Annotated in this window: 61 protein-coding genes (2 of these 61 cut by a window edge); 35 read left to right on the plus strand and 26 right to left on the minus strand. The window is 39.5% G+C overall.

All coding sequences use genetic code 11. The features are described from left to right. The 4 genes from C8P64_RS09235 to C8P64_RS09250 all read right to left on the minus strand — a co-directional run. Nucleotides 1-1,238: the 5' portion of a RagB/SusD family nutrient uptake outer membrane protein gene (locus tag C8P64_RS09235; RefSeq protein WP_108171782.1), read on the minus strand. It extends 295 nt beyond the left edge of the window; 1,238 of the gene's 1,533 nt are visible here — the first part of the coding sequence; its start codon is at nt 1,236-1,238; the stop codon falls past the left edge of the window. Between the two features lie 12 nt (nt 1,239-1,250). Further along, nucleotides 1,251-4,262 carry a SusC/RagA family TonB-linked outer membrane protein gene (locus C8P64_RS09240; protein WP_108171783.1) on the minus strand — a complete coding sequence of 1,004 codons (3,012 nt, stop codon included), beginning with the start codon at nt 4,260-4,262 and terminating at the stop codon, nt 1,251-1,253. A gap of 304 nt (nt 4,263-4,566) precedes the next feature. Next, complete coding sequence (locus tag C8P64_RS09245; protein ID WP_108171784.1) at nt 4,567-5,208, minus strand: gluconate 2-dehydrogenase subunit 3 family protein; 642 nt, start codon at nt 5,206-5,208, stop codon at nt 4,567-4,569. 12 nt (nt 5,209-5,220) lie between these two features. Next, on the minus strand, nt 5,221-6,924 hold the full coding sequence (locus tag C8P64_RS09250) for a GMC oxidoreductase (RefSeq protein WP_108171785.1): 1,704 nt from the start codon (nt 6,922-6,924) through the stop codon (nt 5,221-5,223). Nucleotides 6,925-7,071: 147 nt separating this feature from the next. Here C8P64_RS09250 and C8P64_RS09255 point away from each other — a divergent pair, with 147 nt between their 5' ends. The 9 genes from C8P64_RS09255 (at nt 7,072) to C8P64_RS09295 (ending at nt 15,750) form a co-directional block, all read left to right on the plus strand. After that, nucleotides 7,072-8,070: a sugar phosphate isomerase/epimerase family protein gene (locus C8P64_RS09255; RefSeq protein WP_108171786.1), complete on the plus strand. Its 999-nt coding sequence runs from the start codon at nt 7,072-7,074 to the stop codon at nt 8,068-8,070. Nucleotides 8,071-8,087: 17 nt separating this feature from the next. Next, on the plus strand, nt 8,088-9,326 hold the full coding sequence (locus C8P64_RS09260) for a nucleoside permease (protein ID WP_108171787.1): 1,239 nt from the start codon (nt 8,088-8,090) through the stop codon (nt 9,324-9,326). A gap of 9 nt (nt 9,327-9,335) precedes the next feature. Further along, a complete protein-coding gene (locus C8P64_RS09265; protein WP_170106656.1) occupies nt 9,336-10,475 on the plus strand; it encodes a Gfo/Idh/MocA family protein in 1,140 nt (379 codons plus the stop codon). Nucleotides 10,476-10,491: 16 nt separating this feature from the next. Continuing rightward, a complete protein-coding gene (locus tag C8P64_RS09270; RefSeq protein ID WP_108171789.1) occupies nt 10,492-11,553 on the plus strand; it encodes a sugar phosphate isomerase/epimerase family protein in 1,062 nt (353 codons plus the stop codon). A gap of 2 nt (nt 11,554-11,555) precedes the next feature. Next, nucleotides 11,556-12,311: a 3-keto-disaccharide hydrolase gene (locus C8P64_RS09275; protein ID WP_108171790.1), complete on the plus strand. Its 756-nt coding sequence runs from the start codon at nt 11,556-11,558 to the stop codon at nt 12,309-12,311. A 90-nt stretch (nt 12,312-12,401) separates the two neighbouring features. Further along, a complete protein-coding gene (locus tag C8P64_RS09280; protein WP_108171791.1) occupies nt 12,402-13,616 on the plus strand; it encodes a bifunctional alpha/beta hydrolase/OsmC family protein in 1,215 nt (404 codons plus the stop codon). A gap of 110 nt (nt 13,617-13,726) precedes the next feature. Next, complete coding sequence (locus tag C8P64_RS09285; protein WP_108171792.1) at nt 13,727-14,317, plus strand: superoxide dismutase family protein; 591 nt, start codon at nt 13,727-13,729, stop codon at nt 14,315-14,317. Between the two features lie 92 nt (nt 14,318-14,409). Continuing rightward, nucleotides 14,410-14,940, plus strand: coding sequence for an RNA polymerase sigma factor (locus C8P64_RS09290; RefSeq protein ID WP_108171793.1), 531 nt, complete (start codon nt 14,410-14,412; stop codon nt 14,938-14,940). 3 nt (nt 14,941-14,943) lie between these two features. Then, nucleotides 14,944-15,750, plus strand: coding sequence for an anti-sigma factor (locus C8P64_RS09295; RefSeq protein WP_108171794.1), 807 nt, complete (start codon nt 14,944-14,946; stop codon nt 15,748-15,750). A gap of 248 nt (nt 15,751-15,998) precedes the next feature. On the opposite strand, the gene C8P64_RS09300 is transcribed toward C8P64_RS09295, so the two are convergent. The 6 genes from C8P64_RS09300 to C8P64_RS09325 all read right to left on the minus strand — a co-directional run bounded on the left by C8P64_RS09300 (nt 15,999) and on the right by C8P64_RS09325 (nt 21,803). Further along, nucleotides 15,999-16,754: a LytR/AlgR family response regulator transcription factor gene (locus C8P64_RS09300; RefSeq protein WP_108172222.1), complete on the minus strand. Its 756-nt coding sequence runs from the start codon at nt 16,752-16,754 to the stop codon at nt 15,999-16,001. A 25-nt stretch (nt 16,755-16,779) separates the two neighbouring features. After that, nucleotides 16,780-17,103: a 2TM domain-containing protein gene (locus tag C8P64_RS09305; RefSeq protein ID WP_245889688.1), complete on the minus strand. Its 324-nt coding sequence runs from the start codon at nt 17,101-17,103 to the stop codon at nt 16,780-16,782. Continuing rightward, nucleotides 17,094-18,440, minus strand: a complete 1,347-nt coding sequence (locus tag C8P64_RS09310) for a 2TM domain-containing protein (RefSeq protein WP_108171795.1) — start codon at nt 18,438-18,440, stop codon at nt 17,094-17,096. The genes C8P64_RS09305 and C8P64_RS09310 overlap by 10 nt, the downstream gene beginning before the upstream one ends. Then, a complete protein-coding gene (locus C8P64_RS09315; RefSeq protein WP_108171796.1) occupies nt 18,440-19,069 on the minus strand; it encodes a tetratricopeptide repeat protein in 630 nt (209 codons plus the stop codon). Before C8P64_RS09315 ends, C8P64_RS09310 begins: the two co-directional genes overlap by 1 nt. A gap of 11 nt (nt 19,070-19,080) precedes the next feature. Then, nucleotides 19,081-19,497, minus strand: a complete 417-nt coding sequence (locus tag C8P64_RS09320) for a DUF2141 domain-containing protein (RefSeq protein WP_108171797.1) — start codon at nt 19,495-19,497, stop codon at nt 19,081-19,083. Nucleotides 19,498-19,646: 149 nt separating this feature from the next. Continuing rightward, nucleotides 19,647-21,803, minus strand: coding sequence for a TonB-dependent receptor (locus tag C8P64_RS09325; RefSeq protein WP_108171798.1), 2,157 nt, complete (start codon nt 21,801-21,803; stop codon nt 19,647-19,649). A 186-nt stretch (nt 21,804-21,989) separates the two neighbouring features. Between C8P64_RS09325 and C8P64_RS09330 the strand changes: the two genes are divergently transcribed. Continuing rightward, a complete protein-coding gene (locus C8P64_RS09330) occupies nt 21,990-22,424 on the plus strand; it encodes a hemerythrin domain-containing protein (protein WP_108171799.1) in 435 nt (144 codons plus the stop codon). A 34-nt stretch (nt 22,425-22,458) separates the two neighbouring features. On the opposite strand, the gene C8P64_RS09335 is transcribed toward C8P64_RS09330, so the two are convergent. Continuing rightward, nucleotides 22,459-23,766 (minus strand): NAD(P)/FAD-dependent oxidoreductase, encoded by a 1,308-nt coding sequence (locus C8P64_RS09335; RefSeq protein ID WP_108171800.1) that lies wholly within the window; start codon nt 23,764-23,766, stop codon nt 22,459-22,461. A gap of 126 nt (nt 23,767-23,892) precedes the next feature. Here C8P64_RS09335 and C8P64_RS09340 point away from each other — a divergent pair, with 126 nt between their 5' ends. Together C8P64_RS09340 and C8P64_RS09345 are read left to right on the plus strand one after the other, a co-directional pair. Beyond that, the gene (locus tag C8P64_RS09340) at nt 23,893-24,387 is read left to right on the plus strand and encodes an RNA polymerase sigma factor (RefSeq protein ID WP_108171801.1); all 495 of its coding nucleotides are present in this window, start codon (nt 23,893-23,895) and stop codon (nt 24,385-24,387) included. Nucleotides 24,388-24,393: 6 nt separating this feature from the next. Continuing rightward, complete coding sequence (locus C8P64_RS09345; RefSeq protein ID WP_108171802.1) at nt 24,394-25,029, plus strand: hypothetical protein; 636 nt, start codon at nt 24,394-24,396, stop codon at nt 25,027-25,029. Nucleotides 25,030-25,406: 377 nt separating this feature from the next. On the opposite strand, the gene C8P64_RS09350 is transcribed toward C8P64_RS09345, so the two are convergent. Both C8P64_RS09350 and C8P64_RS09355 read right to left on the minus strand, forming a co-directional pair. Continuing rightward, nucleotides 25,407-26,210: a lysophospholipid acyltransferase family protein gene (locus tag C8P64_RS09350; protein ID WP_108171803.1), complete on the minus strand. Its 804-nt coding sequence runs from the start codon at nt 26,208-26,210 to the stop codon at nt 25,407-25,409. 141 nt (nt 26,211-26,351) lie between these two features. Continuing rightward, nucleotides 26,352-26,990, minus strand: a complete 639-nt coding sequence (locus tag C8P64_RS09355; protein WP_108171804.1) for an NUDIX hydrolase — start codon at nt 26,988-26,990, stop codon at nt 26,352-26,354. Here C8P64_RS09355 and C8P64_RS09360 point away from each other — a divergent pair. Then, entirely contained in the window at nt 26,989-27,762 is a 774-nt protein-coding gene (locus C8P64_RS09360) for a peptidylprolyl isomerase (protein WP_108171805.1), read from the plus strand. The genes C8P64_RS09355 and C8P64_RS09360 overlap by 2 nt on opposite strands. Here the strand turns inward: C8P64_RS09360 and C8P64_RS09365 are convergent, their stop codons facing one another. Further along, a complete protein-coding gene (locus C8P64_RS09365; protein WP_108171806.1) occupies nt 27,763-28,476 on the minus strand; it encodes an RDD family protein in 714 nt (237 codons plus the stop codon). A 35-nt stretch (nt 28,477-28,511) separates the two neighbouring features. Here C8P64_RS09365 and C8P64_RS09370 point away from each other — a divergent pair, with 35 nt between their 5' ends. From C8P64_RS09370 to C8P64_RS09405, 8 genes are all read left to right on the plus strand, one after another. Then, nucleotides 28,512-29,492, plus strand: coding sequence for a stage II sporulation protein M (locus C8P64_RS09370; protein WP_108172224.1), 981 nt, complete (start codon nt 28,512-28,514; stop codon nt 29,490-29,492). Continuing rightward, a complete protein-coding gene (locus C8P64_RS09375; RefSeq protein WP_108171807.1) occupies nt 29,467-30,324 on the plus strand; it encodes a YciC family protein in 858 nt (285 codons plus the stop codon). The genes C8P64_RS09370 and C8P64_RS09375 overlap by 26 nt, the downstream gene beginning before the upstream one ends. A gap of 2 nt (nt 30,325-30,326) precedes the next feature. Continuing rightward, nucleotides 30,327-31,088 carry a DUF4129 domain-containing protein gene (locus C8P64_RS09380; RefSeq protein WP_108171808.1) on the plus strand — a complete coding sequence of 254 codons (762 nt, stop codon included), beginning with the start codon at nt 30,327-30,329 and terminating at the stop codon, nt 31,086-31,088. Then, entirely contained in the window at nt 31,081-32,277 is a 1,197-nt protein-coding gene (locus C8P64_RS09385; RefSeq protein WP_108171809.1) for a DUF4350 domain-containing protein, read from the plus strand. The genes C8P64_RS09380 and C8P64_RS09385 overlap by 8 nt, the downstream gene beginning before the upstream one ends. Then, nucleotides 32,270-33,274, plus strand: a complete 1,005-nt coding sequence (locus C8P64_RS09390; RefSeq protein WP_108171810.1) for an AAA family ATPase — start codon at nt 32,270-32,272, stop codon at nt 33,272-33,274. Before C8P64_RS09385 ends, C8P64_RS09390 begins: the two co-directional genes overlap by 8 nt. Beyond that, complete coding sequence (locus tag C8P64_RS09395) at nt 33,274-34,605, plus strand: DUF58 domain-containing protein (protein ID WP_108171811.1); 1,332 nt, start codon at nt 33,274-33,276, stop codon at nt 34,603-34,605. The genes C8P64_RS09390 and C8P64_RS09395 overlap by 1 nt, the downstream gene beginning before the upstream one ends. Nucleotides 34,606-34,708: 103 nt before the next feature. Next, nucleotides 34,709-35,125: a DUF2141 domain-containing protein gene (locus C8P64_RS09400; RefSeq protein WP_108171812.1), complete on the plus strand. Its 417-nt coding sequence runs from the start codon at nt 34,709-34,711 to the stop codon at nt 35,123-35,125. 149 nt (nt 35,126-35,274) lie between these two features. After that, nucleotides 35,275-36,234, plus strand: coding sequence for a LysR substrate-binding domain-containing protein (locus C8P64_RS09405; RefSeq protein ID WP_108171813.1), 960 nt, complete (start codon nt 35,275-35,277; stop codon nt 36,232-36,234). Nucleotides 36,235-36,263: 29 nt separating this feature from the next. On the opposite strand, the gene C8P64_RS09410 is transcribed toward C8P64_RS09405, so the two are convergent. The 3 genes from C8P64_RS09410 to C8P64_RS09420 form a co-directional block, all read right to left on the minus strand. Next, nucleotides 36,264-36,461, minus strand: a complete 198-nt coding sequence (locus C8P64_RS09410; RefSeq protein WP_108171814.1) for a hypothetical protein — start codon at nt 36,459-36,461, stop codon at nt 36,264-36,266. A gap of 133 nt (nt 36,462-36,594) precedes the next feature. Then, nucleotides 36,595-37,395: a TIGR00266 family protein gene (locus C8P64_RS09415; protein WP_108171815.1), complete on the minus strand. Its 801-nt coding sequence runs from the start codon at nt 37,393-37,395 to the stop codon at nt 36,595-36,597. A gap of 72 nt (nt 37,396-37,467) precedes the next feature. Continuing rightward, a complete protein-coding gene (locus C8P64_RS09420; RefSeq protein WP_108171816.1) occupies nt 37,468-37,932 on the minus strand; it encodes a DUF4442 domain-containing protein in 465 nt (154 codons plus the stop codon). A gap of 321 nt (nt 37,933-38,253) precedes the next feature. On the opposite strand from C8P64_RS09420, the gene C8P64_RS09425 reads away from it, so the two are divergent. The 6 genes from C8P64_RS09425 to C8P64_RS09445 all read left to right on the plus strand — a co-directional run bounded on the left by C8P64_RS09425 (nt 38,254) and on the right by C8P64_RS09445 (nt 42,342). Continuing rightward, nucleotides 38,254-38,793, plus strand: coding sequence for a DUF4870 domain-containing protein (locus C8P64_RS09425; RefSeq protein WP_108171817.1), 540 nt, complete (start codon nt 38,254-38,256; stop codon nt 38,791-38,793). Beyond that, complete coding sequence (locus C8P64_RS09430; RefSeq protein WP_089664992.1) at nt 38,790-39,134, plus strand: PadR family transcriptional regulator; 345 nt, start codon at nt 38,790-38,792, stop codon at nt 39,132-39,134. The genes C8P64_RS09425 and C8P64_RS09430 overlap by 4 nt, the downstream gene beginning before the upstream one ends. Continuing rightward, a complete protein-coding gene (locus tag C8P64_RS09435) occupies nt 39,127-40,890 on the plus strand; it encodes a PspC domain-containing protein (RefSeq protein WP_108171818.1) in 1,764 nt (587 codons plus the stop codon). Before C8P64_RS09430 ends, C8P64_RS09435 begins: the two co-directional genes overlap by 8 nt. After that, nucleotides 40,887-41,042, plus strand: coding sequence for a hypothetical protein (locus C8P64_RS16475; RefSeq protein WP_156067616.1), 156 nt, complete (start codon nt 40,887-40,889; stop codon nt 41,040-41,042). Before C8P64_RS09435 ends, C8P64_RS16475 begins: the two co-directional genes overlap by 4 nt. 67 nt (nt 41,043-41,109) lie before the next feature. Further along, the gene (locus tag C8P64_RS09440; protein ID WP_108171819.1) at nt 41,110-41,952 is read left to right on the plus strand and encodes a GIN domain-containing protein; all 843 of its coding nucleotides are present in this window, start codon (nt 41,110-41,112) and stop codon (nt 41,950-41,952) included. A gap of 87 nt (nt 41,953-42,039) precedes the next feature. Beyond that, nucleotides 42,040-42,342, plus strand: coding sequence for a hypothetical protein (locus C8P64_RS09445; RefSeq protein ID WP_108171820.1), 303 nt, complete (start codon nt 42,040-42,042; stop codon nt 42,340-42,342). Between the two features lie 82 nt (nt 42,343-42,424). On the opposite strand, the gene trxB is transcribed toward C8P64_RS09445, so the two are convergent. Continuing rightward, on the minus strand, nt 42,425-43,417 hold the full coding sequence (gene trxB / locus C8P64_RS09450) for a thioredoxin-disulfide reductase (protein WP_108171821.1): 993 nt from the start codon (nt 43,415-43,417) through the stop codon (nt 42,425-42,427). A gap of 156 nt (nt 43,418-43,573) precedes the next feature. Between trxB and C8P64_RS09455 the strand changes: the two genes are divergently transcribed. From C8P64_RS09455 to C8P64_RS09490, 8 genes are all read left to right on the plus strand, one after another. Further along, the gene (locus tag C8P64_RS09455; RefSeq protein WP_108171822.1) at nt 43,574-44,215 is read left to right on the plus strand and encodes a trimeric intracellular cation channel family protein; all 642 of its coding nucleotides are present in this window, start codon (nt 43,574-43,576) and stop codon (nt 44,213-44,215) included. Nucleotides 44,216-44,268: 53 nt separating this feature from the next. Beyond that, the gene (locus C8P64_RS09460; RefSeq protein WP_108171823.1) at nt 44,269-44,967 is read left to right on the plus strand and encodes a LytR/AlgR family response regulator transcription factor; all 699 of its coding nucleotides are present in this window, start codon (nt 44,269-44,271) and stop codon (nt 44,965-44,967) included. A gap of 166 nt (nt 44,968-45,133) precedes the next feature. Then, nucleotides 45,134-45,898 carry a hypothetical protein gene (locus C8P64_RS09465; protein ID WP_146167202.1) on the plus strand — a complete coding sequence of 255 codons (765 nt, stop codon included), beginning with the start codon at nt 45,134-45,136 and terminating at the stop codon, nt 45,896-45,898. Between the two features lie 10 nt (nt 45,899-45,908). After that, a complete protein-coding gene (locus tag C8P64_RS09470; protein WP_108171825.1) occupies nt 45,909-46,340 on the plus strand; it encodes a YybH family protein in 432 nt (143 codons plus the stop codon). 82 nt (nt 46,341-46,422) lie between these two features. Then, entirely contained in the window at nt 46,423-47,211 is a 789-nt protein-coding gene (locus C8P64_RS09475; protein ID WP_245889689.1) for a hypothetical protein, read from the plus strand. A gap of 5 nt (nt 47,212-47,216) precedes the next feature. Next, nucleotides 47,217-47,738, plus strand: a complete 522-nt coding sequence (locus tag C8P64_RS09480) for a nuclear transport factor 2 family protein (protein ID WP_108171827.1) — start codon at nt 47,217-47,219, stop codon at nt 47,736-47,738. Between the two features lie 13 nt (nt 47,739-47,751). After that, complete coding sequence (locus C8P64_RS09485) at nt 47,752-48,693, plus strand: NAD-dependent epimerase/dehydratase family protein (RefSeq protein ID WP_108171828.1); 942 nt, start codon at nt 47,752-47,754, stop codon at nt 48,691-48,693. A gap of 61 nt (nt 48,694-48,754) precedes the next feature. After that, nucleotides 48,755-49,444 (plus strand): cupin domain-containing protein, encoded by a 690-nt coding sequence (locus C8P64_RS09490; RefSeq protein ID WP_146167203.1) that lies wholly within the window; start codon nt 48,755-48,757, stop codon nt 49,442-49,444. Nucleotides 49,445-49,504: 60 nt separating this feature from the next. Here C8P64_RS09490 and C8P64_RS09495 read toward each other — a convergent pair whose 3' ends face one another. The 8 genes from C8P64_RS09495 to C8P64_RS09530 form a co-directional block, all read right to left on the minus strand. Continuing rightward, nucleotides 49,505-49,918, minus strand: a complete 414-nt coding sequence (locus tag C8P64_RS09495) for a YeeE/YedE family protein (RefSeq protein ID WP_108171830.1) — start codon at nt 49,916-49,918, stop codon at nt 49,505-49,507. A gap of 3 nt (nt 49,919-49,921) precedes the next feature. Next, on the minus strand, nt 49,922-50,479 hold the full coding sequence (locus C8P64_RS09500; protein WP_108171831.1) for a YeeE/YedE family protein: 558 nt from the start codon (nt 50,477-50,479) through the stop codon (nt 49,922-49,924). A gap of 64 nt (nt 50,480-50,543) precedes the next feature. Next, entirely contained in the window at nt 50,544-51,446 is a 903-nt protein-coding gene (locus C8P64_RS09505) for an NAD(P)-dependent oxidoreductase (protein WP_108171832.1), read from the minus strand. A 540-nt stretch (nt 51,447-51,986) separates the two neighbouring features. Beyond that, nucleotides 51,987-53,528, minus strand: a complete 1,542-nt coding sequence (locus C8P64_RS09510) for an acyl-CoA carboxylase subunit beta (RefSeq protein WP_108171833.1) — start codon at nt 53,526-53,528, stop codon at nt 51,987-51,989. 16 nt (nt 53,529-53,544) lie between these two features. After that, the gene (accC, locus tag C8P64_RS09515) at nt 53,545-54,987 is read right to left on the minus strand and encodes an acetyl-CoA carboxylase biotin carboxylase subunit (RefSeq protein WP_108171834.1); all 1,443 of its coding nucleotides are present in this window, start codon (nt 54,985-54,987) and stop codon (nt 53,545-53,547) included. Nucleotides 54,988-55,067: 80 nt separating this feature from the next. Next, the gene (locus C8P64_RS09520; protein ID WP_108171835.1) at nt 55,068-55,553 is read right to left on the minus strand and encodes an acyl-CoA carboxylase biotin carboxyl carrier protein subunit; all 486 of its coding nucleotides are present in this window, start codon (nt 55,551-55,553) and stop codon (nt 55,068-55,070) included. Nucleotides 55,554-56,243: 690 nt separating this feature from the next. Further along, nucleotides 56,244-57,581: an MBL fold metallo-hydrolase gene (locus tag C8P64_RS09525; RefSeq protein WP_108171836.1), complete on the minus strand. Its 1,338-nt coding sequence runs from the start codon at nt 57,579-57,581 to the stop codon at nt 56,244-56,246. A 12-nt stretch (nt 57,582-57,593) separates the two neighbouring features. Beyond that, nucleotides 57,594-57,671 carry the end of a sterol desaturase family protein gene (locus C8P64_RS09530; protein WP_108171837.1) on the minus strand. Its footprint extends 816 nt past the window's final position, so only the last 78 of its 894 coding nucleotides appear in the window; its start codon lies off the right edge, out of view; it ends in the stop codon at nt 57,594-57,596.

Genomic DNA, 57,671 nt, shown 5'->3' on the forward strand with positions numbered 1-57,671 from the left:
GCTTCAGCCTTCATTAATAAAGCATCAGCTAATCTAAAATGAACATAATCGTTACCTACAGAACCTATGCTAGTAAAGTCAACAGGATATTTAATTACCCTGATCCCTGCAACCTCGCTAGAGGCAGTAAGAGAAAAGTCTTTAGTAAAGGCTAATGGATCACCGTTTCTATCTTCAAGCGGAGTACCGTCTGCAGCATATTGCTGACCTAATAAGAATCCTGCATTCATACCAGTATTTCCTTCGAAATAATCTGGAGTGAATTCTCTTCTCATATCTCCATCTTCATAAAGGTCATATATTTCTGCAAGCGTAACAAAACCATTCCATCCATCAGGCTGGCTATTGTAATGCAGGGTCATATGCCATCTTGAGTGCGTATTGGCAGGGTTATTACCTCTAACATTCTCACTCACGAATATATTTTCAGAACTATCATCTGTATTCGTTGGAGAGAAATTATCAAAATACATGGTTTCCAATTCATAATCTCCAGAGCTAACTATCGCATCAACATGAGAGATAACGGTATTCATGTCTCCAGCGTCAAAACTAAATGGACCTGCTGAGGCAGCATTTGTACTTGGATCTGTTGCCATATATACCGCCTTGTTCAAATAAGCTTTCGCCAGTAAGAAGTGAGCTGCATTTCTATTTGCTACGGTAGCATCTCCAGTATCTGGCAGATCATCAATGATCTCTTCCAGTTCTGCGATCACGAAATTAATACCTTCAGGTCTGTTTAGAGTAATAGATGGAGGTGCCGTAAGGTCTTCTCCAGGCTCTCTACCTAAAACCAATCCAAAGTTATCTACTAAGTGAAAAGCGAAAAATGCTCTTAAAAATCTTGCCTGCGCAGCCTGTGCAGGAGTTGGATCAAATTCCAATACCTGTGTTGAGCGGAATATCCCACTCAATAAACCGGTATAGGCACTATTTATAAAGTTATTAGAACTCGCCCAGTTGTGAGTATGCAGGTTTCTCCATACACCACCATCATCCCAGTCTGGTCCACGTGTTGGTCCAGCCAACTCATCAGACGTATGCTCTTGCAATGCAAATATATTATCCTGAGTATCAAAGATTCTCATTGCCTGGTAGGCCGATATGAGCAGTGACTCTGTATCTGCAGTAGTAGCAGCAACTTCGCTGCCAACTGTATCGTTCAATTCTTCATCCAGGGTAGTACACCCGAATGCAAGAACGCTAACGAATAAAATTAATACTATTTTTTTCATAAGAATATTTTATTAAAAGTTTGCATTTATCCCTACCGTAAAGCTTCTGCTTCTTGGATAGGAAGTATAATCTATACCAAAAGATGGAACCCCGTCAATAGCTTTATTCACATTCACCTCTGGGTCAAATCCATCATAAGGTGTAATTACAAAAAGGTTCTGTCCCGCAACATATATACGTAAAGATTTCATCCATTCCAGAGAAAAGTCTTCCTGCCCCATAAAGGTATAACCAATAGAAGCACTATTAAGTCTCAAGAAGTCCCCGCTTTGTAGATCTTTCGTAGATAGGAATGGTCCTCCATTTGCAGCATCGGCATTCGAATTAACCTCTGCGTAAGTGGCATTATCTCCATTGGCAACTGCTGCTTTATAGAATAATGCTGCATTGGTGTTATCGTATACCTGATGACCATATGCACCGTTTAGATTTGCACTGAAATCGAAATTTCTAAAAGTTGCATTCAAACCAATACCTAAAGTAATATCAGGGTTTGGATCACCTACGAAATCCCTATCTGATGTTCTTCCAGGACCATCAAAGTTAGGATTTACCGTGCCATCACCATTTACATCTACGTAAGTTGGTGCCCCGTTCGCGTCATATCCATTAAATACTGGAAGGTAAAAAGCATATAGAGGTTGGTTGTCATAAAGTAACTGTGATCTTTGTCCAGTTAAACTTCTACCATTAACCTCCCCGGTTGGTATACCAATAGGGAACTGATTACTTACATTACTAATGGTGTTATCAAGAAATGCCATGTTATATGACACATCAAATGTCCAGTCTTCACTTTGAATAACATTAGCATTTAAAGAGATCTCAAAACCTTCGTTCTCAATTTCGATATCATCAAAGTTTGTCCAGTAATTTACGTTTGGAGCCGGCTGAATCGCTGGCAATCTAAATAAAAGATCATTAGTTTTTCTATTGAAGTAATCTAAAGATCCTGTAATTCTATCACTAGCAAATCCAAAATCTATACCTACACCAAATTGCTCGGTAGTTTCCCATTGTAGATCAGGGTTTGCTACGTTAACCTGTTGTACTGCTGAACCATCATCTGTAGGACCAAACTGAGTTTGTGCAGAACCAGCAGGGAATTCCTGGTTACCAGTGATACCCCAGCTACCTCTTAACTTAAGATCTGAAATAGCAACAGGTAAGAATCCTTCTTCAACAATTCTCCAGGCAGCACCTACAGAAGGGAAATAACCATATCTGTTGTTACTACCAAACTTACTGGAACCATCGGCTCTTAAAGTAGCTGTTAATAAATATTTGCTGTTATAATTGAAGTTCGCTCTACCAAAGAAAGACTGTAACTCTGAAGATGGATTATAGTATGCCAGCACATCGGTTGGCTGGATAGTAGCTGCATAACCAATATCCTTAATATACTTATCCTGATCTGCAATACTGAAGTCACGAGCAATTAAACTATTCCCTTTAGCTTCGAAACTCTGATAAGAATAACCAACAACAGCATCCAGTTTTAGGTTTGCTGCGATATCTGAATTGTAGCTTAAGGTATGCTCGAATAATTTATTGAAGTTATAGTTATCCTCGTAAGAAGCTACTCCTCGTCCTAAAATGTTATTAGCATTAAAATCACTAGAAATAGAAGTTCTTCTGGTAGACTCACTTCTGTCTAGACCAATATTGAATTTATAATCCAGTCCTTCCGTAATATTTATTGTAGTAGAAAGGTTTGCAAGAATCCTTGATGTTTCTGTTTTATCTTCAAAATAATCAAGGAAAGCCTGAGGGTTTCTCTGGTTATCACTTGGCTGGTTATAAGTGCCGTCCTCATTAAAGAATGGTCTGGTTGGATTCCATCTTAGAGTTGAAGACATTAAATCCCCCTCTGCAGAAGCATTCTCAAAGATCGCTTCTCCATCATCCTTAATATAGGAATAGATGATATTAGACTTAAAAGTAACCACATCATCAAAAGCACGTTGAGTAATATTGATATTACCAGTATACTTTTCCTGACCTGTACCTTTTACAATACCTTCCTGATCAAGGATACCAAGGGAAATTCTATAATTCCCGGTCTCTCCTCCAGAACCATATGAAAAATCATGTTGTTGAGTAAAGGCAGTTCTTAAAATTGAACCTAATGGATCTAAACGAGCTCCAAGGTCCGGATTCGGGTTACCAACGCTGTTGGCTATCCCTGGATAGTCATCTGCCGAAATCAGATCATATTCATTAGAGATTGTGCTGGACTGGAAAGATGAATTAAAACTCACCTGCGGCTTACCGCTTCTTCCACCACGAGTTGTGATCAAAACAACACCATTAGCACCACGGGAACCATAGATTGCCGTCGCCGATGCATCTTTCAAAATATCGATACTGGCGATATCACTAGAGTTTATAAACGCCAAAGGGTTGGTAGAACCTCTTCTCCCAAGCCCGGTATCACTTCCTGGACTAACATTTCCTCCACTTAAAGGAACACCATCAACAACGATCAAAGGATCGTTTCCGGCCCTTATCGAGGAGGTACCTCTTACTCTAATATTGGCACCAGCTCCAGGTTCACCACTGGCCTGGGTGATCTGAACACCTGCTACCCTACCTTGTAATAACTGGTCTGGGGAAGTGTTTATACCCTTGTTAAATTCTTCAGATTTAACTGACGATACAGCTCCGGTTGCATCCCGCACTGTTGTTTGACCATAACCAATCAATACAACTTCATCAAGTTCAGAAGCATCGGTTGCCAGGTTTACGTCAATTGTAGTTCTGCCTTCAACAGGGACTTCCTGGGTTTCGTAACCTACGAAACTAAATACAAGAGTTCCATCTGCCGGTACATCGTTAAGTGTGTAATTTCCGTCAAAATCTGTTGTAGTTCCTGTCGAGGTTCCTTTAATTGCCACGGTCGCGCCGGGTAGCGGACCAGTCTCATCGGTCACCGTCCCGGTCACCGTCTGCTGTGCATTTACCATCCCATAAAAAAGGAAGACCGAAATAAACAATAGGCCCCTAAAGATAATTTGTTTCATAAAAAATACGTTTTAGTTGGAAAACGCTCAGAAAAATTTCTGAACTGCCCTCAATTTATATAAAAAATTGTTAATAAAGTTATTAAACTACAAAAATTAAAGAATTTTAAAATCTGTTGAATCTTCTGAATCCTTAATTAACCCGACAAAAATTTCAATATTTGATTATTTTCTGGAAAGAATTAAGCTTAGAATATCATATTCCTAATTGAGAATTTTCCACCAATAACTAACCCTTTACTATAAATATTATATATCGAGAATTGCCGATTCTGGCTTATGTCAATAAATATTCTTCCCGTTCCTACAATGACATTGCTTTTCCCTGCCCAAGTTCATCTACAGGCCCACAAGGGATGTACTGCCCGGGAATAGGATCATACCACATCACATTTTCACCAACTTCTTCGCTATTCTTCCACGCCCATATGCCCATATTCCTTACAGTTGTTAGGTAAGCATAAGCTCCTTTATCATTATTCATAACATATTCAGGATCCCTAATAGCATCCTGTGTTTCAGTATTTCTTCGTACGAATTTTTCTCTCTGTGCAGGTGTAGCCTTCAGGTATTTCTTTATAAGATTTTCAAAATCTTCATCCTTTCCTTCCTCTTGCTCTTTATCAAATTCTTCTTTGAAAGCTCTGGCAAAGGCATCTGCAGATTCCTGAAACTTCTCCCTTCGTTCCAAATCCTCGACCTTATCCATATAAGCGTCTATAAATTGTGGAATATTAAGGTCTGATGCTCCAGGGGTATCTGAAGAAGGTAAAATAACATTCAGCACCTTTTTAAGAGCATATCCATGAGAAGCGGTTAGAAAAACCGGTTGCCAGTCATATTCGGGTTCGCTCTTGCAACTTTGCAGTAAACTTAATGTGGATGGACCTATAACGAATAAGCCCGCACCTAATCCTATATTCTTTAATGCTTGTCTCCTTTTCATTATCCTAATTATTTATGCATTAGATTTTTTAAAATTCTTGGAGGCATGATCTGCAGCTCTTGCTGTCATCGCCATATATGTTAGAGATGGGTTCTGGCATCCGGCAGAGGTCATAAAGGCTCCGTCTGTTACATATACATTCGGCACCCCATGAACCTGGTTATTGCCGTTAAGCACAGAAGTTTTTGGATCACGTCCCATTCTGGCCATTCCCATTTCATGGATACCTAGCCCGGGAGCTCCAATATCGTCGTAACCTCTTACATCCTTGAACCCGGCTTTTTCAAGCATCTCTACGGCTTGAGAAACCATATCTTCCCGCATTTTCAATTCGTTTTCCTTGAATTCAGCATCAAAGGTTACCGTAGGCAGTCCCCATTCATCTAGTTTATCATAATCCAGGGTCATTTTATTTTCGTGATAAGGCAGAGTTTCCCCGAAGCCCATAAGTCCCATGTTCCAGCCTCCCGGTTCTGTGATCGCTTTTTTAAGATCTTCACCATAAGCGGCCTCAGCAATACTATCAGACCAATTAGTCCTGCTTGCGCCTCCCTGGTATCCATAACCACGAATAAAGCCCAGGTTCTTATCGTTCCCGTTCAGGTTTCTGAATCTTGGCAGGTAAATACCATTGGGTTTTCTTCCTTTATAATATTTATCCTCAAAACCTTCATAATTTCCTGAAGCACCAGCTTTAAAATGATGGTCCATTACATTATGTCCTAATTCTCCAGAATCATTCCCCATTCCGTTAGGGAAACGATCAGATTTAGATTGCATGAGAATACTCGTAGAAGCTACGGCAGAAGCGCATAAGAAGATCACATTTGCTTTGAACTCCATTACTTCCTTTGTATTGGCATCTATCACTTTTACCCCGGTAGCCTTTTTTGTTTCGGGATCATAAATAACTTCACTCGCAATAGAATGAGGTCTCAAGGTCATATTTCCAGTTCTCTCAGCTGCCGGCAAGGTTGATGAATTACTACTGAAATAGCCTCCATAAGGACAACCTCTAATACAGCGGTTTCTAAACTGACACTTAGACCTGCCTTCAAATTTTTTATCTCCGGTTATATGAGCGACCCTACCTGAGGTCATTACGCGACCATCAAAATTTTTAGCGATACTTTCTCTAAAATAGTCTTCAACACAATTAAGATCCATTGGCGGTAGAAACTCTCCATCGGGTAACTGGCTTAAACCAAGTTTTTCACCACAAACACCTATATAGGATTCTACGTAATCATACCATGGCGCCACATCTTTATATCTAACCGGCCAGTCGACTCCTATTCCATCTTTCTTATTGGCTTCGAAATCCATTTCACTTAGCCTGTAACTATGGCGTCCCCACATAATAGATCTACCACCAACGTGGTAACCACGCATCCAGTCGAATCTTTTCACTTCATTATAGGGGTGTTTTATATCATCTACGAACCAGTGCTTACTAGGTTCAGAAACCGTATATCCAGTCCTGTTCTGCTTAAACTGTCTTTTTACTTCTTCCCTTGGAACATCTCCCTTGAACTTATAATCCCAAGGATCGTCATTCATTGTTGGATAATCCTTTACATGCTCTACCATGCGTCCACGTTCCAAAACCAGGGTCTTGAAACCTTTTTCACACAGTTCTTTGGCTGCCCAACCACCACTAATTCCTGTACCAACAACTATTGCATCATAATTGTCATTTTCGTAATATACACTCACAATCTCCTGTTTTATTGATAAATTTTTATATCGAAGTCTACCAAATATATAAATTTAAGCCCATAATTTTACAGCTTTAAAAAAAAGGTTACATTTATTTTTCATTTTTCATAAAAACCCTAACTCAATCATTATATCCAGATAACAATGAAAATCAACCCGCTTAAAGTATCTCTTCTAATACTGCTATGCCCGCTTTTATTTTTGCATGTTTCCTGCAAACAAAAGTCTGACAACAATGCTGAAACTGTATCTCAGGAAAAAGACACAACTACTTCAAACCCGCTATGGTTCAAACTTTCTCTGGCAGAATGGTCTTTACATAAACCTATTTATGACGGTGAATTAGATCCTATGGATTTTGCTCAAAAAGCAAGCGAAATGGGATTTGAGGGCATTGAATATGTAAGTGGTTTTTATGCTGAAAGGATCAAAAATGCTGAAGATCCTGAAGCTGAAATGCAGATCGTGCTTGATAGTTTAAAAGCAAAAAGTACCGAATACGGTATGAAAAATTTGATCATCATGATAGATGGTGAGGGCGATCTTGCTGCCAATGAGGCTGCAGAGCGAAATAAAGCCGTAGAAAATCACAAAAAATGGGTGGATGCAGCCAGTTTTCTAGGGTGCCACTCCATTCGAGTAAACCTTTTTGGCAGTGAAGTGCCTGAAGAATGGAAAACGAACTCTATTGATGCCCTTTCAAAATTAGCTGAATACGCTAAGTCTAAAAATGTAAATATACTTGTAGAGAACCATGGATACCTGTCATCTAACGCAGATCTGTTAGTAGAAGTGATGCAAGGTGTAAATATGGAAAATTGTGGTACTCTACCCGATTTTGGTAATTTCTGCCTGAAACGTGAAGGTGGCCAGAGATGGGACGCAGATTGTGTTGAAGAATTCCCGAGATATGAAGGTGTTAAGAAAATGATGCCATACGCCAAAGCTGTAAGTGCCAAATCCTATACTTTCGATAAAGACGGTAATGAAGACCTGATCGACTACAAAAAAATGCTGAAGATCATTAAGGATAGTGGTTACGATGGTTTCATTGGAGTTGAATTTGAAGGTGAAGACATTTCAGCCGAAAAAGGAATCATGGCCACAAAAGATCTATTAATCAAAGCCGGTAAGCAACTATAAAAACCAATCTCTAGATCATGAATAAACTTATTCGATTTCAACTTTCCCTGATGATGTTCCTTGAATTCTTCATTTGGGGAGGATGGTTCGTTACTCTCGGAACTTTTCTTGGTTACAATCTTAATGCTTCTGATGTACAGATCTCGACAGCATTTTCTACACAATCCTGGGGCGCCATCATCGCTCCTTTTATTATAGGTCTCATCGCAGACCGGTTCTTTAATGCGGAAAGGATTCTTGGAATTCTGCATATTACAGGTGCAATCTTATTATACATGATGTATATAAGTACAGATTTCGCTGAATTCTATCCCCTGGTCCTTGCCTATATGATCGCATATATGCCTACGCTGGCACTGGTAAATTCTGTAAGTTTCAACCAGATGAAAGATCCAGCCAAGGAATTTTCATTCATCAGGGTATTTGGAACTATAGGATGGATCGTAGCCGGGCTGGTAATAAGTTATTTATTTTACTGGGATGCTCCAGAGGCGAGGCAGGATGGAATGCTTAAGTATACTTTCTTAATGGTTAGTATCGCTTCCGCCTTTCTTGGTCTTTTCAGTTTTACTTTACCAAAAACGCCTCCAACTGCAGACAGGTCCAAAAAAGTAAGCATCGTGGAAACTTTAGGTCTGGACGCCTTGAGTTTGCTTAAAGACAGGAACTTCCTGATGTTCTTCCTGGCTTCAGTACTTATCTGTATCCCGCTGGCGTTCTATTATCAAAACACCAACCCCTTTTTATCCGAAATAGGAGTTGAGAACCCAACGGGGCTTATGACCATTGGTCAGGTTTCAGAAGTGCTGTTTATGCTTCTTCTTCCCTTTTTCTTCAAAAGATTCGGTTTTAAAATGACCATTATAGCCGGGATGCTAGCCTGGACGGTTAGGTATTTTTTATTCGCCTATGGAAATTCTGGCGAACTTATCTTTATGCTGTTAACCGGTATTGCCTTGCACGGGATCTGTTATGACTTCTTCTTTGTATCTGGACAGATCTATACCGATTTTAAAGCAGGTTCAAAATATAAGAGTTCAGCACAGGGATTAATTACCCTGGCTACTTATGGTGTAGGAATGTTAATTGGATTCTATGTTGCCGGTCTTATCACCAACGCTTACCTTACTGGAGATAAAATGCACGATTGGGAAACGATCTGGATCTATCCCGCCGTATTTGCGTTTGGAATAATGCTGCTTTTTGCATTATTTTTTAAGAACGAAAAGATCGACAAAAAGGATATCGAAATATAAAAGATTTAGATTATGGCAAAGATAAAACTGGGTATACTTGGTGGCGGAGAAGACTCTCTTATAGGTATACTTCACAGAGTGGCGGCTAATATGTTCGACCAATTTGAGATCGTAGGCGGAGCCTTCGATGTAAAGCACGAGAAGAGCCTTAAGTTCGGGGAAAAACTTCAGCTAGATAGTTCAAGGGTTTATAAAGACCTTGATGACCTTATTGCAAAGGAAAATTCTTTACCTGAGGATCAGAGAATGCAAGCCGTGTCTGTGCTTACCCCGAATTTCCTGCATTTCCCCATGGCCAAAAAGTTACTGAAAAACGGGTTTAATGTCATCTGTGAAAAACCATTAACAACTACCTACGAGGAGGCTAAAATTCTGAATGAAATTCAGCAGAAAACAAAGGTGATCTTCGCGGTCACCTATACCTATACCGGTTACCCCATGATCAGGCAAATGAAGACCATGATCAAAAACGGGGAGATAGGGAAAATTCAAAAAGTAGATGTGCAATATTACCAGGGATGGATCAATCCTTTGATACACGATAAGGAGAAAAGATCGGCCACCTGGAGACTGGATCCTGAAAAATCTGGGATTAGCTGCTGTATTGGCGATATAGGAACTCATGCCTTTAATATGGCGGAGTATGTAACCGGAATGAAAGTAGAAAATATACTCGCAGACCTCAATTACCTGTACGAAGATAACCCGATGGATATTGACGGAACGGTGCTTATGAGGTTTCCGGGTAAGGCAAAAGGAGTGCTTAGAGCCAGCCAGATCGCAACCGGTGAAGAAAATAATTTCACGGTGCAGGTATATGGCGATAAAGGAGGATTGAAATGGGAACAGGAAAACCCGAATTACCTCTATTTACTGAAAGAAGATAAACCGTTGCAGGTAATAAAACCTGGTCATGGCTTCCTGAGCGAATTTTCCCTGGAAGGAACAAAATTACCACCGGGTCATCCCGAAGGTATTTTCGATTCTATGGGTAACATATACTACGGCGTGGCAATGGCGATAAAAGACAATTCAAAATTTGATGGTGCATATCCAAAATTGAATGATGGTTTACGCGGAATGAACTTTATAGAAAAAACCGTCTCTTCCCACAAAAAAGGGAATGTCTGGATAAAAATGGAAGACTAATACAAAATATTAGAAAATGAAGACTATAAAAGGACCAGCTGTATTTCTGGCTCAGTTCATGGACGACAAGGAACCATTCAATTCTCTGGATGGCTTGTGTAAATGGGCTTCAGAACTTGGTTTTAAAGGAATTCAGATCCCTACCTGGGAAACCAGGTTGATCGATCTTAAAAAAGCTGCGGAAAGTAAAACCTATTGCGACGAACTTAAAGGCAAGGTTGAATCCTATGGTCTGCAGATCACAGAACTCAGCTCACATTTGCAAGGACAATTAGTAGCAGTACATCCTGCTTACGATATCATGTTCGATAATTTCGCTCCAGACGAATACAAGAATAATCCGGAAAAACGAACTAACTGGGCCATAGATCAGTTAAAATATGCTGCCAAAGCAAGCCGTAATCTTGGCCTTGATGTCCACGGAACTTTTAGCGGTTCATTTTTATGGCATACGGCGCACCCATGGCCGCAAAGACCAGATGGTCTTGTAGAATTGGGATTCGCAGAACTAGCCAAACGCTGGCTGCCTATCCTAAACGAATTTGATGAACAGGGAGTAGATGTTTGTTACGAGATACATCCAGGAGAAGATCTGCACGACGGGGTTACCTTTGAAAGGTTTCTTGATGCCACCCATAATCACAAAAGGGTAAACATACTTTATGACCCGAGTCACTTTGTATTGCAGCAACTTGATTATATAGAATATATAGACCATTACCACGATTACATTAAAATGTTTCACGTCAAGGATGCAGAATTTAATCCTACCGGAAAAAAAGGAATGTTTGGCGGATTTGGTGACTGGAAAGACCGTGCCGGCAGATACAGACATCCTGGAGATGGCCAGGTAGATTTTAAAACTATTTTTTCAAAATTAACTGAATATGGTTGCGATGTATGGGCGGTTCTGGAATGGGAATGCTGTATTAAGTCTCCAGATCAGGGTGCAAGAGAAGGCGCTCCTTTTATTCAGTCTCATATTATAGAAGCTACCCAGAAAAGATTTGACGACTTTTCAGGATCTGAAATAGATAAAAATAAACTACAACGAATTTTAGGAATCAAAACAAACTAAGCATGAAAAGAATGATTTTAATTGGCTGTTCTATTGTATTATTTGCGGCCTGCAAGAATGAAAAGAAGGATTCAGAGGAAACCAAACTTACCGAATCTGAAGAAATGCAGCAGACCGAAAATATGCAGGATGATGAATGGCAGGTCCTCTTCAGCGGTAATGATCTTGATTCCTGGCAAACCTATAACCGAGATTCCATTTCGAGCCAGTGGAAAATTGAAGATGGCGTAATTTCCTTTGCACCGGCAGAAGGAGATAAAAGGATCAAGGAATATTTAATGACCAAAGACAAGTATGAAAGCTTTGAACTGCAAATAGAATGGAAGATTTCTGAAGGCGGAAACAGCGGGATCCTATGGGCTGTGCAGGAAATGGATAAATATGATGAGCCCTATTATACTGGCCCGGAGATCCAGATCCTGGATAATCAAAAACATCCTGATGCAAAGAATGGCTTAAACCGTACCGCTGGAGCATTGTATGATATGGTTCCGCCAAGTGAAGATGTAACGAAACCGGCAGGAGAATGGAACAAAGAGGTTATTCATATAGATCATAAGAACAATAAAGGCTGGGTGAAATTAAACGGAGTAAAAGTAACTGAATTTCCTGTGCACGGAGAGGGCTGGGAAAACATGGTCAAGGATTCCAAATTTAGCGATTGGGAAGACTTCGGGACCAACCAGAAAGGATATATCGCTTTGCAGGATCACGATGATAAAGTCTGGTTTAGAAATATCAAGATCAAAGAACTTTAAGAATAGTTTATCAGAATTAAAGCTGCCTTTAAGGCGGCTTTTTTTTATTCTTGAAGATAACCGAAGATGCTTTACCAATAAAACGATATTATGAAAAAGCTTGATGTAAGTTTCAAAAATTCTGATTCGAAAACGCTTCAAGGCGTTCTGGAATTACCAACGAATAAGAAGCCTGAGAATTTTATTCTGTTTGCTCATTGTTTTACCTGCAACAAGAATTTTCATGCTCCCTCTAATATCAGTAAAAGTCTGGCTTCAAAAGGTTATGGAGTTTTAAGATTCGATTTTACGGGTCTCGGAGAAAGCGACGGCAATTTCGAAGACACTAATTTCTCGGGTAATGTAGATGACCTGGTCTCTGCGGCTAGTTTTTTGAAAAAAGAGTACAATGCTCCTGCAATTATCGTTGGGCATTCCTTAGGTGGCGCCGCTGCGCTATTCGCGGCAAAAGAGATAGATTCAGTTAAAGCCATCGTGACTATTAATGCGCCATCAAACCTGGCTCATGTTCAAAAGCATTTTGAATCCAGCCTTAGCGAGATCGAGAATGAAGGTTCAGCGAAAATTAATATAGGTGGAAGAAGTTTCCAGATTAAGAAGCAATTCATTGATGATCTAGAAAATAATAATGAATCTAAAACCCTTGAAGAAATAAGAACTCCGTTGCTAATCATGCATTCACCGCAGGATAAGATCGTATCTATTAAACATGCCGAAGAACTATATAAATCTGCGCGACATCCTAAGAGTTTTATTTCTCTGGAAAAAGCAGATCATATGCTGAGCACCCGGTCTGATTCTGAATACGCCGGAGGCTTAATAGCTGCCTGGGCGAGTAAATATATAGAACAGCCAGAAGTGCCAGAATTAGATACAGACCATGAAGTTATGGCCAATCTGGGGAAACACGGCTATACCACCCAGATCATTGCCGGCAAGCATCATTTTGTCGCAGATGAACCGGAGAAAGCCGGAGGTAGCGACCTGGGACCTAACCCTTATGAACTGGTTTCCAGCGGACTTGCTGCCTGCACCTCCATGACCATACAGATGTATGCCAGAAGAAAAGAATGGAAAGTAGAGAATGTAGAAACTCATGTGAGCTATGCAAAAAAACACGCCGAAGACTGCGAGAATTGCGAAAAAGACCAGGCCAAGATAGATAGTTTTGAAAGAGAGATCTCCATACAGGGAGAGCTAGATGAGAAACAGATAGAGCGCCTTATGCAGATCGCAGATAAATGCCCGGTTCACAAAACGCTTTCTTCAAAAGCACAGATAGAAACCAAACTAAGAAGTTCGTAAGACTTTTAAAGAGCAGCAATCCATTGTTAAGCTATACTTAAATCTTTGGTGATGCCTGCGAATAGGCTTAATTTAGAAATCTTAATTAAAATTTAACCAATCCAAACTCTATGAAACGTATTAGTTTATCACTTATTCTTTGTGCAGGTTTAGTCTTCACAAGTTGTAAGAATGACAAAAAAGAAAAAGAAATGGAAAGCCAGTCAGAAACTGAAATGAGTTCTGATATGGAAAAACAGGAAGAAGAAGTTAAAAAGGTAAAAGTAACTTTAAATTCGGTTAGCGATTCCAACCTTAGTGGTAACGTAGTTTTCACCGAAGAGAACGGTGAAGTTTCCATGACCGCTATTATTTCAGGACTTGCTGAAGGTAAGCATGCCATCCATATTCATGAGAACGGAGATTGTTCAGCTGCCGATGGCTCTTCTGCCGGTGGACACTGGAACCCTACAGATGCCAAGCATGGTAAATGGGGAGATGCAGAGGGTTACCATAAAGGTGACATAGGAAACTTTGAAGTAGACGCTAATGGAAACGGAACTGTAAATTTAACTACAGATGAGTGGTGTATAGGATGTGGCGACTCTAAAAAAGACCTTTTAGGCAAGGCTGTTATCGTGCATGATGGTGTAGACGATTATACTTCTCAGCCTTCTGGTGCTGCAGGAACCCGAGTAGGTTGCGGTGTGATCCAGAAGTAATTCAAACCGAAAATAATCAATTATAAAGCGGCTTTTCAGCCGCTTTTTTTATTTGTCAATTAAGACTATATTTATTTCCTCAAATAAAATTTATGCAGCAGGACGGACTAATCCTCGAATTACAGAACGGTAATCATAAGGCTTTCGAAAGAATTTATCAGCTGTATTCAGAGAGCGTATATGGAATAATTTACAGCATTTTAAAAGATGAAAAGATAGCAGAGGAAATCCTTCAGGATGTATTTATGAAGATCTGGGACAACGCCTCTTCCTATAATTCTGATAAAGGAAGATTTTTCACCTGGATCCTTAATATTGCGAGGAATGCATCTATAGATCATATAAGGTCTAAAAGCCACAAAAACTCTCAGAAAAACCTTACAGCAGATAATTTCGTAAATATTCTGGAGAGCAATTCAAACTTTTCAGCAAAAGCAGATGCGATCGGGATCAAAAAATATATAGATATCCTGAAGCCTGTTTGCAAGAAATTAATAGACCTCCTGTTTTTTAAAGGCTTTACGCAAAAAGATGCAGCTGAAGAGCTTGACATGCCATTAGGCACGGTAAAAACCAGGAACAGAGCTTGTATAAACAAGCTTAGAGAAATGTTAGCAGAATAAGAAATGGATATACAAGAATACATATCATCGGGAATCCTGGAACTTTACGTCTACGGAGCGCTCACAGAAGCTGAGAGTCGCGAAGTGAGCAAAGCCCTGAAGGAGCATCCTGAAATTCGGAAAGAGGTTGAAGAGATCGAGGATGCCCTGCAAAGGTTATCGGCCTCGGCAGCCCCGGCATATAATGCTGAAGCAGTATTGGCCAGCATCAGGCAGAAACTGGAGCAGAAGGAAGAGCCAAAAGTGATCGAGATCGAAAGAGATAAAGAAACAAACTGGGTGTCATATATTGGATGGGCTGCAACCGTCTTACTGCTAGTTGGTCTTTTCTTTGTGTTCGAAGATAAGAATGATCTTAGAGAACAACTTAATGCAGAAAGAGCGAAAACAGCCAGAATGGAACAACAGATCGCAGATGCGAGGGATAATGCCGATAAGGCAGAAGAGTTACTGGCAGTTCTAAGAGATAAGAATGTTTCAAAAGTGCCATTACAGGGTCAGAATGTAGCTCCAGAAGCCTATGCAGCGGTCTACTGGAACAAGGAGGAGAAAAAGGCATATATAGACGCCAAGGAATTACCGGAGCCTCCTAGAGGCAAGGTATACCAGGTATGGTCGCTTAAACTTGAACCTCTCACCCCTACAAGTATAGGTCTGTTGGATGAGTTCTCTTTAGACGATAATAAGATATTCACCCTGGAGAATGCTAACGAGTCGCAGGCATTCGGGATCACGCTTGAACCTGAAGGAGGTAGCGATTCACCAACTATGGATCAGCTATACGTGTTAGGTGCAGTAGCAGCTCCATAAAGCTATAAACCCACATAAATAAGATAAGCCCCACGTGAAAACGTGGGGCTTACTTTTGTAAATACTCGGGGAGAAAAGATCCTATTCGCATCTCATCATCCCCAAGCATCTAACCAACCAAAAAAATCAAAAACTTAGATCGACATCTTGTTTGAAGCAATAATGCCTAACAAACCTAAAGCTTATATGAATATTTACGGAAGGAGATGCAATACGGTTTTATATAATTGAATTTTAACATTTCAGGATCATTGATCCAGCCACGTCTTGAAGTCCTTAACCCTTTCCCTGCTTACGATAAGCTGGAATTCGCTAAAGTTTTCTAATTTTATTTCCAGCCTGGAATTCGTATAAGAAACGATGTCTCGAATCGCATTTATATTAAGGATACACTTTCTATTGATGCGGTAAAATTTTTCCGGATTAAGATCATCTTCCAATTGTTCCAAAGGAATATCTATGGGATAATTCCGGCCCGAGTAGCAATGAATATAGGTAGCCTTATTTTCAGAATAGAAACAGGCTATATCTGAAACTTCTACAAGTTTAAGGTGCTGACCTACCTGGGCGGTGAACCTTGTTTTATAGGCTTTATCGTTAGTACTCTGAGTTAATAAAGACCTTAACTCATTCATATTAATATTGTCTTTTTGCTGCTGAGTATTCCTGAATTTGCTAATAGCAGCCTCAAGTTCCTCCTGATCTATAGGCTTCAATAGGTAATCTATACTATTCAGTTTAAACGCCTTCAGGGCATATTCGTCGTATGCAGTGGTAAAAATGATAGCGCTATTGATCTTTACATGTTCAAAAATTTCAAAAGAAAGACCATCGCTTAACTGTATATCAAGAAAAATAAGGTCTGGGTGCTTGTTGTTATTAAACCAATCGATGGCTTCAGCAACAGAATGCAGCATGATCTGGGTCTCAATATTCATTTTTGTAAGCATGCGCTGTAGTCTTCTTGCCGCAGGCTTTTCGTCTTCAATAATTATAATATCAATCACTCGTAAACGCTATAAATTAATGTTATTTCCAGATCTGTTTCTTATCCTTATCCATGATCTCTTTGATCTTCTTTTCTTCCCATTTTTTTCCGAAGATAAAATTAGGCCCGAAAACACTCGCCCAGTGAGCAAAGAGACCTATTCCCCAGAAAAATAAAGTGGAGTAATTTGAAAGATCGCTAAGACCTTCAAAAAAGCCAGTGTTCTGGGTATTTAAAATTAAAATCGCGGCATTAATAAAAATATAGATGAGCAGGTGTACATAAAATCCCTTAATGTCCTTGATCCTTTTTTGAGCCGTTTTATAGCTCATGCTTTTCTTATAATCTGTTTCCATTATTTCCATGATCTTTTTTGTTGCTGGTCTTTTTCCATCAGTTCCCTGATCTTACGCTCTTCCCACTCACTTCCATAACCGAATACTGAAAATCCATGAATGGTAAGTCCTATACCCCATCCAAATAAAGGAAACCAGAACCATTGAAATTCCCAGTAAGTATAGTAATTAATAAAAATAAGAAAAGGTATTACCACACAGTAGGAAATAAGATTTCCATAAAATTCCTTGATCTCCTTTACTCTTTGTTTTGCCTTGAAATAGGCATTTTCCTGATTGATGTCGTTCGTTTCCATAATTGAAATTTGTTTGGTTAAAACGGGTAATTTTACCCGGAATATATCTTTGGTTTGTTCGATGAGTACCTGTCTTTCAGTCACCTCGTGGTACCTGTTTACTATATTTTGAAGCCCTACTCCTTTTCTTCCGCTTAAAACCTCCTTCTTCTGAAAATTATTTTCAACCACCAAATAGCCATCAGCTTCATAGATCCTTATTTTAAGTGGCTTGGCCTCGCTTACAATATTATGCTTGATGGTATTCTCCAGAAGAAGCTGAAGTGAAAGCGGTACCACCTTGGCTTCCTCATTAGAAAGTTCTTCAGGAATTTCAAAATAAATACTGTTCTCAAAGCGCATTTTCAGCAGCTTCATATAGGTATTGGCAAAGGCGAGTTCTTCTTTTACACTCACCAATACCTTATTTTTTTGCTCCAGAACATACCGGTATATTTTAGATAATGCGGTGGTAAAATTTTGTGCCTGTTCTGGGTTTTCATCAATTAGAGATGCCAGTACATTCAGGCTGTTAAAAAGAAAGTGTGGATCTAACTGATTTTTTAAGGCGTCGAATTTTGCTGAAGCTGCGCCAGCAATGATCTTCTGCTCCTTTACTTTTTTATCCTGCCTGTGCTTGTAAAAATTAAAAATATAGAATATACCCCCGGTCACTAAGGTGATCACCAGAGAGACCCAGTAAAAAGAGATCTTCTCACCCTCAATAAATTGACTTAAGCTCCATCCATTATTTCTGTAAGCCCAGTAATAACGCAGCAGGAAGATGGTAAGTAAACTTAAAAAAACCGAAATTATGATCGTGACGGCGAGGTTCTCTGGTTTAAAAAACTCCTTTTTATATTTCTTTGAGAAATAGATGAACATACAAGCGTTAACCAGGTATATTGAAACACTATACGAAAGGTTTACAACATAATCTTCCCAAAGCTCTTTGTCAAGCCCTATATCATAGCCCTGAAAAATATATATCAGGAGGAACACCGCAAAAATCGAATTTCCAACAATAAATGCTTTGCCAAGCTCCTTTAAAATAACTTTTAATAAGTCCATTATTTTTTACAATTATTTGCCAGGATCATTTTCGCACGTTCCTGACCCCAGTCTGGGAAAAATTCTGCTTCTGGTTTAAAATTAGAGAAAAGTTCCAAACTATGTTCTATTTCTGGACAGTACTTCCCGGGATCCTCTCCAAAGAACCGAGCAGAACCCATATCCCACTCGGCTTTTGAAAATATTACTCGTGGATTTTCCGGAGCCAGTTCTAAGGCTTTTCGGTAAATTTCGTTGATGGTGCCGGAGAGTTTCATTCCGTAGACAGATGGATCCAGAGTGATATAAGAAGTATATAACAAGGCCTGTAATACCATAACTTCTGCATTATCCTTTTCTGAATACTGTTTTGCTTGGTCCAGTATTTCCTGGGCTTTTTCTAATTTTCGCTCCTTTAAAACCGGGTCTGCCATATCAAAACTTCCTATGATCTGAAGCTGAGCAGCATAATAATAAGGTAACCAGTTGTTCTTTTCGGCGCTTCCAATTCTTTCAAAGAGATTAGCGGCTTCGGCAGAATCACCCTTACCCCAAAGCTCGAATGCCTTGTTCATGCCAATTTGATAAGAATTCTGGGCATTTAAACCCATCCCAAGTGTTACTAACAGTAGTGTATAAATTAATTTCATTTCAGGCTGATTTAATAAATTGTGATATTCTGAATTTCCTTCGACTTATTCTTAAGGATGAATTTAGCGTCCTGCCATTTTGGAGGTCCAAATTTTGCCGGAGCGTTATTGGAACTGGCATAATCTTCTGAGGGATAAAACCCTAAGATCATATCGAATTCGCCATCATTATCCTCATCGTGAAATGCTGAAATTGCATATTCCCCGTCTGGAAGGTCTTCAAAAGTAGCCGTAGCCCTGTTATTAATAATTTCAGATTTATGGCCTTTGTAGATTTGTTTCAGCCAGTTGGTTTCTGAATCATAAAGACCAATTAAAGCAGCGCCTTTATTTGAGTTGAAACCCGTGATGGTTACTTCCACCGAATTCTGCGCAATTAGAAACTGCGAAAAAAAGCTGACAAGAAGACTAATTAATATTGTTTTCATAATTCTGGTATTTGTTATTTCAAAAGTGCATCCTTTTATAGCTTTATTAAAAACCTATATACCGAACTGTAATTTTTTATGGATGAATTGAAGTTTTTGCAGATCAGCTCAGAATAGCGAAGCTTTTTAAAGCTTATGAATTTCAGTTTTTAAAGATTATCCAGCTGATTTGTATTCTTGTTGGTACTGATAGTCCAGAAAAAACCAACAAAGAAAAACCTGTCTGCAGCCTGACGAATAGCGCGGGAAGAAAAAGTTCCATCGTTACCAGGGGTATTACTGTACTGGTAGCCAAAAATATTATCTCTTCCCAGAATATTGGAAACAGAGAAATAAAGGATCTTTTGTTGCGATATCAAATAGGCAATATTGAAACTCAAATTATGATAATCGGGAGTTTTTTCATTTAAAAAACCAGTGGTATTAGGATCTTCAAAAGGTCGCCCTGAAGCATAATTATAAGAAAAACCTAGCTGGCTCTTTAGATCTTCGATCCAGTACTTGGTAACCAGACTAGCCGAATGCGTAGCCACAAAATTGGGCGTGGCTTTTTCAGGAAAATCGCGATAATCCCTTTTTGAATCTATATAGCTGTAAGAAAACCAGTATTCCAGATTTTCGATCGATTTATTGTCACGGTAAAAAAGATCGATCCCTTTAGCATAACCCTCGCCGCTATTTGAAAAATCTGAATACACGAAATCTTCGGTATTACTAAATTTGATGAGATCACGATATTCTTTATAATAAACTTCGGTTCTGAAGGTATACCCCGGCCTGGTAAATTGATAGTTCAATAGATAATGGGAAGCTTTTTCAGGTGCTATATCATTCCTGAACTTTAAATATTCAGGCAGGCCGTTTTGATGAAAATCCCCGTAAGCGGCAGAAAATTGGCTATGGTCGGCCACTTTCCATGCCATCGCGAGACGTGGAGATAAAATAAAGGATTCACTTGCCTGCAGATATGAAAATCGCAGTCCTGGTTTCAATGCGAATTTCTTACCGAAATTAATGTCTGATTCCAGGAAACCTGCGGCAATATTATTATTGAACTTACTCTGAATATTAACCATATCTTCAGTATAATCTTCCTTAAAATCTGTCGCCAGGTATTCCAGTCCTGAATAGAACTTCAACCTATTATTATACTTTTTAGATACTTTCAGTTTTAAATGAGCTGCTTTCTCATTATCAACTATGTTAGTTTCATCGATTTCTATATTGTTTTTACTATACGATAAGCTTAACCCAGGCATTATTTGCCAGCCGTTACCAAGATGCCCATGATAGGAAGCATTGGAGTAAAGATTGGTGTTCCCCAAATCCAATAAATTTGTATCCTTCAAATTCTCATCTGGCTGGAATAATTCAAAATTCGTATGTTCAATTGCAGTATAGAATTTAAATAGTCCGTTTTGAAACTGACGGCGATAAACAGTTTCACCGGCAACTGACTCATAGGGTTTCTGAAAGTTATACCCCTCATTATTCGGAATGAGTTCCTGGTATGGTTTGAGATTGATATAAGTAAGGTTTAAAGATACAGAGCTGCTATCCCATTTTTTAGTATGGCCTATACCTCCACCTACGGTCATTATAGAAATATCGGTCTGGTCCTGTACCGGCTCATTAATGGTATTTAAAGTTAATACACTGGAAAGTGCCTGCCCGTATTCTGCAGAATAAGCTCCGGTGGAAAAGGTGATCCCATCGAACAGGAAGGGTGAATATCGCCCACGAGAAGGCAAATTTGCTGCACTGGCCGTATAAGGCTGGAATACCCGCAGACCATCAATAAAGATCTGGGTTTCTTCGGCAGTACCACCTCGCACGAACAATCTACCATCTTCCCCTACCCTTTGCGTTCCTGGTAAGGTTTGTAGAGCTCCGATAAAATCACCGGCTACTCCGGCAGTAGTTACCACATCTAAAGGTTTAAGTACCGATACTCTTGAATTCTCGCCTGCAGAAAAACTTCCTGCAACCAGGCTTACCGCATCCAAAGAATTTACATCTTCAAAAAGCCTTATTTCAAGGTTATTCATTTCTTCTACCTTGCTTTCCAATTTGTAACTTTCATAGGCAATAAAACTCACCATGATAGATTGCAATCCTGTAGATAAAGTGGAAAATTCAAATTTCCCATGTTCATCGGTAGTAGCACCATCATAGGTATTCTCTAAATAAACGTTCGCACCTTGCAGAGGATTACCTTTTCTATCTGTTACCATTCCAGATATTTCAGTTTGAGAAAAGCAGAGAGTTAATTTTAGGAATAGTAGCAGGATAAGAAAAGCTTTCATCTGTTTTAATTTTTAGATGAAGCAAATATGTACCGAATGCAAAATTTTAAAAAAATCAATATTCCGAATTGTCATTTTTCAATTCCGAATTGATTTCTTATCTCAATTTTGGCTTTTGCATTTGAAAATTAAATAATCTTTAACATTATAATGAATAACTTGAAGTCAAATCCAAAAAATTAGATAATGACCATTTTTGAAGCCTTAAGACAGGAACACGAAATCCAGAGAGACCTGATTGACAAGTTGATAAAGACCGAAGGAAAAACTGAAGAAAGAAAGAAGATATTTGAAGATCTTAAACACGAATTAAAGATACACGAGGATGCTGAAGAACGTCATTTTTATGTTCCGTTAATGGAAAAAGACATGACCCAGGAGAAAGCACGTCATAGTGTGGCAGAACATCATGAAATGGATGAACTTGTAGAAAAGCTGGAAGATACAGAGATGGATGCCTCCAACTGGCTGAAGATCGCCAAGGACCTGGAACATCAGTTGATCCACCATCTTGATGAAGAGGAACATGAAGTATTCCAGATGGCTGGAAAAGTTCTTACCGAAAAGCAAAAGACAGACCTTGCTTCAGATTATAATAAAGAGATCAAAAAGAACAGGTAATTAAAAAGCCCCGCTAAGATGCGGGGCTTTTCTTTTATACTTTTTCTTTATCCATGGTCATTTTTTCTTCATGACCCTTGAATGGCCTAATGATAAGCCTTGCAGCTTTATCGTAATTGATATAGTTGTAGATCCAGTTGAAAAAGGTCACGGTCCTGTTTCGGAAACCTACCAGGAACCATAGATGCACGAACATCCATACGAACCACGCGAAGAATCCTGAGAATTTCCATTTATGAAGGTCTACCACGGCCCTGTTTCGTCCAACCGTAGCCATAGTTCCTTTATCGAAATAATCGAAAGGTTCCAGGTTCTCTCCTCTTATTAAATGCTTGATATTCTTTGCCAGGTGCCTACCCTGCTGGATGGCAGGTTGAGCCACCATAGGATGACCTTTTGGGAATTCTTCAGTTTTCATTAGTGCGATATCCCCTATTGCGAATATATTCTCATAACCATTTACCTGGTTAAAGGCATTTACATCATACCTATTAGCTTTTTCAACCATAGCAGATGCGTTAAGCCCTTTTACAGGAGCACCGGTTACCCCGGCAGACCAGATAAAAGTTTCGGTCTTGATGGCGAGATCTGTATTTGTCTCTACCAAATGACCATCATAATTCTTTACCATGGTATTTAAATGGATTTTCACACCTAACTCCTCAAGCATTTTATGCGCTTTTTTGGAAGCATGTTCACTCATGGGAGGCAGAACTCGGTCCAGGCCTTCCAGCAAGTGGATATGCATTTCATTAGGATTAAGATCTGGATAATCTTTAGGTACAATATGATTTCTTAGTTCAGCTATCGCCCCGCTTAATTCCACCCCGGTAGGACCTGCGCCCGCTAGAACGAAATTGAGCAAAGCTTTTCGTTTTTCAGGATCTTCTGTGATCGTTGCCTGTTCCAAATTTTCAAGAATAAGGCTTCTAATATTTAAAGCCTGAGGAACGGTTTTCATCCACATTCCATGTTCCTCGATACTGTCATTTCCGAAGAAATTGGTTTTGGAACCGGTAGCGATGACCAGGTAATCATAAATAATTTCCCCAATATTGGTATGTACCGTATTATTTTCAGGAGAGATCGAAGTAACTTCAGCAAGCCTGAAAAAGCATTTGTCACTGGATCTGGTAATTTTCCGTAAAGGATAAGCTATAGAATCGGGTTCCAGACCTGAAGTAGATACCTGGTATAATAAAGGCTGAAAAGTATGATAGTTATGCCTATCGAGCAGCACCATTTGCATATCCTCTTTCAGGATCTTTCTGGCGAGCGCCATTCCGGCGAAACCACCTCCAATTATTACTACTCTAGGTAAGTCGGTTTTAGGGATGTTCATAGATTCAGCTGGTTTTACCCAAATTTAATATTTATAGAGGGATTGAAGGTTGGATTAACTTTAAATTAAAGTTTTTTGTAACATAGGCATTATTTTCACTACCTATTACTTGCTAACCAAACCATCGTGAACAAAGAATTAGAACATCAGTTTGTAACAAATCTGGAGAAACACCAGAATATTGCCCACAAAATCTGCCGTATCTATACTAATGACCAGGATTCTCATAATGATCTTTTCCAGGAGATCACTATTCAGCTTTGGAAAGCATATCCTAAGTTTCGCGGAGAGTCGAAATTTAGCACCTGGATGTACCGGGTAGCCCTGAACACTGCGATCACATTATACCGGAAGAAAAAAAGAAATATCAAGACGCAGGATTATGACACTGTTCATTTTAAAATAAAGGCAGAGGAATACGATGATGAAGCAGAACGGCATTTAAAGATCATGTATGATGCTATTAAACAGCTTAATGATATAGACAAGGCGCTTGTTTTTCTATACCTGGAAGATAAGAATTACGCCGAGATATCATATACGCTTGGGATCACAGAGGTGAATGCCAGAGTGAAAATGAACAGGGTTAAAACAAAATTAAAGAACATTATAAATCCTTAACTACCTATGGACGATCTGGATCTATTAAAAAAGGATTGGAAAAAGCAGGAAGCAAACCTGCCCCATCTTACGTACGAAGAAATTTATAAAATGATCTGGAAGAAATCTTCCTCGATCGTGAAATGGATATTTCTAATAAGCATCCTGGAATTCTTACTGGGTGCGGTATTGAATATTTTCCTTGCCGATGAAGAATACTGGCAGCAAATGGAACAATATAATCTAACCGAATTTACGGTTCTGGTTTATGTGTTGAGTTACCTCATCACCTTTTATTTCATTTTCAGGTTCTACAAGAACTACCGCAATATCAATGCTACCGATAGTGCCAAGAAGTTGATGAAGAATATCTTAAAGACACGTAAGACGGTAAAGCATTATATCGCTTTTATATTGATCTCTACAGGAGTTGTGTTTTTGATCACTATTTTCCTTATGTTGAGAAACCATGCGGTAACTACTACTTCAACTCAGAATATGGAGTTCGACGCGACGCAATGGCTAATATTCATTGGGGGAACACTCCTGGTCCTAGGAATCCTATTGGGTGTGGTATGGCTTATATACCGCGTGATCTACGGAATCTTACTTAGAAGACTCTACAAGAACTATAAGGAATTGAAAAGGCTGGAAGTGGAGTAGTTAGAAGTTAGAAGTTAGAAGTTAGAAGTTAGAAAAATTGATATTTCCGTTTTAAAAACAACGCTTATAATTCAATTTTCTCAAAGTAGTTTCAGCAATAATTTAAAAATAGTTATTTTAAAAAGAATCTCGTTGCCGGACTGAGCCTTTCGAAGGCCGGTGGAGAGTTGAGTATTGAGAATTGAGTAAACGTAATATTCCTGGTTTAGAAACAATGTTTCCAGATCAACATTTTTTGCAATAAGTTCTGCGATAATCTTTCAAACTAGTTATTCTACTTAGAATTTAGCTGCCGGACTGAGCCTGTCGAAGGCCGGTTGAGAGTTAATAAAAACTTAGAGCTAAGAGCTTAGAGCCTACAGCTTAAACCTATTCCCCTAATACCCCCAGCGGCGTTGCTCATTAAGATCTTCCATAGCCTGGATCTCTTCAGACGGAATTACTTTAAGGAAAGAAGGGTGTTGCTCAATGGCATATTCCAGCTTGCTTACGATCTCTTCAATACTTTCGTTCTCATAATCTATTTCCAGAGGCTCTTTGATCTGAAAAGTTTGCAGTATACCTCGCTTCTTGATTCGAAGTCCTTTTTTATCGAAAGATCTTCTGAAACCATCGATAACGATAGGGATAACAATAGGTTTATGATTTTTGATGATATGCGCAGTACCTTTTCTAATTGGTTTAAAAGGTTTGGTTGTTCCCTGTGGAAAAGTGATCACCCAGCCATCATCAAGGGCTAAACCAATATTTTCAGTATCATTAGGATTCACTTCCCTCTTTACCTCCTGTCCTTTAGCCCTCCAGGTACGTTCTACAGTGATCGCGCCGGCATAAGCCATGATCCTGGCCAGTAATCCTGCCCGCATGGTTTCCTTAGCTGCTACGTAATAGATATTGAGCTTTGGTTGCCAGATATACCCAATATTTTTGATGCTGTCTACCCTGCCACTTAAACTGGCATTGAAAACGTGGAACATGGCAGTAACATCTGCGAAATAGGTTTGATGGTTTGAAACGAAAAGTACATTCGTATCTGGCAGGTTTTTAATGATCTCTGATCCTTCGATCTGAAGTTCATTAAAACCCCTGTATCTTCTATGCGTAAGAACTCCGAAAATGCGGATCAACCACTTCTTCAGAATTAAATAATGCCCGAATGGATTCTTCTTGAATAATCCCATTGCTGATATCTTTTTTACCTGGTCCTTTATTCAGCTTATTTTGAACCGGCGGCAAATATAATAATTAGTTTAACACTTCTATAACATTAAGCCTACTCCAAATTTGAATAATCTATTCTGTATTAAACTTTAATTTAGCATTCAAATCTTTAAAAGCAACTCTCTTATCTCACTCAGCATCATTCCCGTCGCTCCCCAGACCACATGGCCATTAAGGCTGTAAGCGGGCACTTCGATCTCTTTGGCATAAGAGGTACTTAAATTCTCGGTGATTACATTTTCATCGTTCAGAAAATCACTGAGCTTCACTTCCAGGATCTCTTCCACTTCAGATTCCTGAGGGATCATATTCGGAGTCTTTTGCATTAACCCCAAATAAGGCTGCACCCAGAAATTGGAAGGAGGAATATATAATCGGGTCAATTTCCTAACCACTTCAATTTCATTTTGAGGGATACCTACTTCTTCTTCCGTTTCCCTAAGGGCAGTGTCCTCAAGGTTCTTATCAGATTCCTCTACTCTACCTCCAGGAAATCCAACCTGGTTGGAATGAACGCCATTATAGGTCTTTCTAAGTATAAGGACCAGCCTGGTTTCCATGTCCATATCAGGATAAAAAACGGCCATTACCCCGGCCTCCTGAGGATTCCTTTTAGACATATCTATTTCCTCAAGTTCATTTATCCTGATGAGAGGGGCCAGTTTCCTGTGTGCAGATTCTCCCGGAAGCTGCAATTTTTTTAACTTTGAAATCCTGTTTTTAAAAATTTCAAACTCCATGTTCAGACAGCTTTCTTTAGTAGCAATTTTTTTAATTCTTCTTTTCGCAAGTTGTGAAGATAAGGAAACTTCCTCAAAAAACGGTAAAACACTATCTCCTGAAGCTCTAAAAGCTCAGCAAAAAGAGGATTCTATCCAGCGTGCCAGAGACAGTATCTTTGAACTACGAAAGAAGGAACTGGCTGAAGACGATAAAGAAACAAAGATCGAAAAGAATGATATGTTTCCTATCGCTCAGGAGGAACTCATACCTACGCTTACAGAGTATGGAAAGAACAACCCGGAAACCAGGGTTCGTATCAAAACGAAATTCGGAAATATAGATGTGCAACTCTACCGGGACACCCCATTACACAGGGCTAATTTTATTATGCTGGTAAAGAATGACTATTTCAACGATACCTTTTTCCATCGTGTTGCACCAGGTTTTGTTATCCAGGGCGGTAACGCAGATAATCAGATAACCGCCAGCAATCGTGGTGATGTTGGAAATTATCTGATCCCAAGTGAATTCGATGCTGGTCATAAACATACCTATGGAGCATTTTCAGCAGCCAAATATGCCGAGCAAAATGTGAGTAAAGCTTCTTCTCCTTTCGAATTCTTTATTGTAATGGATAAAGGCGGAACTCCACACCTTAATAATGATCATACCGTTTATGGGAGAGTGATAAGCGGCATGGATGTGGCTGAAAAGATCGCGCAGGTAGAAACCGGAAATTCTGAATGGCCTATAGATAACGTTGAAATGGATATCGAGATCCTGGACTAATTATCGCTGGGTGTAATAATTATAATCGTTGATCACCCTTTTAACAAATTCAATGGGAGTCTCCTCGAATTTTACATCCATAAGATCGGCCAGTTTTTCGCTTAGTGAAAGAATAACATGATGTTGAGCTTCCCTCCTCGCCTGATCATATAGATTTTTGACTTTCTGAATATCCATATCGCTTAGCACGGTCACCTGTGGATATTTAGGCTGGTAATTTTCCGGTAGGTCCACGGCCAGGGTATTTTCTATACCGATTTTCCTTTTATCGGAGATCACCGTAGTTCCCGCAGCAATATCACCTAATCTTTGTCCCTTACCGTTAAGAAGAATCGTGACCACGGCACCCCCTCCTGTAGTAAGGCTGATATCGATGATACGCAGTAACCATCTCACCAGGTAATTTGAAAACTGTGGCCGGGTACCATCCATTTTCACCACCCTTATTTGCGCCAGCGCTTTCCCGGGGGTTCTCCCATCCCAGAAGGTTTCCCATAGCAAATAATATAAGAATGAGGGCAGTCCCAGAACAAGGTAATACATCATCAAACTACCGTTATCTTCTTTGATCCCTGCGATGATGAGGGATGCGAAGACTATATAAACAACGATAATAGCCAGGTCTATAATAAAAGCAAGGATACGCTCCCCAATTCCCGCAACATTCTGTTCAATACTAATATTTTGAGCGGTTTCAATTTGAAAGTTATCCATTAAATATGTTACTTTGGGTTTTATTCAATATTACGATGCGCGAGGCTGCTTTTGTCAGGCAAAATAAAGATAAATGGGTTAAGTACGAAAGCCTCCTGCAAAATAATAGAGTCCTTTCGCCAGAGCAGCTTTCAGATATTTATGTTGAACTGAGTGATGATCTTAGTTATTCTAAAACATTCTATCCAAAAAGCAATACCACGAAATATCTTAACGGTCTCGCCTCTACGGCCCACCAAAAGATATATCGATCCAAAAAGGAATCTGGCAACAGGATCATAAGTTTCTTTACGAAAGAATTTCCTTCAGAATTTCATAAACATCAGAAGCAGCTATTACTGAGCTTTCTCATATTTCTTGGATTTACCATCATTGGAGCTTTTAGTGCTGCTTCAGATTCCGCATTTGTAAGATCCATACTTGGCGATGCCTATGTGAACATGACCCTGGAGAATATCGCTAATAATGATCCCATGGCGGTCTATAAAGAAATGACCGAAACAGATATGTTCCTGGGGATCACCATTAATAATATACGGGTTTCGCTCATGGCTTTCTCGCTAGGCGTTCTGGCCGGGATCGGAACTATTTTCATGTTGATGCAGAACGCCATCATGCTGGGTAGTTTTCAATATTTCTTTTATGACAAAGGCATCCTATGGGAATCTGGGAGGACTATATGGATACACGGTACTATCGAAATTTCTGTAATAATTGTTGCAGGTTGCGCAGGCCTGGTGGTTGGAAAAAGCATTCTTTTTCCCGGCACTTACTCCAGGTTAAAATCATTCACCATGGGTATTAAAGACGGATTAAAGATCGTGGTAAGCACCATTCCTTTCTTTATAATCGCCGGTTTCCTGGAAGGTTTTGTGACCAGGTTAACCGGGATGCCAGATTTCGTCGCGATTTTGATCATATTGATCTCCCTGTTAATGATCCTGTTTTATTATGTTTATTATCCTCAATACCTACTAAAAAAATCTAAGAATGAACCCGGAACCAATTCAATTTAAAAAGCAGCGCGAGCTGGGAGAAATATTAAGTGTCACCTTTAAATTCCTGCGACAGAATTTTAAAGAAGCTGGCAAGATCCTAATTAAGATCGTTGGCCCCGTATTTCTATTGCTTATAGCCGCGGTCACATATTATTCGTGGTCTACCCTGGGCACCTCATTTTTTGCGGCAGGTCTTGAAGGCTCAGATTTCATTCTATCTTTCGGTATAATGATGCTGGCCTATTTGCTTTATGTATCAACCATGACCGGGACGGTCTATCACATAATACTTTCCTATATAAATAATCAGGGAACCATAAACTCTTCCGAAGTAAGCAATGGTATGAAAGCAGACTTCGGAAAACTTCTGCTTTTAACCTTTATTTCCTGGATCCTCATCTTTGCAGGAACCATCGCTTTCATCATTCCCGGTATTTATATTGCTATCCCCTTAAGTTTATCTACTGCGATCATGGTTTTTAGAAGAGAAAGCCTGCTTGAAAGTATTTCATCATCTTTCAAGCTGGTAAAAGACAACTGGTGGATGACCTTCGCCACCTTATTATGTATTGGCCTTATCGTTTATCTTATAAGCCTTGTTTTCCAGTTACCAGCGATCTTTTATATGTTCTTCCGTGCGTTTACCGTGGCGAGTGAAGGATCAGCTTCAGATCCATCAGAACTTTTGGGACCGGGATATATTTACATCAATGTTTTTACCTCGACCATTCAGTATATAATTTATACCATTACTCCTATTGGCGTTGCGTTCGTTTATTTTAATCTGAATGAAAAGCAAAACTTTACCGGGACTTACGAAACCATTCAGAACCTGGGTAATAAAAATTAGTCTTGAAAAACCGGATTCTTGTCATACTTCTTTTTCTTTTCTTCGGAAATATCTATCCGCAGCAAAAGGATTCTATTGCCGAAAAAAAAGAGATAAAATATGACAGAACTGAAGGATTGGTTCCTCTTGAATTTGACGAAGACAAAATTTCAGAATTCAAGACACAGGAAGATTTTGATTATATAGACGAAGTTGAAAACGAAAGCTGGTGGTCTCGATTTAAAAAGTGGATCAATGCAAAATATAATCAGTTTATCAGCTGGCTTTTTGGTGATTATGAGCCAAATTCCATACTCGCTTTTTTTATAACCATCCTTCCCTGGTTATTACTGCTCATCCTCCTTGGCCTGGTAATCTGGTTATTCTCAAGGCTGAATCCCGGAGGAAAAATACTTCAGAAACCTAAACAAAGCGAAGTTTTCCTTACTGAAGAGGAAGAACTGGTTAAGAGTCAGGATCTTCCCGCACTTATCACAGAAGCTATAAATAACAAGCAATTCCGGCTGGCCGTGCGTTATTACTATCTGAACGAACTGCGTAAGCTGGATGAGTTGAAACTTATAGATTACGAATATCAGAAGACCAATAAAGATTATTCTGAAGAGATAAAGGATGCTAAAATACGGGATCATTTTTCTGAGATCACCAAGTTGTATGAATTCATCTGGTATGGAAGTTTCCAGGTTTCTGAAACAGATTTCAAACTCGTGGAAAAAGGATTCTCCAGAATGGAACAGGCTCTAAAATCAGTAAGCTATGAATAAGACCTACAAGATTGCATTCGGCCTTTTCCTGCTGCTAATCATCTCGCTAGCCTGGTTGGAGAGTTCTGAACCCGACCCCATCAACTGGACTCCTAGTTTTACCGCTAAGGATAAAATTCCGCTGGGAGCTTTCGTTTTCTATGAAAGCTGGAAGAACAAACAAGAAGATGCGATTACAGATATCAGGATTCCGCCTTATGAATTCCTTGCAGATTCTCCTGCTCAGGGCACCTATTTCTTCCTGAACAATTACGTGAATTTCGATGATAATGAACTTAAAAACCTCCTCACCTGGGTTTCTAATGGCAATAAACTTTTTATTTCCGCCTATGATTTTGGGGAACATTTAACCGACACTTTAGAATTGGAAACGGCTTCCTTCATTAGTGCCGATGAATTTAAATCCAGGCCACAATTAAACCTGGTGAATTCTTCACTTAGATTTGAAAAGCCAATGGAATTTGATCAGGATCTGCCGGCAATATTCTTTAAAAAATTAGATACCACTAACAATGTGGTGCTGGGAACTGCCAGTTTTGGAGATAAAAATCCTGAAGAAAAGATCAATTTCATAAAAACTAAATTTGGGGAGGGTGAGATCTATCTGCATTCTACGCCACAGGCCTTCAGCAATTATTTTTTACTGAAAGAAGAAAACTATAAATATGCCGAAGCGGTACTGGCATATATATCTGGAAACAACATTTTATGGGATGCCTATTATAAATCTGGCAAGAGCTTTTATAGCTCTCCGCTTTATATTTTGTTGAATAACCGGCCACTTAAATGGGCTTATTATTTCGTGTTAATTTCGGCAATTCTATTTGTGCTTTTTGAAGGTAAAAGAAAACAAAGATCCATTCCCGTAGTAGATCCTCCCATGAACAAATCTTATGAGTTCACCGAAACTGTTTCCCAGTTGTACCTCGAGCAAAAGAAATTTCACGAACTTGGACTCAAGAAGATCGCACTTTTCATGGAATATATTAGAACTGAATACAGGCTGGATACTTCGCAGATCAACGAGCAGTTCTATAAAGATCTATCTGTGAAAAGCGAAAAAAGCATAGTAGACACAAAAAAGCTTTTCGAAAGGATCTATAATTTTCAGGATGAAAGGAAAAATGAAAAAGATGATTTCTTCGAGCTAAGCAAACACATAAATTCATTTAAAAAGAAACATGGATAATCAGGAAATAAATCCTCAGGAAGACGAGATTAAATTTGAAAATAGAATTCCGCTGGAAGGTTTAAAAGACTCGGTCGCTAAGTTGAAAAACCAGCTTTCCAAAGTGATCGTGGGCCAGGAAAACTTTGTGGAACTACTCATCGTAGGGATGCTTTCTAACGGTCACGTGCTTATAGAGGGAGTACCCGGAGTTGCCAAGACCATCACTGCGAAGTTATTTGCGAAATGCTTAAAAACAGATTTTAGCAGGATACAATTCACGCCAGATCTTATGCCGAGCGACGTATTGGGAACTTCTGTTTTTAATATGAAATCTTCAGAATTTGAATTTAAAAAAGGGCCGATTTTTTCCAATATCATTCTTATTGATGAAATAAACCGTGCCCCGGCGAAAACTCAGGCCGCTCTTTTTGAGGTAATGGAAGAACGCCAGGTGACCATCGATGGGAAAATGTACACTATGGAAGCTCCTTTTATGGTGCTGGCCACTCAAAATCCTATCGAACAGGAAGGAACCTATGCCCTGCCCGAAGCCCAATTAGACCGCTTCCTTTTTAAGATCGAAGTTGATTATCCAGATTTCGAAGATGAAGTGAAGATCCTGAAAACTCATCATGATCGAAAAGGCAAATTACCTGAAACAGAGATCGAAGCCGTGCTCACCCCTGAAAAGATCTCTGAACTACGAGAACAGATCCACGAAATCATCGTAGAGGAAAAACTGCTTAATTATATTGCAGAGATCATTAATAAAACCAGGAATCATCCCCACCTTTATCTGGGAGCCAGTCCCCGGGCATCGATCGCAGTAATGAATGCTGCTAAGGCCTATGCGGCGGTGAACGGACGCGATTTTGTAATTCCAGAGGATATAAAGAATGTACTTAAACCGGTACTGGCTCACCGTCTAATTCTATCTCCAGACAGGGAAATGGAAGGTATGACTGCTGGTAGCGTGATAGATATGATCGCTCAATCTGTAGAAATCCCTCGATAGTGCTAAAATTCATCAGGTCATTATATTTTGGAAGAAGGCTATTTTATGCCCTTTCCGCTATATCTATACTTTTCCTGGTTTCCTTCTGGTTCGAACCGCTGTATCGAATCACGTGGACTCTGGCGGCAATTCTATCGGTTTTGTTACTCACAGATCTGGTCACTCTTTTTAAGGGGCCTTCTATAGGTGCTGAACGAAATTTACCTGAGAAATTCTCGAATTCAGACGAAAATATCGTGAAGGTTAGCATTAAAAATAATTATGGATTCAAGGTGTTTTCAGAAGTGATCGATGAGATCCCGGTACAATTTCAGAAGAGAGATTTTTTGAGAGCTGCTGAAATTCCAACGCAGGCTAAGATCGATTTTGAATATTATTTGAAGCCTTTGCAAAGAGGAGAATATGTTTTCGGAAACCTGAATATTTTCATCTCTACTTTCCTGAAACTGGTTAAAAGGAGATTCGTTTTTAATAAAGATCAGGTGGTTAAGGTCTATCCTTCATTCATTCAAATGAAAAAGCTGGATTTCCTGGCCCTGGATCAGAAGATAAGTTTGCACGGCATTAAACGCATCAGGCGAATTGGTCATACCATGGAGTTTGAGCAGATCAAGGAATATGTGCGTGGAGATGATGTAAGGACTATCAACTGGAAAGCAACCGCCAAACATGGCAACCTGATGGTTAACCAGTTCCAGGATGAAAGATCTCAGCCTGTTTACTCAGTTATTGATTGCGGCAGGATGATGAAAATGCCCTTTGAAGGTCTGAGCCTGCTGGATTATGCCATTAACAGCTCCCTTGCATTTTCTAACGTAGCTTTAAAAAAGAAGGATAAGGTAGGCATGTTATCCTTTTCGAATAAGATAGATAATGTGCAAAAGGCCAGTTCAAAACTGAGCCAGCTTAACAAGATCATGGAAGCCCTTTATAATGTGAACACGGGTTTTTATGATAGCGATTTCAGTCTTTTGTATTCCCGGGTGAAAAAGCACATAAGCCATAGAAGCCTGTTAATGCTCTATACCAATTTTGAGCATACGTCTGGTTTACAGCGACAACTTCCCTTTCTAAAGGCTTTGGCAAAGCAACACCTTTTAGTGGTGATTTTCTTTGAGAATACCGAGGTAACCCAACTTATTAAAATGATACCTAAAAATGTGAGTGAAAGTGCCCACCAGACCGTGGCAGAACAATTCTCCCATAATAAACAATTAATGGCAAAAGAGCTGCAAAGACACGGCATACAGACCTTGCTTACCCGCCCTTCCGATCTTAGCATCAACACCATCAATAAATATCTGGAGATCAAATCCAGGGGGCTTTTATAAATAATTACAATTCGGTTTTAAAATTCTACAGTTCGGTTAAAACTTTTTCCGGAAGCTCTCCTTTGAGCCTAAGTTTGTTTCATAATCAATAAACAATATCATTATGAAAACAATTGCCGTACTAGTAGCCATGTTAATAGGAGCCTTGATGCAGGCCCAGACAGAAAATACCGGAACCATCAACGCCACCGTCTCTAATGTCATAGGAACTGAAGGAAATGTAAAATTCGGACTCTATTCTGAAGATACCTTTATGAAAACAGCACCAGAATATTCGGTAAAGGCTGAGATCAAGGACGGGAAGGCCATCGCGAATTTCGAAAATGTACCAGAAGGCACTTACGCTCTTTTAGTTATGCACGATAAGAATGATAACGGTAAAATGGATTTCGATGCCAACGGTATGCCTGTAGAAAATTATGGTTCCAGTGGAACCGGTATGAGCTATGGTCCTCCAAGTTGGGACCATTCCAAATTCGAATTCAATGGTGAACAAAAAGAACTGGAAATTAGATTTTAATAAAACTACCTATCAAAAGATCATTCATCATTCATTTCATCAATAGTAAACCCTTCTTCATCAGGAAGGGTTTTGCAATAGATAAATCAAAGTTAAATCTTATTTAAAATAAGAAAAACTTATACCTTTGTAATAGCAAAATTGTTAAGATGACTATTACCCAACTCCATTATGTACTTGCGGTCGCAGAACACAAGAATTTCACTAAGGCCGCGCAAAAGGTATTTGTTACCCAGCCTACTTTAAGTATGCAGATCCAGAAACTGGAGGAGGAACTCGAAGTAACTATTTTTGACCGGACCAAAAAGCCGATCCAGCTTACTGAAGTTGGTGAAAAAATAGTTCAGCAGGCGCGTAATATCGTGAATGAAAGTGACCGCATCCAGGATATCGTAGACCAGCAAAAAGGATTTATAGGAGGTATTTTCAGGCTTGGAGTGATCCCAACGATCATGCCTACCTTATTGCCCATGTTCATTGGTAGCTTTATTAAAAAATACCCCAAGGTTAAGCTTAAGATCGAGGAGCTTCACACCGAAGCTATCCTGGAAAAACTCAAGGAAGGACACCTGGATGCGGCAATTGCAGCTACTCCGCTGGAGGTTGAAGGAATCAAGGAAAATGTGCTTTATTACGAACCATTTGTTCCTTATATCCCAGGCGACCAGCAAAAGATAGATTCTGAAAAGATAAATGTTGAAGATCTCGACATTAATAAGATCCTTCTTCTTGAAGACGGACATTGTTTCAAAGACGGTATCATTAACCTATGCAAGGCTTCCAGGGATTATGGTGATGACCAGCTGCAACTGGAGAGTGGAAGTTTCGAAACGCTTATCAAACTGGCGAACGAAGGGTTGGGAATGACTCTTCTACCCTATTTGCATACTCTGGATCTAAAAGATTCAGAAAAGAAAAACCTGAAGATGTTCCATGATCCGGTTCCTGCACGCGAAGTAAGTCTTATTTACAACCGCAGTGAATTGAAAATGCAGATCATTGAAGCCATCAGGAGTACAATCGCCGGAGTGGTTAAAGGAGCGATCACCTTCCAGAATGTAAAAATTATTAGTCCCCTCAATAAAAAGAAGGAATACGATACAAATTAAAAAAAGCGGCTAATAGCCGCTTTTACTTTTTATGTATTTAAATAAATTAAACATTGATTTAATTCTGGATTCTGTTTGGTTAATGCCACTATCCAAAGTCTTAATTCCTCTATTTCGTGAGGCAGCAAACGTTGAAGTGCTTTCTTAACCTCCTTACAGAACAAACTAGCATCAAAACTTACTTTATCAAGTACTGTTTTGGTGTATTCAAACATTGCTCTCGCCATAATTTGAATTTGATTTAGGTTAAAGTTAGATTGATAAAAAAAGGTAGAATTGTATTATAGGCATTATTTTTTGGTCAGCTAAATATAATAAAACCTATTATATTTTAACAATTGTTTTAGAAGTTTAACAATATTAGAATCTGTTATCTCCACTTATTACATCGCCTATACCTCCTAAAATACTACCTTCTCCTTTATCCTTTCCACCACCCTGTGGCGCGGCCTGGTGAATTCTGCTGGCAAGTCTGCTAAACGGTAAAGATTGTATATAAACTGTTCCTGGACCGGTTAAGGTTGCAAAAAATAATCCTTCACCGCCAAATAGCGTATTTCGTATCCCTCCAATAAATTCTATATCATAATCCACAGTTTGATCAAACCCAATGATACATCCTGTATCTACTTTCAGCTTTTCACCGGGTTGTAATTCTTTCCTGGCCATGGTACCGCCAGCGTGAACAAAAGCCATCCCGTCGCCTTCTATTTTTTGCATGATAAAGCCTTCACCTCCAAAGAAACCTCTTCCAAGTTTTTTACTGAATTCGATACCGATAGAGACTCCCTTTGCGGCGCATAAAAACGCATCTTTCTGGCAGATGAATTTACCATTGAACCTGGTAAGATCTATAGGGATCACCTTTCCCGGATAGGGAGAAGCGAAACTTATCTTTTTCTTTCCCTGTACTTCATTAGAAAATATGGTCATGAACAGGCTTTCACCAGTTAGAAGTCGCTTACCGGCTCCCAGGACTTTTCCCAGAAAACCTTCATTTTGTTTAGATCCGTCTCCAAATATGGTATCCATTTTAATACCATTATCCATCATCATAAAGTTCCCTGCTTCAGCAATAACAGCCTCCTGAGGATCCAACTCTAGTTCTACATATTGCATTTCCTCACCAAAGATCTGGTAATCTATTTCGTGTGCATTCATTTATATAAGTTTTGGCTTAAAGTGGTTAGTTTTAAGCATGGTTAATCTTTATCTAATTTAAAAACTTTAAGCTTAACGCTCCGTGTTTTTTGCTTTTACCGTCCATTCAAATTCGAAAACTGAAACTTCATCGCCATCTTTATTTAGACCAACAGATTTCATCCAGAAGGTTTGACCTTCGCCAGTTTTCAAGGTTCGCTCTAGAGCTTCATTTACTTTATTCCCATCATAGCAAGTGAATTTGATCTTCCCGGTAGCCTTTTTCGTAAAAACCGATTTGTTCTGGGCAACCAGCATAGAGACCTTTTTATCTGACTGCTGAATTTTATTCATAACCAGTGCGCCGGTACTAAGCTCGGCTGCCATGGCCTGTACAGCAAAATACATAGAGTTGAAAGGATTCTGGTTTATCCAGCGATGTTTAACGCTTACAATACATTCTGTCTGGTCTATATGTTTCACCCTCACCCCACATAACCAGGCACTTGGTAATTTCAACATTAAAAAGGAATTCAGTTTTGAGGGAGATAGCTTCATTTATAAGGTTTTTGGTTGAATTTTCCATAAAAGTAGGAAATATGTTCCAGTATCCAATTCTTAATGTTATGTTAAATTTCAGTACTATGTGTTGCATAATACCTTCTTTTAAATATATATTTGTATAAGATTCTAATAGGTTATAAACTTATCAATCAAAAAACATCATGAAAAAATCATCTCACACTCAGACAATTGACTTATCGAAAGGAAGTAATTCATCGATAACTAGAACACAGATCTATCTAGCTGTAACATTTATTTACATCTATTTTATCACAGCTATTTTCTTTTAACATCAATCAAATTAAAAAACAAAGAATGACCACCGAAACCATCAACAATAATAAAACGCTTACAACCGTATTACATCTATCGGTTTTTACGAAATACTTCATACCACTAGGGAATTTTATTTTTCCAATGTTGTTATGGCTGGCACGTAAACAGGATCCTTTTGTAGATCATCACGGGAGAAATGCCCTGAACTTTCAGATTAGCATGTTCCTCTACACTATTTTCCTGGTTGCCGTAGGATTTGCCACTTTCGTTTACTTCGGACTAAGATTTACGGCAAACGAGCCTTTATTTTTCGTGCAGGACTCCTTTGTAATCGAGAATGTTAGCGACGCCATGCCCTTTTTCATCACGTTGGGCATACTAGGAATCATATTACTAGGTCTTTTTATCCTTGAACTATTCGCCGTCATCAACGCGAGTATCAAGGCAAATGAGGGACAGTTATATAATTACCCGCTAACCATCAATTTTTTAGGTTCGGAAAAACCGGACGACACTAATCATCAATTTAATCAATCAAGAAATGAACAGTTTAACGACACCCAAAAACAAACACTATGAAGATTGAAAATACAAAAGCCCAGATGCGTAAGGGTGTACTGGAATACTGTATTCTCTCGGTTCTCCGGGATGAAGACGCCTACGTGGCAGAGATTCTGGATACATTAAAAGACGCAAAACTATTGGTTGTGGAGGGTACAATCTACCCTTTACTTACCAGGCTTAAAAATGCGGGATTACTCAATTATCGTTGGGAAGAATCCACCAGTGGGCCGCCTAGAAAATATTACGGGCTCACCGAAACAGGAAAAATATTTCTCAGGGAACTTACCGGTACCTGGGAAGAATTGCAATCTGCAGTTAACATCGTAACCACTCAAAAAAAGAAGAACCATGAATAAGACAGTAAATATAAATCTTGCCGGCACATTCTTTCATATAGATGAAGATGCCTATGCCAGACTACAAAGGTATCTGGAAGCCATAAGGCATTCTTTTTCGAATACGCAGGGTCGTGATGAGATCATCTCAGACATCGAGGCTCGTATTGCTGAATTATTTAATGAGAAGATCAAGAATGACCGTCAGGTGATCAGCATCAAAGAAGTAGAAGAAGTCATCACTATCATGGGGCAACCCGAAGATTATATGGTAGACGAAGAGATCTTCGAAGACGAACCTAAGAGGACGAAAACTACAAAAACTGTAGGAAAGCAATTATACAGAGATACCGAGAATGGCCATGTGGGAGGCGTATCTTCAGGACTGGGACATTACCTTGGCATTGAAGCTATCTGGGTAAGATTATTATGGATCTTACTAACCATATTCTCCAGTGGAGCATTCATCCTTATCTATATCGCTTTCTGGATCTTTGTTCCTGAAGCAAAAACCACTGCCGATAAACTGGCCATGCGCGGAGAGGAGGTAACCGTCAGCAATATCGAGAAAAAGATACGTGAGGGTTTTCACGAGGTTTCAGATAGTATAAAAAATGTAGACTATGAGAAATATGGTAAGAAGGCATCTGCCGGAGCCAGCTCTGCGGCTACAACTCTTGGTGACATTATCAAGTTCTGTCTGAAACTGATCGTAAAATTCGTTGGAATACTGTTATTATTGATAGCTGGTTCTACCTTAATAGGATTATTCGTAGGTCTATTTGCAGTAGGAACTTTTGGAATTATAGAAGCTCCATGGACAGATTATATAGACGTGGTAAACAGTGGTGCACCAATTTGGTTAATATCACTACTGGCCTTCTTCGCTGTAGGAATTCCATTCTTCTTCCTGTTCGTTTTAGGATTGAAGATCCTGGTGAAGAACCTGAAATCCCTTGGTAGGATTGCTTTACTTACACTATTAGGAGTATGGCTTATCTCGATCATTGGATTAACAGTAATAGGAATTAGCCAGGCTACGAACCGTGCCTTCGACGGTGAAGTCGCCAGTACAGAAAAACTGGCGATCACCCCTCAGGATACGCTGTTCCTTAAAATGCGAAATGATGATAAATATACAGGTAAGACCTGGAGAAGCTCAGATTTTAGATTAGCCTATGATAATAACAAAAAGATCATTGTTGGTAACGACATCAGGCTTATCGTAAAATCTACTAAAGATTCTCTTGGTAAGATCGAGATCATAAAAATGGCTGAAGGCAAGAATTATGAGGATGCTAAAGAAAGAGCAGATAAAATAAACTATTCTACCAGTCTAATGGGAAATCAATTGCTATTGAATAGTTTTTATACCTCAGATTCGGGATATGGCTATCGTGACCAGGAGGTTCAGGTAACCCTATACCTGCCGGAAGGAATGACCTTATATGCAGATGATAACGTTTCATCTTTTCACAGAAACTATGAATCATACGGGGATATTCTGAATAGTGGCGAAGAAGGACATTTTCTAAAAATAATGGAAGATGAAACTCTTTGCGAAGACTGCCCTGTAGAGACCTGGGACGATGATAATGAAGATTGGGGTGATGAAGACAGGGACTGGGACTCAACTGATGAATTTAACGCCAGGATCAATGTTAACGGAGAAGAAATGGATATTCGCGTTAATGATGAAGGTGTAGAAGTGAACGACAAAAAGGTTAATCGTGTAAAAATAGACAGCAATGGAATTGAGATAAATACACCATCATGAGTTCTTTAATCAACCTTGTACTAAGTTTTATCATGGGTCTTCTATTTGGACACCAGTTAGAAGAACCCAAAACCGCTCATCACGAGTACCAAAAAGATACTATTGAAGTATTTAAAAGTCTCGAAGCCCGGCAACAAGTGCTGGAATCCTAATCAATCAAGAACAAAAGCCTCTAATCTGAGGCTTTTGTTATATTTGAGGTAAATCTAAATCTTATACATGCTAAAGAAACTTCCCCTTCTACTACTTATTATTTTCATTTCCTGTAAAGCCCAGGAAAAAGTCAAAGGCAGCAGGAATGTAAAAACCGAACAATATGATCTATCCTCTTTTCATTCAATACAGGCTAAAGGCGATTTCAAGATAGGGATATTAAAAGGAAACAGGTCGATGATAGAAATCGAAGCAGATGATAACCTGCATGATCTTATTCAATCTGAAGTAAGGGACGGTATTTTGTACATCAAACCTTTTAAGGAATTCAGCAGAACCAAAAAGCAGGAATTAAGGATCACCTTTTCAGATACATTGAAAGATATACTTATTACCGATGATGTTGAACTTGAATCTCTTCAGGATATTTATGTTGGTGATTTTAAGCTGGAAACAAGGAATGATGCTCAGGCTTTTTTAACCATTAAAGCTAAAGACCTTAGGCTTATCCAGAACGATGATGCAAAATCTGAACTCAATATCACTGCCACCACGGTAGATTTTCAACTGAATCAATCTTCAGATCTTAAAGCCCTGGTAAACGCACCAGATTTTAATGTGGATATATATGAAAAAGCAACGGCCAGAATCGAGGGAGATATTCAGCGATTTAAAATAAGAGCAGATCAATCTGCCAATTTCGATGGAGAGAACCTCACCAGCGTTACTGCTGAACTTCTCACCCAGAGAAATGCTGAGATCAAGATCAATGTTACAGATACCCTAAATGTGAGAGCTACCGGTAAAAGTGAGATCGAGGTCTTTAATGAGCCACAGATAAATCTTATCGAATTTAAAGATGAAGCTGTGATCTCTAAAAAGGAATTTAGCAAAGGTCTTTTTCAATAAATTATCTTTGCCAAAGTTTTCAAAAATAAAATTTTTATAACTCGTTTATAGTATAATTTTACTCGGTTTTTAAAACTATAAATAGATATGAAACATTTAATTAAAAGTAGCCTTATCCTTCTTGCAATCAGCCTTTTATTAGTATCCTGTAGAAATACAGATGAAGATACTAAGGAAAAGACCGAAGTGGAGCAAATGATGGAGGATCCAAATAACGAGGTGAAGGTTAAAGATGGAGGTGACAAGATCAAAATTGAAACTCCAGAAGGAACCGAAGTTAAGATCAAGAAAGATGATGGGGAATACAAGGAAAAGATAGACAGAGCTGATGGTAGCGAATCTAAAGTAAAAGTAGACAACGGTGAAGTTAAGGTAAAGACCGATAACTAATTCCGAAGACTCTACGCTTAATTTCAAAGCATAAAAAAGTCCCGCAAATGCGGGACTTTTTCATTTTATATACCTACCAGAATTATACTGTTTCCGGTCTTGTTTGTGGTCTTTCAATATCTTCTTCGGTTTCTATCTCTGCAAGGTAACGCTCAGCATCTAGAGCGGCCATACATCCTGTACCAGCTGCAGTTACAGCCTGGCGATATATTTTATCCTGAACATCTCCTGAAGCGAATACACCCGGGATATTTGTTCTGGTAGATTTACTTTCGGTGATCACATAACCGGTCTCATCCATATCTAACCAGCCTTTGAAAATATCGGTATTAGGTTTGTGCCCAATAGCAACGAAGAATCCGGTAATTTTGATCTCTTCCTTCTCCCCTGTCTGGTTATTCACCATTCTTAATCCTTCTACTACTTGCTCACCAAGGATCTCATCTACTTCGGTATTATACCTAAGGTCGATATTCTTAGTATTTTCAACTCTATGCTGCATCGCTTTAGAAGCTTTCATATAGTCTTTACGAACCAGCATGGTCACTTTATTACAAATATTAGCAAGATAAGTAGCTTCTTCTGCAGCAGTATCTCCACCACCAACGATCGCTACGTCCTGACCTTTGTAGAAGAATCCGTCGCAAACCGCACAGGCAGATACTCCACCTCCACGCAATTTTTGTTCACTAGGTAATCCTAAATATTTAGCGGTCGCACCAGTAGATATAATTACAGATTCTGCTTCGATCCATTTTGAGTTATCTACACAAACTCTGTGTATACCACCAACTTCTTTAGAGAAGTCAACTTCAGTGATCATACCTATACGTACCTCGGTTCCAAATCTTTCAGCCTGTTCCTGAAGATCCATCATCATCTTTGGCCCATCGATTCCCTGAGGATAACCCGGGAAATTATCAACTTCAGTAGTAGTGGTTAGCTGTCCACCAGGCTCCATACCTGTATACATTACCGGTTTAAGATCTGCCCGGGAAGCATAGATCGCTGCAGTATAACCTGCAGGTCCAGAACCTATTATTAAACACTTAACTCTTTCTATAGTATCACTCATTTTATTTGTTTTACACGATATAAAAGTAGGTAGTTAAGTAGAAAACTTACACCTTTTGTTATTAAGATCGTCTATTTGTTGATAAACCTAAAAAATATGGTCAGAATTCCGCCACAGTTTCAGCAAATTTAAAAGATAAAATTACCTTTGCCAAGCATGGAATTGAGTTTGTTCAACATAATGGATATATTGGGAACCATCGCATTCGCTATTTCGGGGGCACTTTCTGCTATGAACCGGCGACTGGATATTTTCGGTATTTTTATTATTGCCTTTGTTACCGCCATTGGTGGCGGTACCATTCGCGATGTGCTTATTGGAAATACCCCGGTGAGCTGGATGGAAAACATCGTTTATGTATATCTTATTGGTGTGGTCACCATCTTTGCGATCGTTTTTAGAAATAAACTGAATTATCTCAAAAAATCCCTGTTCCTTTTTGATACCATTGGTCTGGGTGTATTCACCATTACCGGTGTGGAGGTGGGTATACAGAACGGACTTGACCCTATAATTTCGGTGGCGCTGGGCGCAATGACCGGAACATTTGGCGGGGTGATAAGGGATATACTCTGTAATGAGATCCCGGTAATATTTCGAAAAGAGATCTATGCCACGGCCTGCCTAATTGGTGCTTTAGCCTATATAATTCTATATAAACTTGAAGTAGATGCAGATATTATTTACCTCGTTACCTCTCTTACTGTGATAAGTATAAGGCTTATTGTAGTTAAATATCACCTTACCCTGCCTTCCTTTTATCCTGTTCAACCTAAGAGCAGTGAACGAAGAATGTGAGACACATATAATTGATTATCAATAGTTTCAGTATCTTTATAAAAATTTACTGGATGGCCGAGGCGGAAAAAATAATAATAGTCGAAAATGATATTCCCATGGCTGCGAAGTTGTCTCTGCAACTCAACAGGCTTGGTTATAACATTACCGGTATTTTTTCGCGGGCAAAAGATGCCTTGCATTTTCTTGAGCAGGAAGTTCCAGATCTTATTCTACTCGACGACCAGTTAAAAGGACAATTAAATGGTTTGGAATCCAAAAGGTCTGAAAGTAAGATCTGCTCTCCGGTTATTTATTTCAACAAGCGTACCGCTGAAACCCTGGATCGTTTATTACCCCGGTCCCTGAAGAATAAAAAAAAGAAAAATTCTGAACCCGTTGATCCAATTCAACAAAAGCCGGAAAAAGAGGTCTTGAAGAAAAATGAGCATTGTATCCTCAACGACCGAATCTTTGTGCGGCATCATGAAAAAATGATACGTATTTCCCTGGACGATATACATTATATTGAAGCAGACCGTAATTACTGCAAGGTCTATCTTAAAGATAGAAAATACTTGCTGGTTACCACACTCAAAGAAGTAGATGAAAAATTATCTGATAAAAGGTTTCTTAGAATTCATCGCTCTTATATCGTAAATATCTCCCATATAGATGAAATTGGTGGCAATCACGTGGTGATCTGTTCACATTCCCTCCCCCTTAGTAAAAATATGCGTCCAGAACTTTTCAAGCACCTACAGGTGATCTAAAAACACATTTAAATTACTGTATTTCAGTTCGTTATAATCAAAATTTCCTATTCCGGTAAATAAAAGCATGCCTTCGGTAAGTTTTAAGGCCTTCTCATCCTATAATTAATTTCTATGCCATTATAACTAACTAAATTCAAGACAATTAACCATAAAAAAGAAACCAATGAGATCAAGCAAGACAACTTTGGTAACCTGTCTATTTCTGTTTATGATGAGTATTTCCATCTGGGCACAAAAAGATCGTTATCAATTATACGTAGTTCATGAAGACCATGTAAAAAGTGGAATGATGGATAAGCACCATGATGCTGATAAAAAGATCGTTGAAGCCGCCAGGAAAAATAAAATGAAAGATATGGACTGGATCACCTTTGTGGGTGACGACAGTCGCGTGATGTACCTTTCCCCTATTAAGAATATGGCAGACCTCGATAAGAATCCATTCGAAGATCTTCAGAAAAAAATAGGAGATAAGGAATTTGAAGAATTATTCGATTCCTTCGATGGTACTTATTCTAAACACGGAGATTATATCTTAAGACTGGACAAAGAACTTTCTTATATGCCAGACGGTTTGACGCAAACACCCGAAGGCCAGAATTACAGGGAACTTACCTTTTACCACATCCCTCCAGGTTCGGGTGATAAAGCTGAAGAGCTGGCCAAAACCGTAAAAAAGATGTATCAGGAGAAAAACTCCAAGATTCACTACCGTCTTTATAAAAGCGGGTTTGGTACTATGGGACAATATTTCTTGGTGGCAGTTGCCGCAGAAAGTCCGGAACAACTTGAAAAACGCCGGCAGGAGAATATGGAGTTAATGGGTGACGAAGGCAAGGCCATTCGTGAAAAAATAGATAATACGTTCTCTAAGCAGGAAAAACTTACAGGACGCATTATGCCGGAACTGTCCTACGTAAAAAATTAAATTCGATGATATGAGAAAATTGATTTTTATCGTATTCGGTTTTCTAATGATCACCAATACGAATTATGCACAAACAGTTTACAAGAACCTTCAGGTTCTTAGGGATAGCTATGCTGAAGCCTTTAAGAATTCTGATACGGAAACTATCTTAAAGTTATATTCAGATGACGCAAGTGTATATCACACAGATGGTAGCGTTCATAATGGAACAAAAGAAATACGTGATTTATACAATGGTTTTTTCGAGGAAAACAAAGCCAGGATAGAATTTAAAAATGTATCTGAAGATAAGTTAACAGATGATATTTTCTTTTACCATGACAAAGTCTTTGTAAATGTTGAGGGGGAAGAAAATACCAGAGATATTGAAGTTGTGAATATCGCTAAAAGGATCAACGGTAAATGGAGGGTCATTAAAAGTTATAGGTGGCCTAAACCATAATCAAATACATTCAATCCCCTGAAATCCAGCCTTCCCTACTTTGCCTGGTAATTTAATTTCACTAATCATTTAAATTAAAATTATGAATTTAAAATTAAACATTTCAGGCTTTCTGATCGCTCTAATCATGTCGATAACCGCCTTTGCTCAGGAAGGCTCAAATCAGGCCTTCTGGATCCATGAAGATCAGGTTAAACCTTCTATGATGTCTGAATATATGAAGACCTCTAAGGATCTTGTAGAAGCCTGTAAAAAGAACAATGTCAAAGACATTCAATGGTCTGTCGCTTCTATGGATGATGGTACATTCCTGTCCATTACTCCTATAAAAGATCTTGCAGATATTCAGAATATGAATTTCAGTGATCTAAGAGAAAAAGTTGGTGATGATACATTTAATAAAATGTTCGAAAACTTTAATAAATGTTATGATAACCATGGGGATTATGTGACCGTTCTGGTCCCTTCCCTTTCCTATATGCCAGATGGTCTTAGTACCACTACGCCTGGTAAAGAATACAGGGTATGGCACAGAATGGATGTTACCCCGGCCAACATGCAAAAGGTTCAGAGTAAAATGAAGGAATTAAAAGACCTGTTCGCTTCGAAAAATTCTAAAATGCATTACCGCATTTACAGAAGCGGATTTGGAAATGTTGGTGATTATTTCGTCGCGGTGATATCTGCCGAGGACGCTATGGATTATGATAGAATGAGTGCTGAAAATGATAAGTTAATGGGTCAGGAAGGCCAGAAGTTATTTGACGAAATGTTTGAATATGTAGACGCCTATTCAGTTAAGAGAGGTTCCATGAGGCCAGATCTATCTTACCAGGCATCTGCAGATAATACTAATATCGCAAAAGACTAGAAATCATGAAAAAGTTATTAATAGTATTACTTATCTCGGTTATCGCTACATCATGTAACGACGGGAAGAAAGAAGAAGTTAGATATACCCAGGACTCTAAAGAGATCAATACGTTAAAAGCGGCAATTCAGGATTATGAGGACGCTAACTGGGAGGCATACCAGAAACACTACGCAGATACCGCTAAGATCTATCATAACAGCAAGGAAAGCGTAGGCTCAAAACAACAGGTAGACAAACATAAAGAAAACATAAGCTCATTATCTGCTTATGGTTTTGTAGATGAAGATGATGAATATGAAATGGTTCTTACCGATGATAAAAATACCTGGGTAAATTACTGGGGAACCTGGAAAGGTACTATCGCTGAAAACAGCCAGGAAGTTACCATACCTGTTCATTTAACCGCAAGATTCGTTGACGGGAAGATTGTTGAGGAACACGGTTACTGGGACGGCGGCATCATGATGGCCGCAATGCAGGAAATGCAGGCGGCAAAACAGGATTCCATACAGGGTAGCGAATAGTAAAATATCATATATGAAAAGTATAGGAATTACCGGAGGTGCCGGATTTATTGGAAGTTATATAACCAAAAAGTTTCTTGATGAAGGTCATAAGGTAAAGGTATCTGTCACCAACATTTCAAGAAGTGATAAATACGAACACCTCTTTGAACTGGGCAATGAAGATAATCTGTCTATAAAAGACCTTAATGTTCAGGATATAGATTCATTGAGAAGCTTTTCCCGGGGTTGTGATATTATCATCCATTGCGGTACTCCTTTTAAACTTGGAGTTGAAGATCCCAAAAGAGATCTTTTTCACCCAACTATAAACGGAACGGAGAATTTTCTCAAGATAGTCACCGAGAATAAGGACCTGGAAAAAATCGTGTTCGTCGCATCTGTTGCGGCATTCAACACCTCTTTTCCATATCCGGTTACGGGCAGGGATCCTGATCATTTATATACCGAGGAAGATGAACCTTTCCTGGACGAGGCCAATATACCTTATGCCCAGGCTAAGTATTATGCCGATCAAACGGTAAGAAAGTTTATAAAAAATAATCCTTATATAGATACTGAAATAACCACGGTATCACCGGTTACGGTAATCGGGAAGTCACTTTCTAACCGTGAAGATTCTACTTCGGTAGGATTACAGCATCTTATAAAGGCTAAAACGGCACCAGATCCATTTATGCAGACTCTTTTCGATGAGGATGTGGAATTCGCTCTGGTAGACGTGGAAGATGTCGCTGAGGGTGTTTACAGGGCTGCTACAAAGAAAGGTATTCACGCTAAGAACTATCTGCTCACCAGTGAAAGCTGGAGAGTTTCAGATATTTCCAGAATGCTTAACAGGGAAGATCCTAAAGCCGAACCTCGTACTGTTTACAGTAATGAGCTCGCTCAAAAAGAATTGGGTCTTTACTTTAAGCCGGTAAGCGAACCCCTGAATAAATTCAGTGAATCCTGATGTTTCTGTTCTAATAGACTGGCATCAGAATACAATAATATTAATTAATCACAATATTAAAATGAAAACAAATAATATATTAAAATCGGGACTGGGAATAATTTTCCTCCTCATCCCCTTACTTAATCTTTTAGCCCAGGATGCTGCGAGAGTAGATCCGGAACATTATAAGGTGGTCGTGGACAATGACAAAGTTAGAGTGCTACGCATCAATTATGATCCCGGTGAGGAATCTGTAATGCATACTCATCCGGAAGGAGTGGTGGTATTCATGTCTGACACTAAAGGCAAAATGAAAACCGAAAGCGGAGAGTCTATGGACATGGTCATGAAAAAGGGCGATGTTATCTGGACTGAACAAGCTAAACACCAGCCAAAGAATGCTGGGAACGATCCTTTTGAAGTCATACAAATTGAATTGAAGAATAAAGGAAATGTTGCGGGTAAAAAGAGCTTACATTTATTCGACCTGCCCGCGGGCATGTCTGAAAAGCAGCTCAACGATTTTCTAAAAGAAATGAACCAAGCTATTGCTGACGAAGGTTATCCCGGTGCCGGCTATCATTTATATAAGATCACTTCTGAAAATAATGACTATAAATATTTCATGGAAGGCGTGTGGCCAGATTCGGCTACCTACGATAAGATCCATGATTCTGCAGGCTGGAAAGCTGCGGCAGATAAGGGTAAAGACATGATCGAGAAAATACAGGCACAGGAACTATATTTAAAAGCTGAAAAAGTTCAGTAATAGATGCAATTAAAATCAAAAAACGGTTAGAGAGTTTTACTTTCTAACCGTTTTTATTTTTTAGTGTGGTAATTTATCTCTTAATAAACCATAAAGGAAAGTTCCGAATATGGCTGCAAGGAAAACCACGATGACCGAAACATAACCGGCCCCTATCAGGGTATAAATTGGTCCCGGGCAGGCTCCGGCAAGCGCCCAACCCAATCCAAAGATAATTCCACCAAACATATATCTGCTAAAACTTTTATTCTTGGGGATGAACTGGATCTCTTCTCCATTAAAATCTTTTGCCTTGGTCTTTTTGATCCATTGTATTCCCAATACTCCTAGCACCAGGGCTGAACCAATGATACCATACATATGGAAAGCCTGGAACTGGAACATTTCGTAGATCCTGAACCATGAAGCGGCTTCAGATTTGAACATCACGATTCCGAAAAATATACCTATAAATAAATATGCTACTACTCTCATTTTCTAAAATATTAAAGGGAATAATAAATGTACCATCACCAGTCCGCCGATGAAAAATCCAACAACGGCAATAAGTGAAGGCAATTGTAAATTACTTAATCCAGAAATCGCGTGTCCGGAAGTACACCCTCCTGCCCATCTTGCTCCAAAGCCAATCATTATACCTCCGATAATTAAAATACTTAGAGATTTCCAGTTAGTGAGCGCTTCGAGGCTATATAGTTCATCTGGCAGATATGCTCCACCTGCACTATCAAAACCAAGACCTTGTAAGGTCGAGACCGTTTCTGGATTGATATTAACGGCAGCATCTGGAGTTAAAAAATTCATGGCGATAAATCCGCCAATCGCAGCCCCGATGATCACGGTGAGATTCCATTTTTGAGCACGCCAGTTAAAGTCGAAAAAACTCGCTTTGCTGTCTGCTCCACACATGGTGCATAGCGTTCTCAAATTGGACGACATCCCGAATTGTTTCCCCATAAAAATTAGGAGGAACATGATCAGGGCTATAAGAGGCCCGGCAACATACCAGGGCCATGGTTGTAATATATAATCCATAACTTTTTTTTCAGGTGCAAATTAACAATAACAAGAGTCGGAAAACAGTAACAATAGTTACAAACTAATTCTTCTGGCAATATTCCTTCAGGTGTTCCACTACTTTACTGGAAAGCCTTTCCAGGGTCTGGGCAGACCAGCCAGCGCTGTTATCATGGGCGATAACATTTTCATATTCCAATGTTTTTGAAGAAAGTTCATTCCTGGCGTCTCCATCAAAGATTGCGAAATTACCCTCGTTATTTATCCAATCTTGAAAAGCTTTTTCATCAAAAGGCAGACCTAAGGAGGTATTGATAAGGATCTTGCCATTTCCCATAACTTCAAATTCTGAAGCTTGTAATATTTCTGTATTTTTAGGAAGGTGGATTGAAATTACATCACAGGTTTTCAGTAATTCTGCGAGTTCGAGATACTTCACTCCACGATCACTCCAGTCCTCTTTTTTGCTCCGACTATAATAATAAAGATCAGCTTCAAAAGGCAAAAGGCATTTTGCCAGTAATTGGCCGGTCACTCCAAAACCTATAATTCCTATTTTGAGACTGGTTAGTTCCTGGGGGAGTTCTTTCCATTGTTTCCCGCTGTAGCCATTCAATAACTGGATAAGTTCAGAAATAATGAATTCTGCTACTCCGGGGTCTCCATAATCTTTGATACCTGTAACGGTGATTCCATTTTTCCGGGCAAACTTTACCGCCACGTTAGCCGATTCATTATCATAAAGGCTACAGGCCATTCCTATATATTTGATCTCAGGGCAAGCCTCTATAATCTCCTCATCTAATTGGGTATGCCACGAAACAATCACGGCTTCGGCATCCCCTATTCTCTGAATGATCTCTTCTTTGGTTTCAGGATAATCTGTATACACCTCAACCTCTTTCCTGCTATAATTTTGCAATTCGGAGATCGCTTGCTTATTTAATTTGGTTTGATCTACACAGACTATTTTATTGAATTTCATAAGCTATTATTGAACCTCACAAATTATGAAAATCTATCAAGTTTGTTTATAGGAGTTATTTTTACATTGAGATTGTTTCTCCCGAAGCGTCGAGATCGCAAAGACAATAAAAGGGTCTCTGCGAGGAAGTAAAACGACCGAAGCAGTCTCATGATACTATCTGCAAAGTTCTTAAGATTGCTTCGCTACACTCGCAATGACAACTAAAATAAAAATTTACATCACCCTAAACTCGTTTCAGGGTCTTAGGTTAGAGATGCTGAAAATCCCGATCCTTCAGGACAGCATGGCGAACATTTCAAGCTGAGATTGTTTCTCCAAGTACTCGGGCTAGCAATGACAATCAAAGGGTCTCTGCTAGGAAGTAAAACGACCGAAGCAGTCTCATAATGCCTTCTGCAAAGTATTTAAGATTGCTTCGCTACACTCGCAATGACAACATAAACTAATTTTCACGTCACCCTGAACTTGTTTCAGGGTATTGTCTTGAGAACATCCTGAACTAAAACAAAAGGCCGAAATCTCTTTCGGCCTTTTGAATTATAGCGGGATATTCCCGTGTTTTCTATTTGGTCTTAAAACCTGTTTGGTCTCAAGGGCACTAAAAGCCTTGATCAGTTTTCTACGGGTATCTTTCGGCATGATAACCTCATCGATAAAGCCACGCTGTGCGGCCTCAAAAGGAGTCGCAAACTTCTCTGCATATTCCGCTTCTTTTTCGGCCAGTTTCTTCTCTGGATCTTCAGCTTCAGAAATTTCCTTTCTAAAAATGATCTCAGATGCTCCTTTAGCTCCCATTACTGCAATTTCTGCCGTAGGCCAGGCGAAGTTGAAATCTGCCCCGATATGTTTGGAATTCATCACATCATAAGCCCCTCCATAGGCTTTTCTGGTGATAACAGTAACTTTTGGCACCGTGGCCTCACTAAGGGCGTAAAGCAGCTTAGCCCCATGTAAAATGATCCCGTTCCATTCCTGATCTGTTCCCGGTAAGAAACCAGGCACATCTACCAGTACTAATAGCGGAATATTGAAGCAGTCACAGAAGCGCGTGAATCTGGCAGCCTTCTTAGATGAATCAACATCCAGAACTCCGGCCAGGCTCATGGGCTGGTTGGCGATCACACCAACACTTCTACCACCAATTCTTGAAAATCCGACGATAATATTATCGGCATAATCTTTATGAATCTCAAAGAAAGAATCCTCATCGATAATTCCCTTGATTACCTCATGCATGTCATAAGGTTTATTGGAACTATCGGGAACTATATTTTCCAGAACTTCACGATGCTCATCTCCCAGTTCAAACTCAAGTTTTTCTGGTGCTTTCTTGTTATTCTGAGGCATATAGCTAATCAACTGCTTGATATTCTCAAGACAAATGATATCATTTGCTGCCGTAATGTGAGTAACCCCAGATTTGGTTGAGTGCGTGCTTGCACCTCCAAGCTCTTCTGAAGTAACCTCTTCATTAGTTACGGTCTTTACCACGTTTGGTCCGGTTACGAACATATATGAGGTATCCTCTACCATCAGGGTAAAATCGGTCATCGCTGGCGAGTAAACCGCTCCACCGGCACAAGGTCCCATGATCGCAGATATCTGCGGAACCACTCCTGAAGCCTTTACATTTCGGTGAAAAATATCTGCATAACCACCTAAAGATTTTACACCTTCCTGAATACGCGCACCCCCGGAATCATTCAATCCAATAATTGGTGCTCCAACCTTAACGGCCATATCCATGATCTTACAGATCTTTTCCGCGTGAGTTTCTGAAAGAGACCCACCAAAAACAGTGAAGTCCTGAGCAAAGACATAAACCAGACGGCCGTGGATAGTTCCGTATCCGGTAACCACTCCGTCACCATAGAACTTTTGTTTATCCATTCCGAAATCGGTAGTACGATGGGTTACTAAAATCCCTATTTCTTCAAAAGAATTCTCATCTAAAAGGTAATTCACCCGCTCACGAGCGGTCAACTTTTTCTTTTCGTGTTGTTTGGCAATTCTTTTATCACCTCCACCTTTATGGGCTTCAGCGATCTTTTCTTTTAATTTATCGAGGTTCTGACTCATCTCTGAATTCTGAATTTTAGTTGTGTGGTAATCTTAGTTGCTCCTTATCGGTCAAATACTGCTTTAAGGCCATTAATGCTGCAAGTTTTGCTTCTTCTTCGGTCTCTTCTTTCAAGGCTTCCGGAGAATAGTATTTCTTCACAAAGTGCGTATCAAAATTTCCGCTTCTAAAGGCATCATGCTGAAACACAAATTTCCCGAAAGGCAAAGTAGTGCTTACTCCTTCTACAATATAGTGATCTATGGCCTTGATCATCATCTGTATAGCTTCTTCCCTGGTCTTACCGTAGGTGATCAGTTTGGCCAGCATTGGATCATAATAGATAGGAACTTCCATTCCTTCCTCAAATCCATTATCAAGCCTGATGCCCTCTCCTGCCGGAACCTGGTATTTTTCGAGGGTTCCCGTACTCGGCATAAAATCTTCCAGCGGATCTTCAGCATATACCCTTAGTTCCATGGCATGACCTATAATTTTGAGATCATCCTGGGAAAACTGAATTTTTTCACCCCTGGCAACCAGGATCTGTTGTTCTACGAGGTCTACCCCGGTAATATATTCTGTCACCGGATGTTCTACCTGAAGCCTGGTGTTCATTTCCAGGAAATAGAAATTCCTGTTTTCATCGAAAAGAAATTCAACAGTTCCCGCTCCTACATAGTCACATGCCTTGGCTACTTTCACCGCTGCCTCACCCATTTCCTTTCTCAAAGCATCATCAAGTACAACCGAAGGGGCTTCTTCCACAACCTTCTGGTGTCTACGCTGTATACTACATTCCCTTTCGAATAAATGCAAATAATTGCCATGAGTATCGGCCAGCACCTGAATTTCGATATGGCGTGGTGAGGATACATATTTCTCTATAAAAACAGAGCCATCACCAAAGGCAGATTCTGCTTCAGAAATAGCGCGTTTCATCTGGTCTTCCAGATCCTTCTCTCTTTCCACGATACGCATTCCTTTTCCTCCTCCACCGGCAGAAGCCTTGATTAGGATAGGAAAACCGATGTCATTAGCAATTTGTTTTGCCTTTTCGGTATCGGTGATCGCTTCATCGATTCCAGGAACCATTGGGATATCGTATTTTTTCACCGCATCTTTCGCCGCGAGTTTACTTCCCATGATCTTAATGGCCTTGGATCCCGGACCGATCCAGGTAATGCCATTTTTCTCAACCGATTCTGCGAAGTTGGCATTCTCACTCAAAAAACCATATCCAGGGTGAATCCCATCGACATTTAGTTGTTTAGCTACTTCTATAATTTTATCGCCTTTCAGGTAAGATTCACTGGATGGTGCCTCTCCAATACAAACAGCTTCATCTGCAAATTTCACGTGGGGTGCATTTCTGTCTGCTGTAGAATAAACCGCAACGGTATCGATTCCCATCCGTTTTATGGTCTTCATTACCCTAAGTGCGATCTCTCCCCTGTTGGCTACTAATATTTTTTTCATATTCTTTTTTTAATAAGACCTCTCGACTGCGCTCGAGGTGACTTCTCATTAATTAAGTAATTCTAATTTTCTGGTTCCGGTTACTCCATTTCAATGAGTAACTGGTTCTTCTCTACCGTATCACTTTTGCTTACGGTAACAGATTTCACCACTCCGTCTCTGGGAGCCGTTAAAGTATTTTCCATTTTCATGGCTTCAAGTACCAGCAGGTAATCTCCTTCTTTCACCTCATCGCCTTCTTTCACGTTCACTTCCAGGATAAGACCCGGCATTGGAGCCTTGATATCATTTACCTGTTGTGAGCTTCCTAAAGAAAGACCCATTTCGTCTATCAACTGGTCCAGATCATTATTGATCTTAACTGTATAGATATTCGAATTGATCTTTATCTCGTAAGTCCTGTTTAAAAAATCTGGTTTGAAGATCTCTGCGGTGAAAGAGCGGTTATCTCTTAGAAGATGATAATTTCTCTCTGAAGTTTTTTGGGTATCCAGTGCTCTGATCTCTTCTTCGGAAAAATCAAATTCCATAGAATCGTTCACCTTAACCTTGTAATTCTTATCCATAAAGAGGTTTATGTGTTGTTATTTTTGACCTTGGAGCGTAAATATAGAAAAATTAAGGGTCTTGAAGTGTTGCAGAAATCTCAAAATATTGCGAAATATTATGATTTTTCCATTATCGTGATGGTATAATGTGCGGTTTTGATTAGGATTTTTCAGAAATGAGTGGCCTCGAGGCAAACTGATTTGTTTTACGCGTCTATCTTTCTGAGATGCTGAAACTCCCAATACTTTGGGACAGCATGACGAAATTCCATTTAAACTTAGATCGCTTCGTTACACTTGCAATGACAAGCACAACGTCTCTGCGAGGGAGTGCAACGACCGAAGCAGTCTCATGTGGAATTGGCACTAACAAAGAGATCGCTTCGCTACAATCGCGATGACAACTAAAATTAATGCGTGCGTCACCCTAAATTTATTTCAGGGTCTATCGCTTTAGATGCTGAAACTCCAATTAATACGAAGACATTCAACTCGTCTCTGCGAGGAAGAGCAGCGACCGAAGCAGTCTCAGAATAGTTTCAACAAAACAAGATGAGATCGCTTCTCCCGATGAATCGGGATCGCGAAGACAACTAAATATGAATGCTTGCGTCACCCTGAACTTGTTTCGGGTCTTTCTGGCACTCGCGAAGACATAAAAAAACCCGGGAGTAAATCCCGGGTTAATGCAATTGTTTGTCGACTTGATTATTTGAAATCATTGATTGCATCGCTTAGATCGTAGACCTTAGTATTTTCAAATCTTGCATCGAGGATGCTGCTACCTGCCGCAGACCTGTATCCACCGGCACAATGAACCACCACCGGTTTATGCGATGGGATCTCGGTAGTATTCTCTCTAAGTTCGTTAAGTGGTACTGCGATAGCATCTTCAAAGATCTTACCATCAGCCACCTCGCTGTTATTCCTAATATCTACAATAGTGTAGTTATCCTTATTATTCTTGAAATCTTCAAGATCTAGCTGATCTGATTTTTCAGATACCTTATCACTTAAAGTGATTACAGCTTTCACCTGCTTTTCGTAACCGATCTTGGCCGTTCTTTCCAGCATCTCTTCAAGGTTGTCTATACTTTCTATCACCAGGTAAAATTCTTCTTCAGGCTTAATGATCGCTCCCAGCCAGGTTTCATATTTATCCTTTTCTGAACGCGCCATGATATTGATACTACCATGAAGATGCCCATCTTTAAATGCTTCTCCGCTTCTGGTATCTACAATGGTGATTCCGTCTTCAACCTCTTCAACATATAATTTCAGTTTATTAGCCCATTTGGTACGCTGAACATTTTCAGGTCCGGTTTTATTCACGTCTACGTTGAAACCAAAATAATGCGGAATAAATGGCTGATCTTTCAGGATCTCCTCCACGAATTCATCTTCGGTCTGTTCTTTAAAAGCCCAGTTCCCCTGGCGCTCATTTCCTAAAGTACTGGAAGAAGCGTCGCTCATGTTCTTTCCGCATAAAGAGCCTGCTCCGTGTGCCGGGTATACTAGCGCATCATCTGGAAGATCGTTGAACTTATTCTTAATGGTGTTATACATCTGCTTGGCAAGATCTACTCGCTTCGCTTTCATATTTCCTGCTTTCTCCCTAAGGTCTGGTCTTCCAACGTTACCGATAAAAAGGGTGTCCCCAGTAAATAGAGCCGTTTTATCACCTTCTTTCGCCACGATAGTGATACTGTCTGGAGAGTGTCCAGGCGTGTTGATAGCACTAAAGTTGGTATCTCCCATCTTTAGGGTATCACCATCATCAAAGGTTTTGTGAGGGTAATCTGCTCCCAGCAATTCACTTACGTAAATAGTGGCTCCGGTTTGTTCATGAATTTGCATATGGCTACTCACAAAATCTGCGTGAGGATGAGTTTCAAAAACCGCTACAATTCTGGCATTTTGCTCTTCTGCATACCTGTAATATTCCATTGGGTTCCTGGAAGGGTCTACAAGAGCCATTTCTCCATTGCTCACAATAGCGTAAGAAAAATGCGCTAACGGATCATCTTTAAATTGTTTTATGGTCATTTTATTCGATTTTTATAAATGTTTGGTTCTTACTTTATTTCTTTTGAATGGAAACAGGGTCTGATGTCCGAAATCTTCCGGGAAATCTTC

This window comes from Christiangramia gaetbulicola (assembly GCF_003054225.1).
GTDB lineage: Bacteria > Bacteroidota > Bacteroidia > Flavobacteriales > Flavobacteriaceae > Christiangramia > Christiangramia gaetbulicola.

Coding starts and splice junctions, on each gene's coding strand:
- C8P64_RS09520 (WP_108171835.1), bottom strand. CDS start 55,553: ATGGATAAGAATTACAAGGTTAAGGTGAACGATTCTATGGAATTTGAT.
- C8P64_RS09315 (WP_108171796.1), bottom strand. CDS start 19,069: ATGAAATTAATTTATACACTACTGTTAGTAACACTTGGGATGGGTTTA.
- accC (WP_108171834.1), bottom strand. CDS start 54,987: ATGAAAAAAATATTAGTAGCCAACAGGGGAGAGATCGCACTTAGGGTA.
- C8P64_RS09295 (WP_108171794.1), top strand. CDS start 14,944: ATGGATATACAAGAATACATATCATCGGGAATCCTGGAACTTTACGTC.
- C8P64_RS16475 (WP_156067616.1), top strand. CDS start 40,887: ATGAGTTCTTTAATCAACCTTGTACTAAGTTTTATCATGGGTCTTCTA.
- C8P64_RS09430 (WP_089664992.1), top strand. CDS start 38,790: ATGAAGATTGAAAATACAAAAGCCCAGATGCGTAAGGGTGTACTGGAA.
- C8P64_RS09500 (WP_108171831.1), bottom strand. CDS start 50,479: ATGGATTATATATTACAACCATGGCCCTGGTATGTTGCCGGGCCTCTT.
- C8P64_RS09280 (WP_108171791.1), top strand. CDS start 12,402: ATGAAAAAGCTTGATGTAAGTTTCAAAAATTCTGATTCGAAAACGCTT.
- C8P64_RS09440 (WP_108171819.1), top strand. CDS start 41,110: ATGCTAAAGAAACTTCCCCTTCTACTACTTATTATTTTCATTTCCTGT.
- C8P64_RS09480 (WP_108171827.1), top strand. CDS start 47,217: ATGAAAAAGTTATTAATAGTATTACTTATCTCGGTTATCGCTACATCA.
- C8P64_RS09345 (WP_108171802.1), top strand. CDS start 24,394: ATGGACGATCTGGATCTATTAAAAAAGGATTGGAAAAAGCAGGAAGCA.
- C8P64_RS09390 (WP_108171810.1), top strand. CDS start 32,270: ATGGATAATCAGGAAATAAATCCTCAGGAAGACGAGATTAAATTTGAA.
- C8P64_RS09325 (WP_108171798.1), bottom strand. CDS start 21,803: ATGAAAGCTTTTCTTATCCTGCTACTATTCCTAAAATTAACTCTCTGC.
- C8P64_RS09255 (WP_108171786.1), top strand. CDS start 7,072: ATGAAAATCAACCCGCTTAAAGTATCTCTTCTAATACTGCTATGCCCG.
- C8P64_RS09460 (WP_108171823.1), top strand. CDS start 44,269: ATGGCCGAGGCGGAAAAAATAATAATAGTCGAAAATGATATTCCCATG.
- C8P64_RS09505 (WP_108171832.1), bottom strand. CDS start 51,446: ATGAAATTCAATAAAATAGTCTGTGTAGATCAAACCAAATTAAATAAG.
- C8P64_RS09525 (WP_108171836.1), bottom strand. CDS start 57,581: ATGACCATAAAACAATTTAAAGATGATCCGTTAGCGCATTTTTCTTAC.
- C8P64_RS09495 (WP_108171830.1), bottom strand. CDS start 49,918: ATGAGAGTAGTAGCATATTTATTTATAGGTATATTTTTCGGAATCGTG.
- C8P64_RS09510 (WP_108171833.1), bottom strand. CDS start 53,528: ATGAGTCAGAACCTCGATAAATTAAAAGAAAAGATCGCTGAAGCCCAT.
- C8P64_RS09330 (WP_108171799.1), top strand. CDS start 21,990: ATGACCATTTTTGAAGCCTTAAGACAGGAACACGAAATCCAGAGAGAC.
- C8P64_RS09285 (WP_108171792.1), top strand. CDS start 13,727: ATGAAACGTATTAGTTTATCACTTATTCTTTGTGCAGGTTTAGTCTTC.
- C8P64_RS09435 (WP_108171818.1), top strand. CDS start 39,127: ATGAATAAGACAGTAAATATAAATCTTGCCGGCACATTCTTTCATATA.
- C8P64_RS09275 (WP_108171790.1), top strand. CDS start 11,556: ATGAAAAGAATGATTTTAATTGGCTGTTCTATTGTATTATTTGCGGCC.
- C8P64_RS09270 (WP_108171789.1), top strand. CDS start 10,492: ATGAAGACTATAAAAGGACCAGCTGTATTTCTGGCTCAGTTCATGGAC.
- C8P64_RS09425 (WP_108171817.1), top strand. CDS start 38,254: ATGACCACCGAAACCATCAACAATAATAAAACGCTTACAACCGTATTA.
- C8P64_RS09370 (WP_108172224.1), top strand. CDS start 28,512: ATGCGCGAGGCTGCTTTTGTCAGGCAAAATAAAGATAAATGGGTTAAG.
- C8P64_RS09405 (WP_108171813.1), top strand. CDS start 35,275: ATGACTATTACCCAACTCCATTATGTACTTGCGGTCGCAGAACACAAG.
- C8P64_RS09415 (WP_108171815.1), bottom strand. CDS start 37,395: ATGAATGCACACGAAATAGATTACCAGATCTTTGGTGAGGAAATGCAA.
- C8P64_RS09375 (WP_108171807.1), top strand. CDS start 29,467: ATGAACCCGGAACCAATTCAATTTAAAAAGCAGCGCGAGCTGGGAGAA.
- C8P64_RS09355 (WP_108171804.1), bottom strand. CDS start 26,990: ATGGAGTTTGAAATTTTTAAAAACAGGATTTCAAAGTTAAAAAAATTG.
- C8P64_RS09320 (WP_108171797.1), bottom strand. CDS start 19,497: ATGAAAACAATATTAATTAGTCTTCTTGTCAGCTTTTTTTCGCAGTTT.
- C8P64_RS09490 (WP_146167203.1), top strand. CDS start 48,755: ATGAAAACAAATAATATATTAAAATCGGGACTGGGAATAATTTTCCTC.
- C8P64_RS09290 (WP_108171793.1), top strand. CDS start 14,410: ATGCAGCAGGACGGACTAATCCTCGAATTACAGAACGGTAATCATAAG.
- C8P64_RS09365 (WP_108171806.1), bottom strand. CDS start 28,476: ATGGATAACTTTCAAATTGAAACCGCTCAAAATATTAGTATTGAACAG.
- trxB (WP_108171821.1), bottom strand. CDS start 43,417: ATGAGTGATACTATAGAAAGAGTTAAGTGTTTAATAATAGGTTCTGGA.
- C8P64_RS09455 (WP_108171822.1), top strand. CDS start 43,574: ATGGAATTGAGTTTGTTCAACATAATGGATATATTGGGAACCATCGCA.
- C8P64_RS09245 (WP_108171784.1), bottom strand. CDS start 5,208: ATGAAAAGGAGACAAGCATTAAAGAATATAGGATTAGGTGCGGGCTTA.
- C8P64_RS09305 (WP_245889688.1), bottom strand. CDS start 17,103: ATGGAAATAATGGAAACAGATTATAAGAAAAGCATGAGCTATAAAACG.
- C8P64_RS09475 (WP_245889689.1), top strand. CDS start 46,423: ATGAATTTAAAATTAAACATTTCAGGCTTTCTGATCGCTCTAATCATG.
- C8P64_RS09385 (WP_108171809.1), top strand. CDS start 31,081: ATGAATAAGACCTACAAGATTGCATTCGGCCTTTTCCTGCTGCTAATC.
- C8P64_RS09310 (WP_108171795.1), bottom strand. CDS start 18,440: ATGGACTTATTAAAAGTTATTTTAAAGGAGCTTGGCAAAGCATTTATT.
- C8P64_RS09360 (WP_108171805.1), top strand. CDS start 26,989: ATGTTCAGACAGCTTTCTTTAGTAGCAATTTTTTTAATTCTTCTTTTC.
- C8P64_RS09240 (WP_108171783.1), bottom strand. CDS start 4,262: ATGAAACAAATTATCTTTAGGGGCCTATTGTTTATTTCGGTCTTCCTT.
- C8P64_RS09420 (WP_108171816.1), bottom strand. CDS start 37,932: ATGAAGCTATCTCCCTCAAAACTGAATTCCTTTTTAATGTTGAAATTA.
- C8P64_RS09445 (WP_108171820.1), top strand. CDS start 42,040: ATGAAACATTTAATTAAAAGTAGCCTTATCCTTCTTGCAATCAGCCTT.
- C8P64_RS09470 (WP_108171825.1), top strand. CDS start 45,909: ATGAGAAAATTGATTTTTATCGTATTCGGTTTTCTAATGATCACCAAT.
- C8P64_RS09350 (WP_108171803.1), bottom strand. CDS start 26,210: ATGGGATTATTCAAGAAGAATCCATTCGGGCATTATTTAATTCTGAAG.
- C8P64_RS09465 (WP_146167202.1), top strand. CDS start 45,134: ATGAGATCAAGCAAGACAACTTTGGTAACCTGTCTATTTCTGTTTATG.
- C8P64_RS09410 (WP_108171814.1), bottom strand. CDS start 36,461: ATGGCGAGAGCAATGTTTGAATACACCAAAACAGTACTTGATAAAGTA.
- C8P64_RS09400 (WP_108171812.1), top strand. CDS start 34,709: ATGAAAACAATTGCCGTACTAGTAGCCATGTTAATAGGAGCCTTGATG.
- C8P64_RS09260 (WP_108171787.1), top strand. CDS start 8,088: ATGAATAAACTTATTCGATTTCAACTTTCCCTGATGATGTTCCTTGAA.
- C8P64_RS09335 (WP_108171800.1), bottom strand. CDS start 23,766: ATGAACATCCCTAAAACCGACTTACCTAGAGTAGTAATAATTGGAGGT.
- C8P64_RS09485 (WP_108171828.1), top strand. CDS start 47,752: ATGAAAAGTATAGGAATTACCGGAGGTGCCGGATTTATTGGAAGTTAT.